Origin of the sequence: Crossiella sp. SN42 (assembly GCF_023897065.1) — a bacterium.
Lineage (GTDB): Bacteria > Actinomycetota > Actinomycetes > Mycobacteriales > Pseudonocardiaceae > Crossiella.
Genome location: NZ_JAMHIV010000038.1, coordinates 54719 through 102766 on the forward strand (window position 1 = coordinate 54719; position 48048 = coordinate 102766).

Here is a 48048-nt window from a genome sequence, read left to right on the forward strand (position 1 = left end):
ACCATCAACCGCCACCCCCACCTCCGCCGCTACTGGCACCTCACCACCACCATCACCGGCGAACCGGTCAGCCCCGGCCAGGCGTACACCTGGCTGCTCGACGGGCTTCCCGCCACCGCTGAACCCCAGGCAGGTGACCCCGTGGGCGCCGGGGCGGAGTGATCGCGTATGGTTTCCGTGCCGAACGCCCCGGTAGCCCAACCGGCAGAGGCAGCGGACTCAAAATCCGTCCAGTGTGGGTTCGACTCCCACCCGGGGCACAGCGCTTGACCACACAAACACAGCCCATGACCAGGCAGAACCCGGTCATGGGCTGATCTTGTCTTGTCCGGCTGTGTCCGGTCGTCACCGGCGAAATACGGGCGTTTGCGTCCAATACGCATCCAAGTTCGAGTCAGGTGTCGCGCAGCGCCTCCTCGATGCGCTTCCGGTTCCGGTCCTCGTTCCCGGCGATGCAGGCGGCGTAGACCCGCAGCAGCACCTCGACGCTGTGCCCGGCCCACTCGGCGACCTGGGTCGGGTCCACACCGGCGTTGAGCTGGGTCGAGACGCAGGCGTGGCGCAGGTCGTACGGGCGGCTGGCCAGCGGCGAGTTGAACTCTCGCTCGGTCAACCCGTCCTTCCGTGCCTTGCGCCACGTCCGGCTGATGGTGCCCTCGGAGATCAACTCCCCGGAGCGCACCCCATAGAACAGGTGCCCGGTCTTGTTCACGCCGAAGGTCTTCAGGTGCCACCACAACAGCGCGGTCAGTTCCGGCGGCGACAGCACCACCCGGACCTCCCCCTGCTCCCGGTGCTTGAGCCCACGCGGGTCCCGCCTGGTCCCGGAATCACTCCACGCGGCCCCGGTCTCCGGCGCGGACTCCCACAGGTAGATCTCGCCCCAGCCTTCGGCTGGCAGCTTGAGGTCTTCCTCGCGGAGGTTGATGGCCTCGGCCGGCCGGGCCGCGGCGTAGTACATCAACGCGAAGTACGCCTTGAGGCGCGGCCCGGACGGTTCCTGCTTCTCGACTTCGCCAAGCAGCCTTTTGGCCTGGCCGTGGTTGACGACCACGCGCTTGTCGACGACCCGGACCGCCTTGGTCGCCTTCCACTTCACCTCGGGCAGTGCGTTGCGGGTCAGCACCTTGAGCTCCTCGACGCCGTACTTCAGGGCGTTGTGCAGCACAGCGCGCTTGCGGCGGACTACCGAGGACGCGGCCTGCGTGCCGTCGAGCTTCAGCGTCAGCCGGTCGGCGACCGGCCGCAGCACGGTCGCGTCGGCCAGCACGGATACCGGTTTGGTGTTGCGCTCCAGCCACCGGAACGCCGCCGCGATCTCCTCGGCCGGTTCGCCCTCCTGCTGGCGGCGGAGGTTGAACGCCCAGCCGCTGAGCGCCCGGCGGAGCACCTTGTCGTCCGGCTTGCCGCGGTTCGTGCTCAGCATGCCCAGGGTGACCGCGGTCAGGGTCTCGGCGATGCCGGCGCGCGACTTGCCCGCCGAACGCGGCCACTTCATCTTGTTGTAGGCCATGGCGAAGGCCAGCCAGCTCATTTCCCGCTCGGCACGGGCCATCGAGACCGGGAGCCCGGTCTCGACGACGAACGCCTCGCCCTGCCTTTGCGCGGAAAGGAGTTGGGAGCGGAAACTCTCGGCGAGCGCGGTGGTCTTGAACGGCTCCGTGAACACCTTGCCGTCAACAACCCACCGCACCTTGTAGGTGGTGGTGCGCTCGCCCACATAGACGGAGGTTTTCCGCATTCTCACGTTGTAGGTCGTGGCCATCAAGCGGCGCCCTTCTCTGCCAGGGATTCGAGCCACTGCTCGTAGTCGTCGAGGCGGATGCGTAGATCGCCGTTAGGCAGCTTCACGCAGCGCGGGCCGCGCTTCTTGGCCCGCCAGTCGTAGAAGGTCGACCGAGCCACGCCGAGGCTCGCGCAGACTTCGGGCACGGTGAGGAACTTGCGGGAGGCGGCGGCCATGATCTTTTCCTTCCAGGAGAGCGGAGGTACGTCGTCATCCCCGGCAGCCGCACCGCCGCCGGGCCTGCTGGAGCTGTGCGCCGGGCAGGGTGCCGGGTTTCAAACCCGCAAACCCGCAAACCCGCCGCCGTAAGGCCGTGAACTGGGAAAACAAGGTGCGGGTTTGGTGCGGGTCAAACCCGCAACCCGGTCCGCAAACCCGCACCCAAACCCGCAAACCCGCGCCCGCGGGTCACCACAGCTCGGCCGGCGCGGGCGCCGCGGCCTCGTCCTGCTGCGGTCCGGTGCCCTCGGCCTCGGCCTGTTCGACCCAGAACACGCGGGCGTTGGCGTGCCGGTCGTGGGCTGAGCGGAGCACGTAGCCGCCGTGCCAGCGGCCGATGTGCCCGGTCAACACCCGGCCCAGGCTCTTGGCCGAGGGGACGCGACCGGAGTCGTCGGTGAGGAACGCGCCGTTCCACCGATCGACTGGGCGGCCGTTGTCGTTGTCGATCTCGGCTTGCTGGCGCAGGCGGGTGGCCGACATCGGGTTGTCGTTGTTCAGCTCCCACCAGCGGGTCAGGAATGCGCCCCATTCCGCGTCTTCGTCGTCGGCCTCGCGGAGATCGGCCAGGTTGTCCAGGAAGCCGTCGATTCCGTGGTGGGCCAGCAGCCCGCCGGTGGCCTGTGCCCAGCCGCTGAACTGGCGCATGGTGTGCCCGGAGCGCGGTGCGCCGGCGGCGATCCAGTCCAATACCAGGATCAGCAGGTGCCGCAGCACCTCGACCCGGTTGGCTGGGTCCTTGAGCCAGGTGTCCAGGTGCGGAATGCCGAACGCGCTCTGGTCCCGTTGGTCGGGGTGGGGGTCGTTGGGGTCCAGCCGGATAAGCACGGTGCGGGTGGCCATGTCCCCGCCCAGGCGCAGGTTGTTCCCGGTTGCCAACCAGGCCCGGTCGTTGGTCGCGGTGAACCCGGCGCCGGAGGAACCGAGCATCCGCGCTGACCACTCCGGACCGGTCAGCAGCTGGGCCAGCACCGGCGAGGCCACTTCGGTGCCCTCTTTGATGTTGTCCCACAACATGATCGGCGCGCTGCTGTGGAGTGCGGAGGTGATGGCCTTTTCCAACTCGGCGTCATCGCCCTTGCGCCAGACCAGGGTTTTGTGGCCGTAGAGGTAGCCGATGACCTCGGCCAGCAGCGTTTTGCCGCTGGACTGGGTGGTGGCCGAGATCAGCCCGAAGGGGATCAAGCACCGCAAGTACGGGCGCAGGATCGGGGCGAGCAGCAGACCGATGTGGTTGGCGCGGTCGGCCTCGGCGACGAACGGGAAGTCCCTCAGCAGTTGGCCCAGCAGAAACTGCCGGGCGCCGGTCACCTCCTCGGCGGTGGGTGTGGTCGGGATGGGTGGCATGCGGACGGTGGGCGCGTAGTACAGGCCGGTGGGCGGGTCGTAGCCCTCGATGTGCAGCAGCGTGCCGTCCGGGCGCAGCACCGGCGAGCCGACGATGCCGGTCAAGGGCCTCACACCGGGCCAGTACCGCTGGGAGAGCACCGCGGCCAGCGCGGACTTGGTCGGGCTGGCCTCAACCTTGGTCAGTTTGCCGGGTGTCGTGTTTCCCGCGTTGTCGGTGGTGTCAGGCTCCTTTTTGAGGCGGTAGCAGTAGGTGTGGTGGGCCAGCAGGAACGCCAGCGCCGGCGCGGTCAGCGGCTCGGCCGTCACCGTCGGCGGAGCACTGGGGTCAGCCTGTCCGGAGACCCGGGACAGGTGCACCAGCTGGCCCCCGGCGACGAAGACATCCGGCAACGAACCCTCAGCCAGAGTGCTGGTGAGGGCGCGGATCGCTTCGGCTTCTCCGCCGATGCGGATGGCCAGCCGGTCGGCCGGTAGCTCGTCGGTCGGCTTGGCCGCGCTGGGGGCGGGGCCGTCGTGGGTGGCGGTCATGCGGCGGTCTCCAGCTCTGGCACGGGCCGCGGTCTGCGGAAGCCGCTGGCGATGGCGTAGCGGATCTCCGAGGCCGGAAGCCGGGCATGGGCGGCGGCCTGGGCCAGCGCGGTCTGCACCTGGTCGCGGTCGATCCACCCAGCCGCGGCCATCCCCGCCAGCTTGCTGGCCTCCCGGAACAGCTTTCGGTTGCGGCCGGAATCCGGGGCCATCGCGGCGAGCTCGGCGCAGGCCGAACGCAGCGCGCCCGCGGCGAACCGCTCACCCCGGCTGCCCCCGCCGGCCGGACCGGACAGCGCGGGCGCCGGTGCCATGCCGGACGCTGGAGCTGCGGCGTGGCGGTCGTGGCCGGTGGCGGCGAGCCGTTCGGCCAGCCAGGCCGGGAGCGGGGCTGGGGTGGTGGTGGCCGAGATGCGCCGGTATAGCCCCGCGGTGGTGCGGGAGCCGGGGATGACGACGTACCCGGCGTAGCACTTGATGTCGACCTGCCACCCCAGCCCGGTACACACCCGGCCGAGGCTGGACGCCTTGACGCTGCTGGACTTCCACCGGCCAGCCTCGGCCGCGTAGATCAGGTGCAGCCCGCCGGACGGTGTTTGGGTGCACAGCGTGCCGGCGGTGTCCACCGCGGCACCGTGCATCCCGGCCAGTGCGGCGAAGACGTCCAGCCCGTCCACCGGCACGCCCGCGTCGGCGGGCCAATCCAGGCCGTGCAGCGGCTGGGCGGGGGCGGGATCGGGGCGGGTGTCCAGGTCGACACCGAGCAGCCCGGAGACGCCGAGGTGCAGTCCCCACACGCTGGATCGCCAGGTGCGTGCCCAGCGGGTGATGACGGCGGGGTCGGCGCTGGCGGCCCAGACGCCGTGGCAGAGCGCGCCGTCCTGGCGGGCCAGGCACGGGCAGTGCGGCGCGGTGTGGTCGGCCCGGTCGGCGCGGCAGGCGGTGCATCCGCCCAGCGGTTTTTTGGTGCCGGGGTTGAGGGGGAGGACGTGCCAGCCGAGGTGGGTGGCCATCCACAGCGCCACCGTGGCCGGGTTGTCGGATGCTCTGGTGGTCATGGTCAACCTCCTGTCTGGACGGTGCGGCCAGCTGGGCGGGGAACGGGGCTGAGGAACGGGCAGGCCCTACTACCCGCGCGGGGTAGTAGGGCCTGCTGGCGGTGCAGCTGTTGGTGGCCAGCTACACCGGTAGTTGTCGATCTCGGATGCGGATGGTGCGGATTCCGGCGGCCTCGGCCAGCGCGGCGCAGTCTGCTGATCCCGGGAGGTGGGGAGCAGGAAGGCCAGGCACAACTGCGCGCCGAGGGCGATCATGTGGCGGTTGCGGATCGGTCCTGCGGCCCAGCGGTGGCGGTGCCAGGCGGCGGGGTGGGCTTCGGTGCCAGGCCCCAGCTGCACCACAGGTGCGCGGCGATCCGGTCGGCTCCCCGGCAGTCGCCGTGCACGAGCACGGCCCCGGGGAACTGGCGGCGGGCGCGGGCCAGGTGTTCGGTGATGATCGGGACGTTGGTCCAGTTCCGGCTGCCGGTGATGAGGATGCGCGGGGTCACCTTCTGCCTCCAGCGTCCTGGAGCTGGCTGTACAGCCGCTGGCAGTCCTCACAGCCGCACAGCTGGACGGAGAACTGGCCGAAGCCACGGAAGGTCTCGCCGGGCTGGGTCACGGTCTCGATCCGCTCGTTGGTGGCGTTGTTCCAGGTCGGCAGCAGCTCCGGGGGCAGCAGGTCGCCGCTGTCGCAGATCTCGCGCCCGAACGGGGCGTGGTGCAGTTCGGTGGCGTTGCAGGTCGAGCAGCGGTGCACGATCAGACCCATGGTCAGCTCCTTGGGGCGCGTCGAAGACACGGGCGGGTGGGGTTCAGGCGGCGCTGGGCGCGGCCAGGTCCAGGGAGGCGGCCACGGCGCGCACCAAGAACTCGGCGGCCGGCGGCGTGACCCCGTTGCCCAGCTGGCGGATCTGTTCGCGCCGGGTGCCGGTGACGACGTAGTCGGGGGTGAAGGCCATGGCGGCCTGGACCTCGGCGGGCTGGAGCATCCGGAAGGTGCAGTCCTCCACCACCGGCATCTGCCCGGCCTCGGCGGCCTGGACCAGGCCGTGGTGGTTGCCGTTGGCGCAGACTGTGGCCAGCGGCTCGTTCACCTGGCGGGCGGTGGATCCACCACCGCGCAGTTCGGCGATGAAGGCCAACCCGTGCCGGTCCAGGGTGGTGACCGTGCCCAGCGGCTGCTGAGCCGGGTGGGCGTGCCCGGCGGCGGAGTAGTACGGGACCACCAGCGCGGATTCCAGCCGGGTGGTCTGGGTCCGCAGCGGCTGTGATGTCGGCGCGGGGGCCTTGCCGTCGCGGCCTTCCACCGGCACCACCAGTGCCTCCATCTCCCGGGTGGTGCGGGCACGGAACGGGTCGCTGACGGTGCTGGCGGTCTCGTTCCAGGTGCCGCCGGAGGGCACCAGCAGGGCGCGGGTGGCGGTGGTGGTCAGCGTGGCGGTGGGCTGGTCCACCGGCCAGCCCCGCGAGTACACCGGCCGCCCGTCGGCACCGGTGCGCACGTAGGTATTGCCCGCGGCTTCGATGGTCATCGGACGCCCGTAGCGCTCCAGCCCGACCCGGATGCGCGCCAGTGTCTTGTCCGACAGCGGTTTGACGCGGTCACCGATGCGTTCGCCGGGGGTGTCCCAGTCGATCGCCGCCGCCGCGGGGAGGGCGTAGGGCTCGACCTGCCGGGAGCAGCCGGGGGTGGTGCAGGCGTAGAGGTACTGGGCGCGGTAGCGGCCCCAGCGGGCCATCGGCCACGACCGGCCACGCGGCTTGAACACCTGGCGGCACTCCACCTCACGGTCACAGCCGAGGCACCAGCCGAGGGGCCGGATCTCCAGCTCCGGTGCGGGGTTGCCCTTGCGCCAGAACACGATGTACATCCGATCCCGGCTCTGCGGTGCCCTCGGGGCGGCGATGGCGGGGGCGTGCATGGAGTTGAGGTAGACGACGTGGTGGTCATAGCCCAGGCAGTCCATAGCCTGGAGCCACGCCCGAAACGGCGTCCAGTTCGCGGCATCGACGACGTTTTCCACGATCACCGCGCGGTAGGTGTGGACTTCGGCGAAGCGGACGACGTCCCACATCGTCGACCTGCTCCTCTCGGCCACGTGGTCGGCCACCACTTCACCGAACAGGTCCGGCTGGTTGTCTGACCGCTTGCGGCCCTTGGCCACGGAGTGGTTGGTGCACTCCGGACTGGCCCACAAGATGTCGGTGGCCCGGTAGCGGCGGGGCTCGACCTGGGAGATGTCCGCGCAGTCGTGGGCGCACCCCGGGAAGTTGACCTGGTGGGTCTCGATCGCGCGCGGGGAGTGGTTGGCGGCCATGACGAGCTCCACCCCGGGCACGGCAGTCGCGCCGAGACCCGAGCCCCCGGCGCCGCAGAACAGGTCGGTGACGGTCAGCATCGCGGGTCCGCATCCTTCCGGGGCTTGGTGGGGATCTCGCTGGCCGCAGGTGCTGTGCCGTCTGGATCTGCCCATTCGGCGCGGCGGAAGTCGATCTCGTCGTCTCGGCGGTCCAGCTCGCCGAACAGGTAGGCCAGGTCCCCCTCGCGGTGTTGCCGTGCGGCGGCGAGTTCGTGCTCGCGCTTGGCCAGGGCGGGCCGGACCCACAGCCGCCAGACGTCGGCGGCCAGGTCGCGGATGTAGTCCGGGTCGGACGGCGGGTCGCCGAGGTTGGCGCTCCAGCACGAATCGGCGGCGGCCAGCGCCAGGGTGAACTCCGCCAACTGCTCGGCGTCACGCTGGGCGGCGGGGCTGGCATCCAGACGGGCGGCCACGCCTTCGGCGAGCGCGGCTGTGGCTGGCTGCGACGGCTCGTGCTTCACCGGCCACCGCCGCTGGCCACGTTGTGCCGTTGCAGGGCCGGGCGCACGACTTCACGCATCAGGCCCTGGGTGACCTTCTCGGCGGTGGTGGCCAGCGCGGTCGAGCTGGTGAAGGTCCCGGGTGGGAAGGCGGTGGACAGCCATCCGAAGAAGTACGCCTCCAGGTGGTTGGCCAGGTCGGTGTCCAGCGTGACGGTGGTCTTCATGGCGACTCCAGATCAGGTGGAGGCGGGTGGGGTGGCTCAAGCCGCAACCCGGCCGCGGGCGGCTGCGTCGTTGGCGGACCGGTGCGGCTCGGCTGGGGCGAGGGTGAAGAGGTCCAGCTGGTCGGGCTGGCAGGCGATGCGGCGTTGGATGCGGCGGTGCCGGCCGAACAAGAACGTGGTGCAGTTGGCGCAGGACTTGGCCGGTGGGCGCCCGCGGTGGGAGGGGTGCACGGTTCCGCAGGCGGTGCCCGTGCCCTTCCACCACCGGCCAGTCAGCGAGCCGGACTGGGAGTCCGCCGAGGCCAGGTAGCGGCCGCTGCGCAAGATTCCGTCGATCTTGAACCCGAAGCCGTGCAGCCGGGTCAGCCCTTCGGTGTGCAGGCGGGCCAGGATCTGCTCGGCCTCGCCGGTGGCCTGGCGGCGGCAGACCGATCCGACCCCCACCACGGGGTGGGTGCTCAGGTCGGTGCCGCGGGCGGCGGCCAGGTCGCGGTGGCGCAGGTAGTCATCGACGTGCTGGCCTTGCAGGACATAAAGGATCGGCAACTCCGGGGCCAGCTCCCGCAGCTGGTGGTAGTTGCGGTCGGAGCGGTCCTGATGCTCAGCCACGGACAGGCCGGTACCGGCGAAGTACACCGGGGCGCGGCTGCGCGGGTTGCGGTGCTGGAGGCTGAGCAGCCGGACCCCGTTCTGGTACCAGCCGCCTTCCCGGATCTGCTGTTCGCACATCCAGTCCTGCTGGGCGGCCCACCGAAACGGCCCCAACTCCTCCCACAGCCGCCGCAGGAACGCGACGTAGGTCTGGGGGGAGATGGTCCATCGGCCGTGTTTTTGCAGTTCGGAGAACCCGCCTGAGTCCACGGCGTAGGGCACGGTGGCCCGGGGGAACGGGGTCTTGCGGCGGTGGAGGGTGGAGTAGGAGGGGAACATGACCAGGCCCTGGTTGTCCGGGTGCCACAGCCAGTTCGGCTGATGGACGCCGAAGTAGAAGTCCTCGGGACGCATCACGCGTCCCGAGGCATGCCGCCGGTCACCACCAGCCGCCCTTCGGCTTCGCCTTGCGGGCGCCCTTCTTCGCGGCCTTCTTGGCGGCCTTCGCCTGGGCCTTGATGGTTTTGCAGGCCGGGCAGGTCACGGTCATGAGGTAGCCGCTGACCTTGACCTCGGTGATGGTCAGCCCGCACAAGGTGGTGGACGTGCTGCTCAGCCAGGAGCGGCTGGCTTCGATGTGGATGATCCAGTTCGACATGGCGACTCCAGGTCGGGTGGGGCTGGCGGGCGGCCGGTGGCGCGGCACGGCCGCCCGCCAGGGCATGGGAAGGGGCCGGTGTTCACCGGCGGCGGTGGGTGCGGCGGCGCAGCCACTGCCAGAGGCGGACGCCCCGGCGGAGCCGGGTGCCGGTCCCGGCGCAGGCCGGGCACGCTCGTATCCCGCCGAAGACGCCGCGGGAGCGCTGCACGCTGTCCCCGCCGCAGGCCGGGCACGGCCGCAGCGGGTAGAACCGGCAGGCCGCGACGTAGCCCACAGCCAGCCCGACCAGGCCGAGGCTGGCCAGGTTCGCCAGCGGCGGGACCAGGCTGGTGAAGGCCAGCGCGGCCAGCGCGCTGAGCAGGATCGCCGCGGGCAGGCTCACTCGCCGTGCTCCGGCAACTCGAGGAAGGAGTTGTCCAAGCCGAACGTGCTGGCGGTCAGCACCGCCACGTCCTCCGCGCTCCAGTAGCCCTCCGGCGGCGCGACGTTCGGCGACGGTTCCAGCCTGGGCCGGGGCTTCGGCTTGGGCTTGCGCTTGGCCATGAGACACCTTTCGTTCACTGTGTGTAACCATTGGTGGATGTGGTGGACCTCGGGGAGGTCCGCTGGAGCCGGGTGAAGGGGCGCGTGAGTCAGCGCGTGGCGCGTGAATTTTCACAACCCAGCCCAAGATGCCCGTTCACGCGCCTTGACCTGCACAGACTCTGCGCAGGTGAATGGGTGAACGGCGAGGTTCCGTCCCGGCCTGCAGGGCCGGGGCGGGGGGTGCGGGCAGGCGGTGCCCGCTCACTCACCGGCCGGGATGGACTGCCTCTCGCTCACCGCAGCCTGGATACGCTCGGTGACTGCGGTCGGTTGGCGGGAGGGCCAGGTGACCGGCACACCGACCCCGTCGAGCCACTCGGCGAGGGTCTTGCCGTCCAGGCTTTTGTAGGCGCGGTAGCTCGGGGCGAGCTTGCGCAGCCACCCGGCGGCGTCGGTGAGCCGGACCTTCTCGTGGCCGTGGCAGACCTGGGCGAGATCGGCCAGCCAGTCCCGCTCCGCCGCCGCGGGCTGCGCGCCGGCGGCCTGGCCGCCGCGCAGCTCCAGGGCGCGCTTGACCAGCTGGGTGCGCTGGTCCTTGGTGAGGAAGTAGCTGCGCAGCGCCCCGGGGGTGGGCAGGAAGCCGCGGGTGATGGAGGTGCCCGCGTCGTTGAGCTCGGTCTCGGTCTTGGGCTTGAGGCCCAGGGCGGAGATGCCGTTCTCGTGGGCCTTGTCGCCGAGTACGACGTTGTTGCGGGTCTTGTCGCTGATGGCGAAGCAGGCGGTGTTGGAGGTCACCGACACCAGGTCACGCGGCAGCGACTGATCCGAGGGAACCGGGGTCGCGAAGATCACGGTGATGCCGTACTTGCGGGCGGCGGAGAAGAACCGCACCATCCCGTCCACCACCTCGCGCCGCTTCTTCGGGGTGGGCTGGCGGAAGTAGGACTGGCACTCATCGATCACCACGATCCGGGGCCGCAGGCGGGCGTCCTTGGCGGCAAGTTCCCGGGTGACGTAGTCCTCGTCGTATTTCTTCAGCAGTTGGCCGCGTAGCTCCAGATCGGCGTGCAGGGCCTGGATGTGGTCCAGGCACGCCTGCACCTTCTCCTTGCTGTCGCCGTCGGAGAAGGTGTTCAGGCACGGCTTGAGCCAGTCGTAGTCGTTGTTGGTGGCAAAGACGAACACGTCGATGTCGACCAGCGGGTCCAGGATCGCCCCGGCCAGCAGCGCCAGGATCAGGGTGGTCTTGCCTGAGCCCATCTCCCCGGCGATGACGTAGTTACGTTCGGAGGTCACCCCGGTGACCAGGTCACCGCGAGGGGTGATGCCGACCGGGAAGCCCTTGAAGTAGTCGGTGCTGCCCTCCTCCAGCAGCGGATACGGCGGCACCGGCTCCCGCAGCACCCCGGGGTCCAGGCGGTGCAGGACCATCACGGTCGGGTCGTGCTCGTCGGCGACGATGAACAACTCCTGCATGCGGCAGCCCAGGTTGTGGGCCAGGTACTCCTTGGCCTTGGCCACCGCGGTGACCGGCACCCCGTGGGGCAGGCGGAGCTTGACGGTGTAGCCCTTGCCTTCCTTGATCGGCAGCAGCACCCAGGCGTTGTCGGTGTCGCGGTTGGGCCAGCCGTCCTTGATCGCGGCGGCGAGCTTGTCGTTGCGGATGTTGGCCAGGGCGATGGCCAGGGAGGACTCGGTCAGCTCGATGTACTGCATCGAGGTCCCCAGCGTGGTGCGCAGCGACTCGGGCAGGATCGCCTCACCCAGGCGCACCCCGTCCTTCCACCGGCGAAAACCCCACACACCTGCCCCTGCCAGGGCAAAGACCCAGACGTTGAGTACGCACCAGGCGGCCAGGGCGTAGCTGCCGGTGGCGATGGCGCCGGTGGTGGACAGCACGTCCATGGTGCCGAAGTCACCGAAGAGTTCGACGTCGAAGATGCTGCTGACGTCGTTGGCCAGCCCCAGGGTCAGGGCGGTGGCCAGCACGCAGCCGCAGGCCAGCGCACCGCGTTTGCCGAGGTACCAGCCCAGTTCCGCGCGGGCTTGCAGGGCCTGGACGCGCAGCTGGCGCTCTTGCTGGATCTGCTGGTTCAGCTCTGCCACCTGCGCCAGGTCACCGGCGGCCAGCGCGGCGCGCCGGGCACCGCGGGCATCGAGCTGGCCGTGTTCGGCCTTGCGGCGCTGCCGCTCGGCCTCCATGCCCTTGAGGATGAAGGTGCCGTGGCGGCGCACGAAGCGCACGCCCCGGCTGCCGCCGGTGCGGCGGGCCAGGGTGAGCACCCCGTGGTAGGCGCGGGCGGTGTCGCGGGCGTAGCCGCGGTAGCGGGCCAGCGCCTGTTCCTTCTGGGACAGGTACGCCCGGTACTGCGCATCGGTCAGCACCTCCCCTTCCAACGCCTCGGGCGTGGCGGTGGTGGGCAGGTAGTGCACGCGGGCCAGTTCCTCACCGGTGCCCTCCGGGGCGGCCGGGGCGGCGGCAGGGGGTTCGTTGTTGGTCATGCCGTTTCTCCTTCCTCGGCTGCCGGATCGGCGGTGCGGGTGCGGTGTCGGTGGGCGCGGATTTCCTGGCTGGCCCACAGCAGCGCGCCGGGGACGGCGAGCAAGGCCAGCCACTCGGTGATGAAGGCGGCGGCCAGCAGCGGCAGGCCCAGGGCAGTCAGTTCCAGGGCGTGCCAGCCCACCCACGCCCCCGCCGCCGCCAGGGGCGGGCGGTGCCGTTTCGGCACGGGGGTCCCTGCCGCCGTGACGGGCACGATCGCGGCACTAGGGGCGGGCTGCGGGCTGCCGTTGGCGGAGGTGGTCCCGGGGGCGGGGTGGGGGTGGGTCACGGCTGGTTCTCCTTGGTGTCCTGCCGGTCGTGGGCGATGAGGTGGGCCAGGGCAGCGCCGCAGCCGAGCACGACCACCGGCAGGCAGGCCACGAACGCGGTGATCGGCCACGGCGCGACGGTGATCCCGGCGGCCTTCATCAGGTGGTAGGCGACCTGTCCGGCCATGCCGAGCAGCAGCGAGCCGATCGCGGAGTACATGGCGAACCGCTTGGCCCGCCGGGAGTGGATCGACGCGGAGAGCCACACCCCGAAGGCGAAGGCGGCGTAGGCTTCCACGCCGATCGGCAGGGTGATGGCGGTGTTGATGAACAGGCCATCCCCGATGCCGGGCAGCAGGTTCACCCGGCCGAACCCGGTCAGCTCACCCAGGCCGACCCAGCCGCCCCAGATCGCCACGAACGCCGGGAGGGCCAGCAGCCACACCAGCCAAGTGCGTGTCCGGGGCTGGCTGGCGGCTGCCGTTTCGGCAGCCGCCACCGAGGCGGCAACACTGGACGCTGGAGCCGGGACCGGCTGCCGTTCGGCCTCCGGTGCCTCTTGTGCGGCAGCCGCGCCGGTGGTGGCCGGGGCCGCCGCTGGTGCCGCCTTGGTGACGGTGGCCTTGGTCGAGGTGGCCTTGCGGCGACTGGGGCTGGTGCGCGGTTTGGCCGCGCCCTTGCCACTGGCGTGGACGGCGGCAAGCCGGGCACGGCCCCAGCGCTCGCTGCGCCCGAACTGCTCGCCGATCTCGCGGCCGTTGAGCGGGTTGCCCGCGGCCAGGCTGGCCCGGTAGGCGTCCTCGGCCTGGCGGGCCACCTCCGCCGGGTCGGCGGCTGGTGCCGCGTCCTCAACGGCGGCGGGGGCGGGCGCCGGGGCCGGTGGCGGCTCTGCCGGGGTGGGGGTGGGGGTCACCGGGTCCGGCGTGGTGGACGGGTCGGTGACCGCCGGGATGTCGACGGTGTTGAGGGTGGTGGTCACTTCACGGCCTCCAATCGGATCGGTTCGGCGCTGGTGAGATCGGGACGGTCGGTGGTGCAGCGGTGGTGGCGGGTGCCGCAGTGCACCCAGAAGAGGGGGCGGCCATCCGGCGTGACGGCCTGAACGAGTTCGTGGCCGCAGTGACGGCAGGTGGCCTTGGTGCCCAGATCGAATTTCACGACTGATCACCTGCCTTGCGGTACTCCGCAGCCATCTCGCGGGCGGTGGCCGCGCGCTGGCGGTGGATGGTGGCCCGGGGCGGGTCGGCCTCGGCCAGCAGCTCCAGCATTCGGGCCTTGTCCTCGTACCACTGGGCGTGGACCAGGTTCGAGGCGTTGACCGCAGGCGGGGTGGTGCCGAGGCGGGCGATCATCCGGGCGGGCAGAGCGGCGCCGGCCGGGGCCGTGGGCGCGCTCACCGCTGGGCCGCCTTGATTGCTGCGGCTTCCCGGCGGGCTTCCCGGGCGTGAGCCCGGTGTTCGGCGGCCGAGCCGTAGCCGGAGTCGCCGTAGGCATCGGCGTAGGCGTCAATCGCGCTGGCCGCCTCCTCCAGCCACGCGATCCGTGCCGCCGGTGGGGCGTCCGGGCTGGGCGGGGGTGGCAGTTTCTCCAGTCGCTGCAACGCGTCCTGGCGGGGGCGGGCGGTCATCGCTGCCCCCCAGCGACTACGAGGCCGGGGCGGGCCGCGCTGGGCATCATGCGCACCTGCACGCAGGCGGCGTCACCAACCTGGGCAACTCCGGCGAGAACCTTGGACACAGCGGCGGTGATGCTGGCCAGCACAGTGGCCAGGACCGTGAGCAAACCGAACAGCGCCCACGCCAGGATGGCGCCGCGCTTCATCTGGTTGATCCGTAGCATGGAGAGCCTCCCTGGCTCAGTTGATGGGTGGTGGGAGACCCGGACCGGCGGCTGCTTCCGCCAAGAACTCGCCGCCGGTCCGGGGCGATCAGAAAGCCGGGCCAAGCCCAGCGAGGTCGAGCGCGTCAGACAGGATCTGGCCGTGGTCGAAGGCCAGCTCGGCCAGGTCGGTGACCACCTGCTCCACCGGCACCCACTGCGCGGCGGCGGCGTCATCGCCCGCGGTGGCGGTGGGCCGCTGGGTCAGCACGGCCAGGTAGGCCACCGACACCACCCGCCCGCGCGGGTCGCGGCCGGGCTCGTCGTAGGCACCGACCTGGCGGAAAGCCTTGGGCACCACGACGTTGGTCTCTTCCCGCAACTCGCGGATGGCCGCATCGGCGGAGGTCTCGCCGGGGTCGACGTAGCCGCCGGGCAGCGCCCACCGGCCCGCGAACGGCTCGTGCCCGCGCTGGATGAGCAGCACGTGCCACTGCCCGCCGGCGGTGGCCAGGACGATGATGTCGGCGGTCAGGCTGATGGTCTCGCTGCGGCAGCGCTCAGCCATCGGGCTGTCTCCTTCTTCTGGGGAGGTGACGGTGTTGGCCGTGCGGCGGTCAGAGGTTCCGGGTGATCCGGCCGGTGACGGTGCTGGTGTTGCCGCGCAGGGAAGCGCCGTCCTCGGCGCTGAGCCGGACGTCCCCGGTCATCGTGCTGATGTCCACAGTGGACGGTGCCGTGGCGTGCACGGTGACGGTGCCCGACGTCGAATCCGCCTTGGCACGGCCACCGGCCAGGGTCAGGCGGATCGCGCCGGACATGGTGCTGGCCGAGGCGAACTTGGTACTGGCCAGCTGGATGGCACCGGACATGGTCTTCACCCGCGCCGTGCTGGTCTGCCAGGCGGTGACCTCACCGGACATGGTCACGGCGTGCACCTCGGCTGCGGCAGCGGCGCTGAGCGATCCGGAGGTGGAGCGGAAACGCAGCAGGTCCACCTCGCCGGTGGTGCTGAGGTTGGCGGTGACCGTGTCGGCCTGCACCGAGGAACCCTGTGGGAGGCGGATTTCGGCCCGCACCGGCCCGCCGCTGACGGTCGTGTCGCCTGGCGAGCCCATGATGATCTGACCGGAGTGGCTCGTGCTGATGCCGATCATCGTGCTGGTGACGGTGCCGAAGACCTGGTTGACCACCACGTTGCCGTGGACGCTGTGGTGGTCGGTGCCAGGCGCGGTCGGGACGGTGATGATCCAGCTCTGGCCATGCTGTTCGGCGGTGCTGCCCTCGATCAGCTCGGCCGCGGTCTCATCGCCAGGCCGCAGCGGGGTCAGGGTGATTTCGGCGTGCTCGCGGTCTTCCACGGTCACGGTGATCGCGCCGTGGTCCAGGTCCAGCACCAGCAGCACCGGGCCGGGCCGGGAGGCGGTGAAGGTCTTCATGCCGGGTCTCCCTCGCGTTCGGCGCGGCAGACGCAGCGCCGGTCACCGCAGGCACAGCCCGCGGTGAACTCGTTGTGGCCGCAGGCCGGGCAGGTGGACAGCCGGTCCAGGAAAGACTCGATCCGGTCAAGAAAGCCCATGGTCACTGTCCTCTCTGGACGGTCAGCGTGACGTCGTGGTCCACGCCGACCCATGCCCTACCGGTGGCGGGGCGGAAGACGAAGGGGTAGCGGCGGCCGTCGATCTGCTGGTTGTGCTCGATCACCGCCACCGGGTCGTCCATCCGGAACGGGCCGATGATCAGATCGCCTGCCCGGACCTGGTCGGCACAGATCCACACCGGCCGGGGCCGGGGCCTGGCCCCGTTCACCGGTCGCTCACGACGACGAACATCGTGTTGTAGTTGGCGGCCAGGCTCGGCCCGCGGCGCAGGTCCACCCGGTAGTCGTACTCGCGGCCGTTCTCGACGTGCTCGGGCTCGATGCCGGTGATCTCGTAGTGCTTGCCCTGGTGGACGATCCAGGTGCCGACGGTGAGCTTGGCGGCGGGGACTTTCTTGGTGCTCATGCTGCTCCGATCTCGGTGGTGTCGGTGGCGTGTTCGGCCTCGAAGCACGGCCAGCACTGCTTGGTGCTGGTCGGCAGGATGTAGAGGGGGTCTTTGCCGCAGCTGCGGCAGATCCGGCGGGCCAAGTTCGCCTTGGCCAAAGCGCTGTATTTGGCCGGGGTCATCGGGCGCACCGGCGCGGCCAAGGCGATGAGGTAGATGGCGAAAACCAACTTCTTCGATGGCTTGTGCAGCAGGTACAACAGAGCGACGGGGTCAGACCCGTTGGGGCGCTTGCCTTTCGCGCGGAGCTGACGACGCGTAGCCAGCAGGTGCTGCGGTGCGCAGCCGTAGGACAGCAGCGGCAGGCCGTCGTGGTAGCCCCGGATCCACTCCTGGGCTGGCGACCACGGGACCGGGGCCAGCAGCCACGGGTACTGGCGGGCCATCACCACCACCAGCTGGATTTCCGCTCGCGCTTCTCGGCGGCCAGGCAGTCCGGGCAGTTCGCCGACTCGAACAGGTTCGCGCGGGAGTGCCTGCCGGCCGGGAACCGGGCGCCGCACATCATCACGGCCGCGCTGTTCCACAAGCTGAGCTTGCGGAGCAGGTGGACCACGGAGCTGCTCATCCCAACGCACCACCCGCGCGGGCGCAGCGGGGGTGGACGTTGCTCTTGGCCGCCGAGTGCGCCAACGGCCTGTCGCAGACGATGCAGACGTTGCCCTTGCTGATCTTGCGCTTGACCTTGTCGACCTGCTTACCTGCGGCCCGCTTCGCCGCATCCCTGACGGTGGGGGCGGACTTGCTGTTGGTGGTGAACCATCCAGCCATGACGAACGTCCTTTCCGGACAGAAGACGATGAGATCCAGAACGTGCGGCCAGCGCAGGGCCTAGCGCTTGCCCTGCTGGAGCGGAGGAAGTGCTTCGGCGGTCAACGGCGGTGCCTTGGTGGCGATCAGCCGAGGAGCGAGGTCAGCAGCGCGGCGACGAACAGCCACAGCAGGTGCGCGGCCTGGTCCAGGTGCGGGGCTCCGCCGTTGTCGTAGTAGCCGAGCTTGCCCCGGACACCGGCCCGGTCCAGCAGGCGAGCGAAGGCCCGCAGGGTGTAGCGGCGGTCAATGACCAGGTGCGTGATCGCGGAGACGGCCTGGCCGAGCAGGAACCCGGTCCAGGTGATGTCCAGGCCGAAGGCGACCCAGACGATGCCGACGAAGGCGGCGGTGGCCGCGGTGTAGGAGGCGACGTGCCGGGCAGCGGCCAGCCAGCCGGATCGGCCGGGGCAGCCCTTGTTCTCGACCTGGTGCGTGGTCTGCAACCAGTAGTCGCCGACGTGGTGCGCGGCCCACAGGGCCGGGGCGACAGTGGCGAAGGTGATCGCGGCGGTCGACATCACGCGGTCACCGCCTGGGCCTGCATCCGCGCCGACGCGGACTGGACCTGATCCACCGACAACACGACAGTGGCGTTGCGGAAAGCCACGCCGGCGGCGCGCAGGAGCTGGTCAGCGACGCGGGAAGCGAGGTGGTTCCACACCCGGATGACCGCGGCGTGTCCGGTGGGGGTGGTGGTGGCCCAGCTGATGTCGACCTGGACGTAGCTACCGCGGTTGCGGAGGTGGACCGGGGAGTTGAGCCGGGAGGCCCACTCGGCGATCACAGCCGGGTCGTTGTTCAGGTCGCGCAGTTGCATGTCGACTACCCGGCCGAGGGCGAGGGTCTGGTTGACCATGATTCCGGCCACCGGCGGGGCGTCGGGGTTCGCGGCGAGCACCTGGGCAGCCAGGTTCAGTAGCTCGACGTGCAGGGCGTTGCTGGTCATCACGCTGCCTCTGTTGCGGATGAGGTGGGCACGGTGCGGGGGTGGTGCAGACGGCGGAGGAGCGAGCCGGGCGCGCGGTGGAGCCGCCGGCGCTTCCGCTGCGCACCGCCAGCCCCGCGGAGATGTGCGGTGGGCGCCGGGGTGTGCCAGATCTGGGTGAGCAGAGCGTCGATCGCGGTCTCGGTGAGGCCGTCGGGGTAGTAGCCGCTCACGCCGCACCCACCTGGGGCGCGGCCCACTCCGAGTCGGCGCGGCGGGCCGCGGCCTGGTAGATCTCGTAGGCCCGGTGGGCGCGGTTGACCGCCTCGGTGTACTGCTCGCTGGCCAGGTTCGCGGCCTTGCGGTAGTCCACCCGGCTCGGGTGCTGCTTGGCCAGCAGGACAAGGGAGGCGGTGTAGCTGGCCTGGTAGCCCATGTCCTTGCGGGCGAGCAGGTACCGGCGGCACATCTCTTCCTCGTGCAGTCGCAGCGCGCTCAGCTTGGGGTTGTAGGTCGTGTTCTGCACAGCAGTCACCTCGGATCTCTGTTACCTAGCAAGGGGTGTCGGGCCGAGTGGCCCGGAAGACGGTGTGGAAGCTCGTGTGCCTCCCGCGATGCCCACCACCCGTTGCATCCAGGTGGTGGGCGACCGGCAAGCCACGAAGTGTGTTGACGGGCTTGAGCTTTCCGGCACGGAACCGTCTGGTGTGGACGGTCGATGCCGGGGTACGCGCCAACCACCACGGGGTGGTGGTGAGCAGTTCGGCGCGTTGTGGTGTGCAGGGGCAGAGCGTGGCCGGGCTCGTTGGCTGCGCTCGCCGCCGCTTCTCAGCGGGAGGTCATCGCTGGCATCACCAGGTGTTCATGCTCTTCAACGTCGTCCTGGTGTTGCACTACAGCCCGTGGCCCGAACCGCCGGGTGTGGTTCCCCTGCGGATATCGCGTTCCACTGTGGATTTAGGCGACCACACAGCTGGGTTTTCCAGGGTCATCCCGGTGTTCGGGGACCTCGGATGGAGGGGTCCGGTAGCGGCTCGACGAAGAGCAGGCCCGGTGCACGGCCATCCCCTGTGCTGCTGGTCGTTGGCGGGGTAGGACCGCCTGATGCCGCGTGAGCGGCGGTTGCTGCGTGCTCCCGGCCCGACTCGAACGGGCTGTCCCTCCGCGATCTCGGGGGCGGGAGCCTTGATCTGATGCGCTGAATCTAGCGCTAGATCTAGCGCTAGGAAAGCGTGTCTTTGTGTGCCCGCCTGGCTGAGCGGCGGTGGTTGAGCGGTAGGAGCGCTAGGATTAGCGCTGGCAGGAGCCCTTAGGAGGAGCCCAGGTGACCATGAACTGGCAGGCCGTGGCGGAGGCAGTTACCACCCGAATGGAGGAACTGGAACTGAGCCAGGTTGATCTAGCTGCGGCGGCTGGGGTCAGCGTGGCGTGGCTCCGGAGCTTGCAGCGGGGACACGCGGTGAGGCGGTCCGAGGTCTTGCTTGGAGCAGTCTCGGCCCAGTTGGGCTGGCCCAAGGGGCGTCTGATGGCCATAGCGACCAACCAGGCGACATCTGAGGAGATTGCCTCATCGGCGCAGATAGCCGAGACGCTGGAAGAGCTTCGCCGGGAGGTCGCCGAGCTGCGCCGCCGAGTCAAGGCGCTGGAGCGGGCAGCGGTCAGCCGATGAGCTTCCGCAGGAAGACCGCGATGCCGTCCACCACGTCCCTGCCGCCACTGAAGACTCCGGACACCCAGCCTGCCGAGTCGCCCGGGTACCTCACGATCAGCACCCCGACTGCGATGAGGACGAGCAGTCCGATCAGCTTCGGCAGCAGGCCGCCGCCGGTCTTCATTCCGGGAAACGAGTTGCGCGCCATGACTTTCTCCCTCTTGTCTGCTTGCCGGTGGCATGGCTCCATTTCACGCCGGAAGCTGGGACGGCAACACCACGCGCACAAGGACCGCTGTGGACGTCCCGGCGAGGGCGTGGCGTCCAGGGCCGTCCTGGACGCGTCCCGGAAGCGTCCCGTACGGAGGCGGGGATGACGTCTGTGAACGAGAACGGCAAGAAGAACACGAACCTGCGGGATGCAATCCGCCGGGCGGGCTTCAGTGTCGAAGACATCAGCGCCCGACTGGTGGTGGATCCGAAGACTGTTGATCGTTGGATCGCAGGCCGCAAGCCGCGGCCGTCACACCGGCGCGATCTCGCCACAATGCTCAATGTCGACCAAATTCACCTTTGGCCTGATGCTGGCGATAAGCTAGGTGTACAGCATGTACAGAGCGAGGTTGTGAGCATCTTCCCGACTCGTTCTTCCGTGCCGCCTTCTGTCTGGATCGACCTCATCGGCGGCGTGGAAGACCAGATGGACGTACTTGCCTACTCGGCCATTCTGCTGGTTGAGCAGTGCGATCTCTTGCCAGTCCTAAAGCGGAAGGTTCGGGACGGTGTACGGTTTCGTTTTCTGATCGGCGACCCAGCTTCTGATGCGGTGGCGCAACGCGCGGTTGAGGAAGGAACTACGGGTGGATTGGAAGGCAGGGTTCAGCTCATGCTGCGCTACCTCCAAGAAGTAGTCGGCCTTCCTGGAGTCGAAGTTAGAACACACGGAACCGTGCTCTATAATTCCATCTATCGATTCGATGATCAGATGCTGGTTAACGGTCATGCTTATGGTTCTGTAGCTGGACAGAATCCGGTTATTCATCTTCGCCGTGGTAGCGAGGGTGAGATGTGGGGCCACTACTTTCGCTCCTTTGAAGCGGTGTGGGCCACCGGGAATGACTACATGAAAAGGGGATAGTAATGGTGCGGGTGGACTACTTTAATGACGAGAGCGCACCGCCTGTTAACAGCGTCGTTCCCTCGGTGACCGCAGCCATCACGAATACAGAAGGAAAGATCCTTCTGATTCACAAGGTGGACAACGATTTGTGGGCCTTGCCTGGAGGCGGCCATGATCCTGGCGAACGCATTGTAGATACGGTGGTCCGTGAGGTAGCCGAAGAGACCGGCCTTGACGTGGAGGTTGTACGGCTAGTTGGAACCTACACCGATCCACGGCACGTCATGGCCTATGACGACGGTGAGGTGCGTCAGCAGTTTTCTCTATGCTTTGAGGCTAGGTGGGTCGGGGGGCAACCACGAGAGGATGGAACTGAAACAAAGGAGGTCCGTTGGGTTTCGCCAGGAGATCTCGATCATCTCAATATCCACCCGTCTATGCGCCTCCGGATTGACCATGCGCTAGACAAGGCACGTGCGGAGCCCTATTTGGGGTAGCTTGAAAGCCTTTGCTCTGTTCGGGTAATGGCGTCGCCGATGACTGGTCGGGCCTTCAGCCAAAACTTGTGAACAGGGTTGTCGGGGGAATACCGCGTCAACACCTCGTCGATTCTGTCGTTGTATGAGATGTACTCGCCGTCAGGGCTTGTTGTTAGATCTGCGGTAGCCAGTGCGTCGGAGAAAATATCGTCCTTGAATGGATGGCTCGAAAGGAGATCGGCCAGTCCGCGTTCCTCGGCTTCAAATCGAGCACCTGAATGATGGGCTACCAGGTTGACAATCTTTTCTGGGAAACCGCGCTCGCGGAGGTAGGTAGCCCCGTCGACAGCGTGAAGTCGGGTTACGGACAGCTCTGGTGAATAGCCGATATCGTGCAGCCAGGCGGAGGCGACCAGTAGCCTTTCGGCAAGCTGGTTCTGTTCGTGGGAAAATTCTGGGCAGTGAACAGCGCGACGAATCTCGTTGGAGCGTGCGGCCACACCTTGTACGTGTCTCCAGCGTCGATCGAGAGAAGACAGCAGTCCAGTGGCAGTCTCGCGAGCAACGTCGACGAGATTCGAGTTACTCATTTCCCAGTTGGTGAGCGCTTCAAAGTCAACGGCTCGACTGTTGGTCATTCGCACCTCCGTGATTCGCTCGAGAGTCTGGTACTGGTGGCCGGGGAGAGGGTTACCCAGACTCGAAGGCATTGTCGTCCAGCAGGAAGGTCAGTTCCCGGCGGCGATGAGGATGAGTCCTTCGTGTTCGGCGAAGTCAGCGAAGTCCTTGATGTTCAGGGTCGCGAGGGGAAGTCCGTAGGCCAGGCAGCACGCAGCGATCCACATGTCGTTGTGGGGCCGGGGGCGACCGCGGCGAACTGCGTAGGCGGCGAGCTGGCCCCACGTGCGCGCGATGTCGGCGGCATAGGGGAGTACGGGTTTCGCTGCCAGCCACTGTTCAAGGCGGTGCCGTTTGGGGGTTCCCCAGCTCCGCAGCGTCGCCCACTTCGTCAGCTCGGCCAGTGTGACGAAGGTGAGGCCGAGCTGCGCGCCGGCCAGTTGTGCCGCGAGGGCTGAGGGGAGCTGGCCCTTCAGGGTCAGCGAGGCGACGTCGGTGTCGAGAATGATCCGCTGCATGAGGTCAGGCGATGCTCGCCCGCCGGGAGCTGTAGGTGTGTTCTAGGAAGGCGTTCAGTTCCTCGTCGGTGTCGAACACCCCGTCACATGCCAGGTCAGCAACGGACTCGACGGGCGCCACGTCCCGGAAGAGGTCATCAAGGGGCACCAGTCGGGGTTGCTCGGGCAGCGGGTGGTCCGCGCGGTCCGTGGTCATGGCGGCCTCCTGTGGTTGTTGCCCCACCAGTGTGGCAGGGCTGGGCTGATGTGGTCATGCCTGGCATCTGAAACAAGCTGATCAGCGGTTTGGCAGTGACGACCAGGCTGGCGCGCGGACACCAGAAGAACAGCCCTACTACCCCGCGCGGGGTAGTAGGGCAGGTGACGTCGCCTCAGGCCTCGGCGGGTTTGCGGGTTTGGCTGCGGGTTTCAAACCCGCCGTTCCGCCCAAACCCGCAGCCAAACCCGCAGGATGTTTGTGCTGCTCAGAGTAGGTCTGAGGACGGTGTAGCGGGTTTGCGGGTTTGTTTTCGGGTCTGAGAGAAGTTGGTGCAGTAGGTAGGGACGTAGACCTCGGCCAGCGCGAGGCCCAGCTCCTACTGGCTGGCACCGAGGCCAGCGTGATACCAGCAGAGTGGTTCTGGCGGGTGCGGGCTGCACGATCATCCGGCCCCCTCCTGGTCTGGACTGCCCGCTGCAGCCGCGATGGCTGGCCAGTCCGCGGCCATGTGGTCGGGCCGACGCCGGTGTCCCACATCCAATACGCATCCAAGCTGGCGGACGGCTACCGCGTGATCATGTTGAACAGCAGGTCAGAGCGTTACCGCTTCTTTGGAGCCGGTGGACTCAAAATCCGTCCAGTGTGGGTTCGACTCCCACCCGGGGCACGTACAGCATCGACCCAGAACAGCGCCCGACCAGGCCAAACAAGAGCCGAGCCGCGGCTCGCCGCGACCGTTCAGCCAGGGTGTCGGTTCCCCAGGACAGCCACCTCGCGGCACAGGTCCGCGTTCTCGGTGAGGGTGCGCGTGCTGGCCGATGGTGACTACACCGGGTAAGAGAACAGCATGACGTTGACCGTTGAGCAGGTGCGCGCGGGCTGTGAGTGGCAGCGCGAGCTGTGCGCCAAGAACGACGCGCCGACTTATGTCGCGCTGATCGATGAACTGGTCCGCAGGCTGGGGCGCGACGAGACGGTCACCGAACTGGTCACCGCGGGCGAAGAGGATCCCGTCCGGTCGGCGCTGTGCCTGCGCCTGTTCGGGGCGGTGAACAGGATCGCCATGGCCGAGTCGGCCGGGTGGCTCGACGCCTGCTACCCGATCCGCGGTGGCGTCACCGATGTCCGCGCGGTCGTGCCGGCGTTCTTCGCGTTCATGGCTGATCACCTCGAGCTGGTCCGGGACCAGATGAAGGCCGGTGTGCAGACCAACGACGTCAGCCGGGCGGCCCCACTGTCGGCCGCGATGAACCACGTGGCGCTGGCTACTGGTCTTCCGTTGCGGTTGCTGGAAGTGGGTTCGAGCGCGGGCCTGAACCTGTGGCTGGACAAGTACTTCGTCGAGGGCGTGACGCGGTCCTGGGGGCCGCGCGACTCGCCGCTGCGGCTGACGGGGCAGTTCGAGTCCGGTGATCCGCGGGCCGCTGTCCTGGACATCGTCGAACGCCGGGGCTGCGACCTGAACCCGATCGATGTCCACGCCGACGGAGCCGCCGACCTGTTGCGGTCGTTCGTGTGGCCGGAACACGTCGAGCGCGCGCGGCGGCTGGAGGCGGCTCTGCGGGTGGCGCGCTCGTCGCCGCCGCTGACCATCGACGCCTCGTCCGCCACCCCGTGGGTTACCGCGCACGCGGCAAGCCTGCCCGAGGGGGTGGCGACCGTGGTCTATCACTCCATCGTGTTTCCCTATTTCCATCCCGACGAGCGTGGCCGGTTCGCGGCGGCGATTCGCGCCGCGGGGGAGTTGGCCGAGGAGAGCAGGCCGCTGGCTTGGGTCTCGTTGGAGCCGAGCGCCGAGGATCCCAGCGTGGTCGAGCTGATCTGCCAGACCTGGCCGGACAACCGTCGCGTCAGGCTGGCTCGTACGACGCCGCACGGCACCCGGGTGCGCTGGGAACCGGCTGACCAAGCCAGTGGACTGGCCCGGTAAGGACGGCTATGACCAGTTCTTTCGCAGGCTCCTCGGGACTTGGGTTCGATGACGTCTGCCGACTCGTCGCTGGTGACTCCTTCGATCCCACGGGGGTGTCCAAGCAGGAGTGGTTGAGCATCATTTGGATCGTAGAAAAAGGCTTGATCGAGCGGGCCCGGGATATTCCGAGTGACTCATGGGCGACTTACTCGGAGCTGGTTGACCGAGTTTGGGCGATGGCCGTTTCGGCAGGCGGCCATGATCCTGCGCAGGCTGTGGTCAACCGGCTCCGACTTTCGTTCAACTTGATCGACAGGGTATCTGCCAGAGCGGATGGTTCTCTTCTTGATCCGGGTCATGCGGTGAAATTGTTCTTGCGATCGCTGCCCATGTCCGTTGACGAAGCTGCCGGCAGGGCGGCGCACTGGCAGAGCGCTGATATATCGGTAATCCGTGAGCTCCGCCGGATCAAGAACATGGTGACCCCAGTGCTCGCGATTGTTGATATCGCTCCCGATGCCGATCCTGGTGGCGACGTGAAGCCGTGGCGGGAGCTGCACCCGGCGCTGCCGTGAGCGCGGAACTGTCGGTGCCCGGTGTCACCATCGGGACATGACCGCTGTTCGGAAGCTCTTACCAGCCGAGCTGGACCCGCTGACCGCTGTGCTCCAGGCGGTCGCCACCCGCACCTGCGCCCAGTTCGCCGACCGCAACCTCACCATCCGCCGCTCCCGGGTCGTGCACGGCGTGGCCCCGACGAAGTGGATGGCCGGCGTCGAGCTGCCCGGCCCCGCCTGCCACGTGGGCGTGGCCGGCTGGGCGGTGGAGGACCTGCACCCGACCACCAGGCCGGTGACCTGTCGGCGTTGCCTGCGTGGCGCGGGCAGCCGGACCGTGCCGCGGTTGCGGCTGGTCGACCAGCTCGCGTTGCCGTTGGAGGACTGACGGGGGAGCGGGCTCGCGGGGTGGCGTACGGTCGGGCGGTTTGATCACGCCGATCGTGTTGTCAGCCAAGGAGTTCCCGTGTCCTTCTCGATCTTCCTGCCGGTGGCGCTGGCGCTGGTGATGTTCGGGCTGGGGTTGACGCTCACCGGGGCGGATCTGCGGCGGGTGGCCCGTTCGCCCAAGGCGGCGGCGATCACGTTGGCGTGCCAGATGCTGGTGTTGCCGGTGGTGGGGTTCGGGCTGGTGTTGTTGTTCGACCTGCCCGCGGAGCTGGCGGTGGGGGCGATGTTGCTGGCGGCCTCGCCAGGGGGCAGCTCGGCAAGTCTGTTCAGTCATCTGGCCGGTGGGGATGTGGCGCTGAACATCGCGGTGACCGCGTTGAACTCGGTGCTGGCGCTGATCACGCTGCCGATCGTGGTGGACCTGTCGATGACCTACTTCCTCGGCTCCGGCAAGGAGATCGGCATCCAGGCGGACAAGCTGGCGCAGGTGTTCGCGGGGGTGCTGGTGCCGGTGGGGCTGGGCATGTGGGTGCGGCACCGGTACAGCGGGTGGGCGCAGCGGATGGCCGGGCCGGTGAAGGTCGCGGCGATCGTGGTGTTGTTCGTGGTGGTCACCACCGCCGTGGTGACGCAGTGGACGGTGTTCGTGGCGCACCTGGGCGGGGTGGGGCTGCTGGCGCTGCTGTTCTGCGTGTGCTGCCTGGTGATCGGCTACCTGGTGCCCAGGGCGTTCCGGGTGGCGCGGGAGCAGGCGATCGCCTCGGCCATGGAGATCGGCATCCACAACGGGGTGCTGGCCATCGCGGTGGCGGTGTCGGTGCTGGGCAGTCCGACCATGGCGATCCCGGCCGCGGTGTACGGGATCGTGATGAACTTCCCGACCGCGGTGGCGGCCTGGCTGTTCGGGCGCGGGCGGCGCTGAACCGCCCGGCGCGGGGTGTCCGGGACCGGACCGTCCGGATCCGGACTCGGCCGTTCGCGGACCGCGCTCGCCGGGAATGTCGCGCCGATCACCCACCGCGTTAACCGGGACGTCTCAGCGGCCCGGGTAAGCTGCGGTTTCGCGATCAGTTGCCGCCCAGAGACCGCAGGAGGACCCCGGTGACCCAGCCGGCTGCCGAGGCCCAGGAGCAGGCCACCCCCGTTCAGCGTCGTGTGCTCGTCGCCGAGGACGAGGCGCTCATCCGTCTCGACCTGGTGGAGATGCTCCGCGAGGAGGGCTACGAGGTCGTCGGCGAGGCCGGTGACGGCGAGCGTGCCGTCGAGCTGGCCGGTGAGCTGCGGCCCGACCTGGTCATCATGGACGTCAAGATGCCCAAGAAGGACGGCATCGAGGCCGCCGCGGACATCGCGCGCGAGCGCATCGCGCCGGTGGTCATCCTGACCGCCTTCAGCCAGCGTGAGCTGGTCGAACGCGCCCGCGACGCCGGTGCGATGGCCTACCTGGTCAAGCCGTTCGCCAAGCGGGACCTGGTGCCGGCGATCGAGCTGGCCGTCTCCCGCTTCGCCGAGCTGGCCGCGCTGGAGAACGAGGTCGCCGGGCTCACCGAGCGGCTGGAGACGCGCAAGGCCATCGAGCGCGCCAAGGGTCTGCTGATGAGCAAGCAGGGGCTCTCCGAGCCGGAGGCCTTCCGCTGGATCCAGCGCACCGCCATGGACCGCCGCACCACCATGAAGGCGGTCGCGGACGCGGTGCTGGAGAACCTCAACTGACCCCGCTCTGAACACCGGCGGACACCCTCTGTTGTCCTGCTGCGGAGTGTGATGTAAACGGTGGGTTACCACCCGTTTGGATCTTGTTTCGGATTGACCGGGTCTGCTTCGTGTTCGGTGCGTTACCACCGTCACGATGTGGACACGCTCCTGTAGCGGCCCTGGGCTTCGACGAAACGGACAGCTACTTTCCGGTCCAACCACGTCCCGGAGTGGTACGGGACACCACGGCCGTTCAGCGGCGGTGGATTGGGCAAGTGGAGGTACGGGTGTCTGGAGCACGACTCGTGCGGACCCTGGCGGTCGCGAGCGTCATCGCGCTCACCGTCGCAGGGTGCGGAGGCGGCAGCGGTACATCGGGTGACGGGGGGCAGACCTCCGGCGGACAGGCGGCGCCGGGCAAGCCGGGCGACGCGGCCGACCCGCGTGGTGACGGCAACGCCAAGTGCAGCAATGTCTCGCTCGCCTACATCGGCACCATCAACGGCGGCAACGCCGCGCTGGGCCAGGCCATCCTCAACGGCGCGCAGCTGGCGATCAACCAGCACAACAGCGCGAACGCCGGATGCCAGGTGAGCCTGAAGAAGTTCGACTCCGAGGGCAGCCCGGACAAGGCGCCGGGTGTGGTCACCCAGGCGATCACCGACTCGACCATCGTCGGCGTGATCGGCATGCCGTTCTCCGGTGAGTCCAAGGCCGTCGGCGGCACCTTCAACGAGGCCGGTCTGGTCACCATCACGCCTTCGGCGACCAACCCCGGCCTGACCAAGAACGGCTGGAAGACCTTCTTCCGCGGTCTGGGCAACGACGCGGTGCAGGGCCCGGCCGCGGCGAAGTTCCTCACCGACGAGCTGCAGGCGCAGAAGGTCTGCGTGATCAGGGACGACTCGGAGTACGGCACCGGCCTGGCGGACGCGATCAAGGGCGCGCTGGGCGCCAAGGTCACCTGCGAGGACCAGATCAAGACCAACCAGCGCGAGTTCTCCGCCACCGCGAGCAAGCTGAAGTCCGCCAACGTGGACGCCATCTTCTTCGCCGGCTACTACGCCGAGGGCGGCCCGCTGGCCTCCAAGCTGTTCGACGAGGGCATCAAGGCGAAGTTCGTGGCGCCGGACGGCACCAAGGACGATGAGTTCATCAAGGGCGGCGCGGACGGCGCCGAGGGCGCCTACCTGACCTGCCCGTGCGTGCCCGCGGACGCCTTCACCGAGTTCTCCACCGCCTACAAGCAGCTCTCCGGCAAGGAGCCGTCGACCTACTCGGCCGAGGGCTACGACGCCGCGACGATCCTGCTCAAGGGCATCGACAAGGGCCTGAAGGACCGTCCGGGCATGCTGGACTTCGTCAAGAACTACGAGGGCCAGGGCCTGACCAAGAAGTTCAAGTGGGACGCCACCGGTGAGCTCACCGACACGCCCGTCTGGTCGTACAAGGTCGAGGGCGGCAAGATCGTCAAGTACAAGCCGATCACCAAGTAACCCGACCTGACAGTTCACCGCACTGGGGCACGGATGCACGCATTCGCCTGCGTATATCCGTGCCCCAGGCGTATGCACCGCAAGAAACGGGCGGATCTGTGATTCAGCAACTAGGCACAGTTCTCGCGCAGGACTCGGGAAGCGGAATCGGCTTCAACGTTGACCTGCTGCTGGAGAACTTCTGGGCCAACACCGTGGACGGCTTGTCCTACGGCAGTATCTACGCGCTCATGGCGCTGGGCTACACCCTCGTCTACGGCGTGCTGCGGCTCATCAACTTCGCGCACTCCGAGGTGTTCATCGCGGGCGCCTTCGGCATCTGGTTCACCTTCGACGCGCTCGGCTTCAAGCCGGGACCCACGCCCGCGCTGGGCACCGGGGAGATCATCGGCACGCTGGCCTTGGCCATCGGGGTCGGCATGCTCGTCTCCGGCGCGGTGGCGGTGATCCTGGAACGCGTCGCCTATCGACCGCTGCGCAAGCGGAACGCGCCCTCGCTGGTCTTCCTGATCACCGCGATCGGCGCGTCCTTCGTGCTGCAGCAGATCTTCTTCGTCTGGCGTGGCGGCAACGCCGAGGGCGCGATCCGCATCATCCGGCCCACCACCCAGTTCGAGATCTTCGGCGCGCGGGTCACCAACGTGCAGATCATCGTCTTCATCGCCGCGCTGGTGCTGATGTTCGTCGCGGACGCCTTCATCAGGCGCAGCAGGCTCGGCCGCGGCATCCGGGCGGTGGCGCAGGACCCGACCACCGCGACGCTGATGGGCGTCAACCGGGAGCGGGTCATCATGGTGACCTTCCTCATCGGCGGCCTGCTGGCCGGCGCCGCCGCGTTGTTCTACGTCATGCAGATCCCATCGGGTGTCATCTACACCGGTGGATTCCTGTTGGGGCTCAAGGCCTTCACCGCCGCGGTCCTCGGCGGGATCGGTAACCTGCGGGGGGCGGTGCTCGGCGGCCTGCTGCTCGGTGTGGTGGAGAACTACGGACAGTCGCTCTTCGGCGGCCAGTGGCGCGACGTGGTCGCGTTCGTGCTGCTGATCGTGGTCCTGATGTTCCGGCCCACCGGCATCCTCGGCGAGTCCCTCGGGAAGGCACGGGTATGAACGCACAACACGAGAAGACCGCGGCCGTGCCCTTCGGCCAGCGCGTGCGTGACTGGTGGAACGGCCTGAGCCGCTTCCAGCAGTGGGGTGTGCTCATCCCGCTGGTGGCGTTCCTGTACCTGCTGCCGCTGCTCAACCCGCCGCTGCTGACCACAGAGCCGGGCACCGACTTCCAGATCGCGCTGTTCAACGCGGCCCGCTTCGCGCTGATCGCGATCGGGCTCAACGTGGTGGTCGGCCAGGCCGGTCTGCTCGACCTCGGCTACGTCGGCTTCTTCGCCGTCGGCGCCTACGTCGCGGCGCTGCTGACCTCGCCGGAGTCCCCGCTGCGCTGGGACTACCCGTGGATCGCGGTGATCCCGGTGGCGATGCTGGTGACCATGGTCTCCGGCGTGCTGCTCGGGACACCGACACTGCGGCTGCGCGGGGACTACCTGGCCATCGTCACCCTCGGCTTCGGCGAGATCGTCCGGCTGCTGGCCGACAACGTGCCGGGGCTGCGCGGCAACCGCGGCTTCCAGGACGTCGGCAGGCCGGAGCTGGAGAACGCCGCGGGCGCCGCGGTGTTCAACTCCACCAACGGCACCCCGTGGTACTGGCTGACCATCTCGATTATCATCGTGGTGCTGGTGCTGGTCGGGAACCTGGAGCGCAGCCGGGTCGGCCGGGCCTGGATCGCGATCCGGGAGGACGAGGACGCCGCGGAGATCATGGGCGTGCCCACGTTCAAGTTCAAGCTGTGGGCCTTCGCCATCGGCGCCGCGATCGGCGGCCTGTCCGGGGTGTTGTACGCGGGCCAGATCGGGTTCGTGAACAACCAGAAGTTCGACGTGGTCACCTCGGTGCTGTTCCTGGCCGCGGTGGTGCTCGGCGGGTCCGGCAACAAGGTCGGCGTCATCCTGGGCGCCTTCGTGATCTCCTATCTGCCGGACAGGTTCCAGGAGATCGCCGAGTACAAGTACCTGATCTTCGGTATCGCGCTGATCGTGCTGATGCTGTTCCGCCCGCAGGGTCTGCTGGGCGCGCGGCAGCGGCTGCTGGCCAGGGGCAGGCAGGCTTACCAGAAGCTGCTGGGCAAACCGGAGCAGATCGCCACGGAGAGCTCGATGCTCGACTCGAAGAAGGGGGTGCAGGGGTGAGCGCGGACAAGCGCGACGACGAACCGGTCGTCGAGGGCGGTCTGGTCGCCGAACTGGAGCGGATGACTCCGGAGGAGCGGGCCGCGCACGAGGCCGAGGTGGCCGAGGCGGTCGCCGCCGACCGGGACATCGCGGTCGAGGTCGGGGACACCCTGCTCAAGCTGGACGAGGTCACCATGCGCTTCGGCGGCCTGGTGGCCCTGGACGGGGTGAACTTCGAGATCCGCCGCGGCGAGATCCTCGGGCTCATCGGCCCCAACGGCGCGGGCAAGACCACCTGCTTCAACGCGATGACCGGGGTCTACCGGCCCACCAGCGGCCAGGTGCTGCTGGAGGGCAAGCCGATCGGCAAGCGCAAGCGCTTCCAGATCACCCGGCTCGGCATCGCCCGCACCTTCCAGAACATCCGGCTCTTCGGCGAGATGACCGCGCTGGAGAACGTGGTCGTGGGCACCGACGCGCGGCACAAGACCAGCGTGCTCGGCGCCCTGCTCCGGCTGCCAAGGCACCACGCCGAGGAGAAGTCCGCGGTGGAGAAGGCCATGGCGCTGCTGGAGTTCGTCGGCATCGCCGACCGCGCCGCGGAGAAGGCGAAGAACCTGCCCTACGGCTACCAGCGCAGGCTGGAGATCGCCAGGGCGCTGGCCACCGAGCCGAAGCTGCTGTGCCTGGACGAGCCGGCGGCGGGGTTCAACCCGGCGGAGAAGGAAGAGCTGATGGGGCTCATCCGCAAGATCCGCGACGACGGGTACACCGTGCTGCTCATCGAGCACGACATGAAGCTGGTCATGGGCGTCACGGACCGGATCGTGGTGCTGGAGTTCGGCAAGAAGATCGCCGAGGGCCTGCCAGCCGAGATCCGGGACAACCCGGCCGTGATCGCTGCCTACTTGGGGGTGCCCGACGATGGCGCTGCTTGAGCTGAACAACGTCTCCGTGCACTACGGCCGGATCCAGGCGCTGGCCGGGATCAGCCTGCGCGTCGAACCAGGCGAGATCGTCAGCCTGATCGGCGCCAACGGCGCGGGCAAGTCCACCACCATGCGCGCCATCAGCGGCGTCCGGCCGCTCTCCGGCGGCACGATCACCTTCGACGGCCAGGACATCTCCAAGCTGCGCGCCGACCTGCGCGTCGTCCGCGGCATCTGCCAGTCGCCGGAGGGCCGGGGCGTCTTCCCCGGCATGACGGTGCTGGAGAACCTGGGCATGGGCTGCTACACCCGCAAGGACAAGGCGGCCATCGCCGAGGACTACGAGCGGGTCTTCGAGCTGTTCCCGCGCCTGGCCGAACGCAAGAACCAGGTCGGCGGCACCATGTCCGGCGGCGAGCAGCAGATGGTCGCCATCGGCCGCGCGCTGATGGCCAGGCCGAGGCTGCTGCTGCTGGACGAGCCGTCCATGGGCCTGGCCCCGCAGTTCATCCAGCAGATCTTCCGGATCATCCGGGAGATCAACCAGCAGGGCACCACGGTGCTGCTGGTGGAGCAGAACGCGCAGCAGGCGCTGAGCCGGGCGCACCGGGGGTATGTGCTGGAGACCGGGCGGATCGTGAAGGAGGGCACGGGGGCGGAGCTGCTGGCCGACCCGTCGATCAAGGAGGCTTATCTCGGGGTGGCTTAGGCGCCGAGTACGCCAGATGTGGATGACGGCTGGTCGCGGGAAGCGCGGCCAGCCGTTGCCATTGAGCGACCGCAGGGCGAAGCCCGCGAGCCGGGCGACGGGTTGGCTTTTCAACACTTGTCCGAAGTCTTGAGGTTCCCCATGCCCGTCAACCTGGAGACATCGCACCGCATCCCAGCGAGCGCGTCCGCTCGCTGGGATGCGGTTAGCAGTCTCCAGGCCGTACGGAGAAGACGAGAGGCCCGCTTTGTGGGTTTTCAACCCCGTGCCGGGAGTCAGTTCAGTTCTTCGGATCCCCGGGCGGGCGCTCGCGCAGAATGCAGGTCAGCTTCGCCGTGCACAACCGATGCCCGTCCTCGTCGCTGATCACGATCTCGAACGTCGCCGTCGTCTTGCCCCGGTGCAGCGGCGTGCACACCCCGGTCACGATGCCTTCCCGGCCGGCCCGGTGGTGCGTGCAGGCCAGTTCCAGTCCCAGCGCGATCCGCTCCGGCGCCGCGTGCAGGGCCGCCGCCACCGAGCCCAGGGTCTCCGCCAAGACCGCGCTCGCGCCGCCGTGCAGCAGGCCGTAGGGCTGCCGGTTGCCTTCGATCGGCATCGTGCCGACCAGCTTCTCCGCGTCCCAGGAGGTGATCTGGATGCCCATCTTCTCGGTGAGCTGTCCGGCGGGGAAGTTGCTCAGGTCGACCAGGCTCACCAGGCTCACCATCACCTTTCAGGGGTGTCCGCGCGCGGGGGGCGCGGGGAACGTCGTACCGTCACCTTAGACTCGCCGCCGTGACCCAACCCGACCGCCATGACGCGCGCCGACTGTTGCTGATCGATGGGCACTCGATGGCCTACCGGGCCTTCTTCGCCCTGCCCAAGGAGAACTTCCAGACCGCGACGGGGCAGACCACCAACGCGGTGTACGGGTTCACCTCGATGCTCATCAACCTCCTGCGGGATGAGCAGCCGTCGCACATCGCGGTCGCCTTCGACGTCTCCCGGGTCACCTTCCGCACCGAGGCCTACGCCGAGTACAAGGCCACGCGCAGCGCCACGCCGGATGAGTTCCGCGGGCAGGTCAGCCTCATCCAGGAAGTGCTCACCGCGCTGGCCATCCCGTTCCTGAGCAAGGACAACTACGAGGCCGACGACCTGATCGCCACGCTGACCACCCAGGCGGAGGCGGACGGGTTCGAGGTGCTCATCTGTACCGGGGACCGGGACGCGCTCCAACTTGTCACCGACAAGACGACCGTGCTGTACCCGGTCAAGGGCGTCTCCGAGCTGACCAGGTACACCCCGGAGGCGGTGCAGGCCAAGTACGGGCTCTCGCCCAACCAGTACCCGGACTTCGCGGCGCTGCGTGGCGACCCCTCGGACAACCTGCCCAAGATCCCCGGGGTGGGGGAGAAGACCGTCACCAAGTGGATCCAGGAGTTCGGTTCGCTCAACGGCCTGGTCGACCGGGTGGACGAGGTCAAGGGCAAGGCGGGGGAGAACCTGCGGGCGAACCTGGACGCGGTGCTGCTCAACCGGCGGCTCACCGAGCTGGTCCGCGATGTGGAGCTGCCGGTCGGGGTGGCCGACCTGGCCGCGCGGTCCTGGGACCGGGACGCGGTGCACCGGCTGTTCGACGAGCTGGAGTTCCGGGTGCTGCGCGAGCGCCTGTTCGCCACCCTGTCCACCGCCGAACCCGAGGCGGAGGAAGGCTTCGAGGTCACCGGCGAGACCCTGGCGCCCGGCGCGCTCGGCGCCTGGCTGGCCGAGCACGGACGTGGCGGGCGGCTCGGACTGTCCTTTGTGGGCGCCTGGGCCCGCGGCACCGGCGACCTGACCGGCATCGCGCTGTCCACTGTGGACGGTCAGGGCGCGTTCGTGGACGTGACCGCGCTGACCCCCGAGGACGACGAGGCGCTCACCGCCTGGCTCGCCGACGCCGGCGCGCCCAAGGCCGCGCACGACGTCAAGGGGCCGCTGTACGCCCTGCGCGCCCGTGGCTGGACGCTCAACGGGCTCACCTCCGACACCGCGCTGGCCGCCTACCTGGTCCGGCCCGGTCAGCGCTCCTTCGACCTCGGCGACCTGGTGCTGCGCTACCTGCAGCGCGAGCTCCGGGTGGACGACGCGGGCGAGGACGGCCAGCTGTCCCTGCTGGAGGACGAGAGCGAGACCGCGGCCAAGGCCGCCACCAAGGAGATCCTGCGGGCCCGCGCGGTGGCCGAGCTGGCCGGCGCACTGGACGAGGAGTTGGAGCGCACCGGCGGGTCCCGGCTGCTCGCCGAGCTGGAGCTGCCGCTGCTGGGCGTGCTGGCCGAGCTGGAGATGGTCGGCATCGCCGTGGACGACGACCTGCTCACCGAGCTGGAGGCGCACTTCGCCGGCCGGGTCAAGCAGGCCGCCCAGGACGCCTACGGGGTGATCGGCAAGGAGATCAACCTCGGCTCGCCCAAGCAGCTGCAGGTGGTGCTCTTCGACGAGCTGAACATGCCCAAGACCAAGCGCACCAAGACCGGCTACACCACCGACGCCGAGGCGCTGCAGAAGCTCTACGAGGACACCCAGCACCCGTTCATGGCGCACCTGCTCGAGCACCGGGACGCCACCCGCCTGAAGACCACGGTGGACGGGCTGCTCAAGTCGGTCTCCGACGACGGCCGCATCCACACCACGTTCAACCAGATGATCGCGGCCACCGGGCGGCTGTCCTCCACCGAGCCGAACCTGCAGAACATCCCGATCCGCACCGAGGAGGGCCGCACCATCCGGCGGGCCTTCGTGGTCGGCGGCGGCTACGCCGAGCTGATGACCGCCGACTACAGCCAGATCGAGATGCGCATCATGGCCCACCTGTCCAAGGACGAGGGCCTGATCGCGGCGTTCAACTCCGGCGAGGACCTGCACACCTACGTCGCCGCCCAGGCCTTCGACGTGCCCACCGAGGAGGTCACCGGCGAGCAGCGCCGCCGGGTCAAGGCCATGTCCTACGGCCTGGCCTACGGCCTATCGGTCTACGGCCTGGCCCAGCAGCTGCGGATCTCCGCCGAGGAGTCCCGCGCCCAGATGGACGCCTACTTCGCCCGCTTCGGCGGCGTGCGGGACTACCTCAACGAGATCGTGGAGAAGGCGCGCAGGGACGGCTACACCGAGACCATCCTCGGCCGCCGCCGCTACCTGCCCGACCTCAACAGCGACAACCGGCAGCGCCGCGAGATGGCCGAGCGGATGGCCCTCAACGCGCCCATCCAGGGCAGCGCCGCCGACATCATCAAGGTGGCCATGCTGGGCGTGCACCAGGCCATCTCCGCCTCCGACCTGCGCTCCCGGATGCTGCTGCAGGTGCACGACGAGCTCGTGCTGGAGATCGCCGACGGCGAGCGGGCGGCGGTGGAGGCGCTGGTCCGCGAGCACATGGGCAACGCCTACCAGCTGGACGTGCCGCTGGACGTCTCGGTCGGCGTCGGCCACTCGTGGGACGAGGCCGCGCACTGACCCCGGGGGTCGCCCCGCGGGTCAGCGCTGCTGGTCCTCGGGGCGACCCAGGGTGATCCCGCCGGTCACCGTGTCGGCCTGGACCACCGAGCCGTGCACCGTGCCGGTGATCGTGTTGCGGGTGCCGCCGCGCGCCTCGGGCTCGCCGCGCTGCGCCCACACCGCCACCCCGGCCGCGGCCAGGGTCAGCACGCCCAGCGCCACCCACGCCCACACGTTCGTGCCCAGGTCGGTGGCCACGTTGACGGTGACGCCGATACCGGAGGCGACCAGCGCTGACAGCAGGGCGACCAACCAGCGGCGCATTCGAGCGGCCTCCTCGTATCAGGGCGTGTGACCGCAGGGTACGGCAGTAGGCTGCCCGCCGTGCTGCTCCAGTGGAACGAGCCACTTCACCTGAAACCCCAACGCATCCTCGTCGCCGGGGCCTCCGGCGCGGGCAAGACGACCATGGTCGGCGAGCTGGGCCGGATCTTCGCCTTGCCGACCGTGGAGCTGGACGCGCTCTACCACGGTCCACAGTGGATTCCCCGGCCCACCTTCCTTGCCGAGGTCACCGAGTTCGCCACCAGCGATGAGTGGGTCTGCGAGTGGCAGTACGACTCGGTGCGGCCGCTGCTGGCCGAACGCGCCGAGCTGATGGTCTGGCTGGACCACCCCCGGCACACCGTGATCCGGCGGGTCGCCTGGCGCACCTACCAGCGCCGCCGCCGCGGCGAGAAGCTGTGGAACGGGGAGCAGGAACCGCCGCTGCGCACCATCTTCACCGACCCGGAGCACGTGGTGCGCTGGGCCTGGTCCACCTATCCGAAGGTGCGGGCCAGGGTGCGCGAGCTGCTGCCCACCGAGCTGCCCGTGGTGCGGCTGCGCGGCCAGCGCCAGGTCGACGCCTGGCTGCGCGCCATCGCCGGACCCCACGCTGGGTAGGCCCGGACAACTACGTCGAGCTGTTCACCCAGGACGACCGCTACCGCACCGCGGTGGTGGCGACGCTGACGTACGTGCCTCGGTGCGCCCGGTCGAGGAGCTGCTCGGCGCGGCCGGGTTCGGCACTGTCCTGGGCAACTCGCTGCTCGTGACCACCAGCACCGCGCTGGGCACCATGGTCTCCTGCGCGCTGTTCAGCTTCATCCGGGCCTGGAACTACTTCTTCACCCAGTCCCTGGTGCCGATACTCCTGTTCTTTCTTGCCTTCCAACGCTTCCTGGTTCAAGGTGTAGCGACCTCGGGCCTGAAGGGGTGAGCGCCGATGGCGGATCGGACGCCTGCCGGCCACCTGCGCGGCTCCGCCGTGTGGTGGGACCGCCTGTCCACGCTGTCCGACACCGTGCTGCTCGGCCTGCTCGTCGCGGCCTGCGCGGTGCCGGTGCTGACCCTGCCCGCGGGGTTCGCCGCCGCCTGCGCGGTCACCGCCCGCTGGCGCGACGGCGAGGCCCCGGCGCTGCTGCCGGTCTTCCGCGCCACCCTCGGCAACGGCCTGCGCCGCCACCTGCTCGCCGGCACCGGCTTCCTCGCGGTGACCGCGTTGCTCACCCTGAACCTGATGCTGCTGGCCGACCTGGAACTGCCCGGCGGCTGGGTGCTGCACTGGCTGGTCCGCCTGGTCACCCTGTGGGCCTTCGCGCTGCTCCTGCTGGCCGCGGCCATCGTCGGCGCCACCGGCCGCGGCTGGCTGGCCGCCGCCCGCGTGGCCTACGACAAGGCGGTGCTCGACCCCGGGGGCTTCCTGCTGGTGGCCTGCGCGCTCGCCGCGGCCGGGGTGCTGGTGTGGGCGCTGCCGCCACTGCTGCTGGTGGTCGCCGGACCGCTCGCGGTGGCCGCCACCGCGGTCAGCCTGCGCGAGGAGCCCTAGGACACGCCCTAGCGGCTGTGCAGCGGCATCCAGCCCACCCCGTCCACGGTGTGCCAGTACTTGCTGCCCTCCACCAGCAGGTAGCCGGTGCGAATGCGGTGGACCTGGGAGTTGGCAGGCAGCTTCTCACCGCGGCCGGCCTGCCGGAAGGACCGCGCGCCCTCATCGAGCACCCAGCTCCGGCCCTCGATGTCGAGCGCGACCAGCTGCCCGCCGGGCCGGGGCAGCATGCTTGTCATCGAGCGCGGGTGTTCGTCCCGCTTGCCGTCCTGCCAGAGGAGCTCCCAGCGCTCGCCGCGCTGGCGGTACAGGGCCGAGCGGCTGGCCGTGGCCGACTCCGCCCGCCCGTCGTGGGTGATCAGCTGGATGAAGCCGACCTCGCCGGACTCGGCCACCTCGACCTGCACGACCGTGCCCGGACCACCTGACGGCAGCTCGGCCAGCCGCCAGCTGCGGCCCTCATCAGCGCTGGTGGCCACCACCGGCCGCCCGTCCTGCTTGCCGACCACCCGCCAGCGGCCCTTGGTGTCCGGGAACGGCAGGGGGTAGGCCTCGGCCAGCGGCGGCAGGGTGCGCAGCTCGGCCCGCCGCCCGGACTCCGGCAGCAGCACCATGATCTTCGGCAGGCAGGCCGCCCCCGGCTGGCAGTACCGCTCCAGCAGGCCACCCGCCGGGATCGAGTCCACCGGCGCGGCGTCCTCGGTCACCTTGCTCCAGGTACGCCCCCGATCCGCGCTGAACCAGTGCGCACCTTCGTTGGCCCGCACGACCAGCCGCTGCTGCCCGAGCGCCGTCACTCCGACCGACAGCCGCGAACGCTCGCCGCGCAGCTCCTCCGGCAGGTCGGCGAAGGTGATCCCGCCGTCCTCGGACTCCATCAGCGTGTGCGCGCACCGGGGTTCGGTCTGCCCCCGGCAGTGCCCGAGCACACCGAAGAAGTGCCGCCCGGCGACCACGTCCACCGAGCGCAGCTGCGGCACCGCGGGCTCCTCGGCCACCGTGGTGGTCGGTCCCGGCGGTGGCGCGGGCGGGTCGGTGTCTTCGCGCAGCACGACCACCGTGGCCACCAGCACCGCCGTGATCGTCACCCCGGTCAGCAGCGCCCGCCGCCGCGCGGACAGCTCGGTCACCGGCGACCACCCCCTCGTCCCCTGGCGTCCCCGATCGGCCAAGGCTACCGGCGCTGGGCCCGGCACGGGGCTAGGTCGTGTCCTCACAGTCCCGCCCGCGATAGCCGCGCCGGTTTGGTCGCTGGCGGCACGGCCGGAACGCCCGGATACGTCCGGTATGAGGCCGTCCCGGCCGCACCGCCAGCGACCAAACCGATCACGACTTTCGCAGACGGGACTGTGAGGACACGACCTAGCGCGGCCCCGCCACCTCCGCCGCCTTCCGCGCCGCCGCCGTCACCCAGGGCAGCTCCGCCGTGCCCCGGCTCAGGTTCACGTAGAGGGCGCGCGCGTGCGCCACGTACCGGTGCCGCCGCGTCAGGTAGCCGTACTGCGTCGCCCGGTGGTAGTCGCCCTGGCACACCGTCGAACCCGCGCCCTGCCGGGGACACCAGATGCCCCAGTCCGCGGTGTTCGTGCCGCTGAGCTCGCCGAAGGCGGTGTTCGCGGTGGCCGCGTCGGGCAGCGGGAGCACCACCACCGAGATCAGCACCTGGTCGGAGTGGTCCACGTAGGTCGCGGCGAGCATGGTGGTGCACCTGGCCCTGCGCAACGCGTCCCGCACCGGTGCCCGCTCGGCGTTGCCCAGGCAGCTCTGCTGGCCGCCGCTGCGCAGGGTGTACTCCACGTTCTTGCTGTCCCGGAAGGACTTCGGCAGCAGCGCCTCGGTGGTCAGCGGGGTGCGGTCGGTGTCTTGCCGGTCCAGGCTCTTCGGGTCGGCGGCGGTGCTGGCCGGGGCGGCGGTGCTGGCGGGGGCCGCGGTGACGCGCTGCGCGGTGGTGGCCGGGGTGGCGCGTCCGGTGGTGGCGCGGGTGGTGCGTTCCGTGGTGGCCGTGGTCGTGCGCGCCGTGGTGGTGCTCGTGCTCAGGCCGAGACCGCCGTTGACGAAGTCGGCGAACGGCTGGTGCTGGGAGTACGCCAGCACCAGCACCGCGATGGTGCCCAGCACCGCGGCCACCACCCGGCCGGACCGCGCGGGCGGTGCCACCACCGGCGGCGGGAGGTCGTCGGTCAGCGTGGTCGAGGCCGGGTCGAGCAGCTGCCGCGCCTCGGTCGCGCTGGGCCGCCGCTCCGGGTCCTTGGCCAGCAGCCGGGCGATCAGCGGCGCCAGCTCACCGGCGTGCTTCATCGGCGGTGGCTCGTCGAACCGGATCGCGTCCAGGGTCGAGCGCGGCGGCTCCCGCCGGAACGGCGAGACGCCCTCCACCGCCCGGTAGAGCGTCACCCCCAGCGAGAACAGGTCGCTCGGCGCCGCACCGGCCGCTCCGGCGGCCCGCTCCGGCGACAGGTACTCCAGGGTGCCGATGATCATCCCGGACTCGGTGACCTGCGGGTCGGCCTCGTGCACCGCGATGCCGAAGTCGGTGAGCAGCACCTCGCCGCCCTCGGCCAGCATCACGTTGGCGGGCTTGACATCCCGGTGCGTGATCCGCGCCGCGTGCACCGCCTCCAGCGCCGCCAGCAGCGCCGTCGCGACCTCCCTGACCTCGGCCACCGGCAGCCTGCGCCGCTCCTTGAGCCGCTCACCCAGCGACCGCCCGGCCACCAGCCGCATCACCAGCCACGGCTTGTCGTCCTCGATCACGATGTCATGCACCGGCACGATGTTCGGGTGCTCCCGCAGCGCGGCGGCGTTGCGCGCCTCCCGCTCCGCGCGCGTCAGCCGCTCGGCGTGCTGCTCCTGCGACAGCGCGGGCGGCAGCCACACCTCCTTGACCGCCACCGGCACCCGCAGCGTCTCGTCGTAGGCCCGCCACACCCGCCCGAACCCACCGGCGGCCAGCCGTTCGGCCAGCCGGTAGCGCCCGCCGACCAGCCGCCCGGTCCGCGCTTCCTCCTGTGCCATGAACCCCCACCAGGCATCCGGCTCCGCAGTGAGCCACCCACTCTGCCCGGCGCGGCGGCGGGAAAGATATCGGTAGGAGTACCGATTCCGGCACAGCTCAGCGCTTGCCCCGACCCATGCCCCTGACCAACAGCATCACCGACTCGCGGACCTCCTCGCGGGTCCGCTGCCGCTGGAAGGTCTGCCAGTCCAGCGCCACCACCAGCAGCGTGCCGAACAGCGCCGCCGAGGCGGTGCCCACCTCCACCCCGCACAGCCGTCCCGCGTCCGCGTGCCGCTGCAGCACCCGCTTGACGATGGCCACGATGTCATCGCGCAGCAGCGAGAGCGTGCCGTGGAACTGGCCCGGCGTCCGCCACATCTCGCTCACCAGCAGCTGCGCGAACTCCGGGTACTCGCCGAAGAACAGCAGCGCCCCGTCCACCAGGGTCTCCACCGAGGACTCGGTGTCCGGCACCTCCTCGGCCCGGCGCAGCTGCCCGGCCAACAGGTCCACCCCGTGCCGCAGCAGCGCCTCGACCAGCCCGTCCTTGCTGCCGAAGTTGTAGTAGACGGTGCCCTTGGCCACCCCGGCGCTGGCCGCGATCTCGTCCACGGTGACCCCGGCCGCGCCGCGCTCGCCGATCAGGCGCAGCGCGGCGTCGAACAGCTTCTGCTTGCTGGTGGTCTTGCGCACCGTCTTCGCCGCGGTGTTCACAGCACCAGCTCCGGCTTGAGCTTCGTCGGCGTCCACACCCGTTGTTTGTAGGCGGCCAGGCAGGACAGCGCCAGCCCCAGCACCAGGTACATCGACAGCACCGTGACGTCCTCCCACACCGGGCCCAGTCCGCCGCCATAGAGCAGGTGCCGGTTGCCGTCGACCACGTAGGACAGCGGCAGGATCAGGTGCAGCGGCTTGAGCGGGTCGGGCACGGTCTGCCACGGGAAGGTGCCGCCCGCGGTGGTCAGCTGCAACACCAGCAGCACCAGGCCGACGAACTTGCCCGCCGGGCCCAGCAGCGCGTTCAACCCGTGCAGCACCGCGGTGAAGGCCAGCGAGGTCAGCAGCATGAAGCCCAGCGCGCCCCACGGCCGGGCCGGGGTGATGCCCAGCGCCAGTGTCACCACGCCGAAGAGCATCGCGGTCTGCACCGCGCCGAGCACCGCGGCGGGCAGCCAGCCGCCCAATGCCACCCTGACCGGGTTGGCGCCGGAGGCCAGCGCGCGCCGGGACAGCGGGCGCAGCAACAGGAACAGCACGAACGCGCCGATCCACAGCGCCAGGCCGAGGAAGAACGGGGCCAGGCCGGAACCGTAGTTGGGCGCCTGGTTCTCCCCGACCGCGCGGACCGCGACCGGGTCGCCGATGGTGCGCGCGGTGGCCTTGCGGGTCTCGTCGTCCGGGTTCGGGATCTGGCCGGCGCCCTCGGCCAGCTTGCCGTGCAGCTCGCCGTTGCCGTCGCTGACCTTCTTCGCGCCGTCCTGCAGCTCCGCAGTGCCCGAGTAGAGCTTGCCGGAGCCGTCGTCGGCCTTGCGCACGCCGTCCCGCAACGTCTTCGCGCCATCGGCCAGCTTCTTCGCCCCGTCCGCGGCCTCGCCGATCTTGCCGGTCAGCTCCGCGCTGCTGGCGGCCAGGGTCTTCGCGCCGTCGGCGACCTGCTTGGACCCGTCGGCGAGCTGCCTGACCTGGCCGACCGCGCCCTGGATCTTGTCGTTGGTCTCCCGCACCGGTTTCCCGGCCTCGGTGACCGCGGCCAGCACCCGCTGCACCTGCTCCTCGGCCAGGCCCAGCTCGCGCAGCCGCTTGGCCAGGTCCTCCTTCTTGCCGCTGAGGAAGTCCACCAGGTGCTGCGAGCCCTCGGCGACCGTGCCTGCCTTCTGCGCCAGCTGCGCGTTGCCGTCGGCGACCTTGGCCGCGCCGTCGGCCAGCTGCTTGGTCTTGCCGGGCAGCGGCGCGGTCTTCTCCTTCATGGTGGCCATGCCCGTGGCCAGCTCACCGTTCTTGGCCGCCAGGGTGTCCGCGCCGTCGGCCAGCTTGTCCAGGCCGGTGTGCAGCTCGTTGATCTTCTCCCGGGCGGTGCCCACCCCGTCGGAGACCTTCTTCGAACCGTCGGCCAGCTTCCCGGCGCCGTCGGCGGCCTCCAAGGTCTTGTCCCGCAACGTGGAGAAGCCCATCAGCAGCCGGTCCGCGGCCTCGGTGCCCGCGTCCGCCGCGACCGCCCGCCGCACCTCGCCGACCACCTTGTCCGCGATGGTGCGCACGATGTAGTTGTTGGCGTCGTTGGTGGTCAGGATCAGCGTGCCCTGCCTGGGCTCGAACTTGCCCGGCGAGGCCAGCGCGGCGGAGAAGTCGGCTGGCAGGGTCAGCGAGAAGGTGTACTTGCCGTCCCGCACCCCGGTCTCGGCCTCCTGGGCGTCCACCCGGTGCCAGTCGAAGGCCTCGGAGTTGGCCAGCTTGTCCGCGACCTTCTCCCCGGCGCGCAGGTCCCCGCTGCCGGTGTCGGCCACCACCAGCGCGGCCGGCACGTCCTTGAGCTTGCCGTAGGGATCCCAGTTCGCGTACAGGTACAGCGCGCCGTAGAGCAGCGGCACCAGGGCCAGCGCGACCACGGCGAGCTTGGGCAGCTTGCCCGCGGTGATCCGTTGGAACTCGCCCTTGGCCAGGCGGAAGGCAGTCATCGGGTCTCGTCCTCAGTGTTGCTCACGGTGAAGGCGGGCGGCTGGACCTGGCGGCCCAAGCGGGCCGCGGGCAGGTCCAGCAGGCGCGCCGAAGTCTCGGTGCACAGCACCACCACCGCCCGGTCGCGGGTGGCGTGCTGACGGGCGACGGTCCACCAGGTGTGCGGGTCGTCGCAGTGCCGGTCCGGGCAGTCCAGCACCAGCAGCCGCACCTCGGGCCGCTCGGCGGCCAGCTCGGTCAGCAGCCGGGTGCGCACGGTCGGCGGGATCCGGTCGAAGCGGGTGGCCGCGTGCTGCTCGGCGTCGTGCCGCCGCAGCCAGTCCCGCACCGCGGCCCGCCCGGCAGGCTGTCCCGCGAAGGAGAGCTCCTCGCCGACCACGGTGCGCAGCGGCAGCGCGTCCTCCGGCTCGGTCACCCCCGGCGCGTCGATCACGGCGACCCGCTTGCGCAGCGCCGCGTCGTCGCGCCGCCCGTCCACGGTGACCTCGCCCGCCGAGGGCGCCATCCGCCCGGCCAGCATCAGCGCCAGCGGCGTGTGCCCGGTGCCGGGCTCCCCGGCGACCAGGGCGACCTGTCCCGCGTGCACCCGCAGCGTGGTCGGCCGCAGCAACGGGCCGTGCGCGCCGTTCACGCCGACTTCCCTGGCCAGGATCTCCACCGGGTGCTCTCCTCGCGGGCTCTTTACCAACTCTTTGAACTGACCGGTCAGTTCAAATTGTCCCCTCGGAAGGCCGCCCGCGCAACTCGGACAGACCGCGCAGAGCACTCTTACCGGCCGTCCGGCCTGGAAAACCCCGGCATCCGGATCCTCATCCCGGTCGCCGCGCCGCGCCACCCGTGGCCGCGCTCGCCCGTCCCGCCGGCTAGCGGAGCGCCCCCGCCGGCCGGATCTCCCACATCGTCCACAGCGGCCGGTAGCCCTGCCGCGCCCAGAACACCGAGGACAGCGGGTTCGGCGGGTTGAAGTACAGGTAGCTGCCGGCCACCCCGGCCGTGGCGAACTCCGCGTGCGCGGCCGCCATCAGCAGCTGCCCCACCCCGGACCCGCGCGCCCCCGGCAGCACCGACACGCAGTTCACATAGCCCCAGCGCCCGTGCGGCAGCCGGGCCGCCGCCGCGGTCCTGGGGCCGGAGTCGGTCCAGCCGCACTCCGCTAAGCCCACCGGCACCCCGTCGTGCTCGGCCAGCCACACCGGGTCGCCCGCGCGCAGCCGGTTGGCCAGCGCCTCCCGCTTCAGCGCCGCCGCGTCCGGCCGGATCACCGCCGAGCCGACCAGCGCCGAGTACGCCAGCTCCAGCATGGACAGCTCCACCGCCGCGTCCAGGTCGGCCAGCCTGGCCCTGCGCACGGTCAGCGGGCCGGGAGAGGGGGCGGTGGACCCGAGCCGCTCGCGCACCGCCAGCACCGACAGCGGGACCAGGCCGTGGTCCAGCAGCGCGCGGGTGGCGGCCACGTCCCGGCTGGGCCAGTTCAGCACGCAGGCGGAGTCCGGGTCGAAGTCGGCCTGCCCGGCCATCCGGTGCTGCCAGGCCCGCAGCAGCGCGTCCATGCCCGCCCGGCCGCTGGCGCCCAGCACCGGCACCAGCTCCCACACCCTGGCCGCCGACCACAGCCGGTTCGCCGAGCCGGGCGGGTACTCGGTGAACTCCACCATCCCGGCCACCCGGCCGCCGTCGGGCAGCGCGGCGCTGACCGCGTCCCCGCGCACCGGCCCCGCGGCGGGCGGCAGCAGCGGGTCGAGACCGGCGAAGTGCGCGGTCTGCGCCGCCAGCAGGTCACCGACCAGTGTCATGGACCGGCCTTGTGGCAGCGGAAGATCGCGGTGCCGGGGAAGAGCTCACCGCGCAGCGGGCTCCACTGGCCCCACTCGCGGGTGTGGCCCTCCGGCCACTCCGGCTCCAGCAGTTCGTCCAGCAGCAGCCCGGCCCGGTTCAGCTCGCGCAGGTAGTCGCCCATGGTCCGGTGGTGCTCGACGTAGGTCGGCGTGCCGTTCTCGTCGACCTCCAGGTACGGGGTGCGGTCGAAGTAGGACTGCATGGCGACCAGCCCGGCCTCGCCCGGGTCGTCCGGGAAGATCCACCGCATCGGGTGAGTCACGGCGAAGACCCACCGCCCGCCCGGCTTGAGCACGCGGTGGACCTCCGACAGCAGCAAGCCAAGATCGGCCACGAACGGCACCGCGCCGAACGCGCTGCACACGGTGTCGAAGGCCCCGTCGGCGAAGGGCAGCTGGTCCCCGCTGGCCTGCACCAGCGGCACCCGCACCCCGACGTCCAGGCCGGCCTGCTGGGCGTGCCGCAGCATCCCGGCCGAGACGTCCAGGCCGACCGCGTGCGCGCCCTGGGTGGCCAGCCAGCGCGCGCAGGCCGCCATCCCGCAGCCCATCTCCAGGATCCGCCGCCCGTCGAGCTCGCCCAGCAGTCCGAGGTCGCGCTCCAGCAGCCCTTCTGGGCACCAGACGAACTCCGCCTCGCCCAGGAACTCCGCGTGTTCTGCTTGGTAGTCGTCGGCGTCTGCGTCCCACCAGATCCGGCTGGCCAGCCGCGACTCCTCGGCGTCCACCCGGCGTTTGACCACCTTCGACGTGCCGAGAACCCGCTCGGCGGTGGCGTGGCGGTCCTCCGCTGGCGCGGCCACGGCTGCTCCTTCTGGCTAAAGACACCCCACCGGGTTTGCCCGGCGATCGAGAGGGTGCGTACGATACTGAACGCGCTATAGGTGCGCTCTGCCCGGAACCGGCACTGTTGTGGATCTCCTCGTCGGCTGCGGTGGCTGGAGCCGCGCCGCCCGGCGAGCTACACCCACAACTTCAGTCCGTATCGACACCCAATCCGTACCGGAGCAACCCACCTAATGTCCACCGACACCACCACCGTTCCCGCCGCGGCCGCGCAGGTCGCCATCAACGACATCGGGACGGCGGAGGACTTCCTCGCCGCCATCGATTTGACCATCAAGTACTTCAACGATGGCGACATCGTCGAAGGCACCATCGTCAAGGTCGACCGTGACGAGGTGCTTCTCGATATCGGCTACAAGACCGAGGGCGTCATCCCCTCGCGCGAGTTGTCGATCAAGCACGACGTCGACCCCGCCGAGGTAGTCACTGTCGGTGATCACGTCGAGGCCCTCGTTCTCCAGAAGGAGGACAAGGAAGGCCGTCTGATCCTCTCCAAGAAGCGTGCTCAGTACGAGCGCGCCTGGGGCACCATCGAGGCGCTCAAGGAGAAGGACGAGCCGGTCAAGGGCACCGTCATCGAGGTGGTCAAGGGTGGGCTCATCCTCGACATCGGGCTGCGTGGCTTCCTGCCCGCGTCCCTGGTCGAGATGCGCCGCGTGCGCGACCTCCAGCCGTACGTCGGCCGCGAGCTCGAAGCCAAGATCATCGAGCTGGACAAGAACCGCAACAACGTGGTCCTGTCCCGCCGCGCGTGGCTCGAGCAGACCCAGTCCGAGGTCCGCAGCGAGTTCCTCAACCAGCTGCAGAAGGGCCAGGTCCGCAAGGGCGTTGTGTCCTCCATCGTCAACTTCGGCGCCTTCGTCGACCTTGGCGGTGTGGACGGCCTCGTGCACGTCTCCGAGCTGTCCTGGAAGCACATCGACCACCCCTCCGAGGTGGTTGAGGTCGGCCAGGAGGTCACCGTCGAGGTGCTCGACGTCGACATGGAGCGCGAGCGCGTCTCCCTGTCGCTGAAGGCCACCCAGGAAGACCCGTGGCGCCAGTTCGCCCGGACCCACGCGATCGGCCAGATCGTGCCGGGCAAGGTCACCAAGCTGGTTCCGTTCGGCGCGTTCGTCCGGGTGGACGAGGGCATCGAGGGCCTGGTCCACATCTCCGAGCTGGCCGAGCGCCACGTGGAGATCCCGGAGCAGGTCGTCCAGGTCGGCGACGACGTCATGGTCAAGGTCATCGACATCGACCTGGACCGTCGCCGGATCTCGCTGTCCCTGAAGCAGGCGAACGAGGGCTTCACCGCGGACTCCGAGTTCGACCCGACCCAGTACGGCATGGCCGCCGAGTACGACGCCGAGGGCAACTACATCTACCCCGAAGGCTTCGACCCGGAGACCCAGGACTGGCTCGAGGGCTTCGACAAGCAGCGCGAGGAGTGGGAGAAGCAGTACGCCGAGGCGCGTGCCCGCTACGACGCCCACATCAAGCAGGTTGTCAAGGCCTCCGAGGCCGACGCCGAGGCAGCGGCCGCAGGCACCACCGGCGAGGGCGGCGCCCCCGCCAGCACCGGCGGCGGCAACTACAGCTCCGGTGGCGACAGCAGCGGCACCCTGGCCAGCGACGAGCAGCTGGCCGCCCTCCGCGAAAAGCTCTCCGGCGGCGCCTGATCCCAGGCCGCTAGCGAGCTAGCAAGCTAACCCCTCGGCCCCGCACCCCCACCAG

63 protein-coding genes and 1 tRNA gene (1 of these 64 running past the window's edge) are annotated in these 48048 nt (G+C 69.7%); 20 read left to right on the plus strand and 44 right to left on the minus strand.

Annotation, left to right across the window (positions count from 1 at the left end; genetic code table 11):
• A protein-coding gene (locus M8C13_RS36160) for a MerR family transcriptional regulator (RefSeq protein ID WP_252485297.1) crosses the window boundary here: on the plus strand, positions 1 to 162 show its 3' end. 780 nt of this gene lie to the left of the window's left edge; 162 of the gene's 942 nt are visible here — the last part of the coding sequence; the start codon falls outside the window, past its left edge; it ends in the stop codon at positions 160 to 162.
• Between the two features lie 24 nt (positions 163 to 186).
• Positions 187 to 260: transfer RNA gene (locus tag M8C13_RS36165), tRNA-Leu, on the plus strand.
• A 134-nt stretch (positions 261 to 394) separates the two neighbouring features.
• Here the strand turns inward: M8C13_RS36165 and M8C13_RS36170 are convergent.
• The 31 genes from M8C13_RS36170 to M8C13_RS36320 form a co-directional block, all read right to left on the minus strand.
• Positions 395 to 1741, minus strand: coding sequence for a tyrosine-type recombinase/integrase (locus M8C13_RS36170; RefSeq protein WP_252485298.1), 1347 nt, complete (start codon positions 1739 to 1741; stop codon positions 395 to 397).
• A 23-nt stretch (positions 1742 to 1764) separates the two neighbouring features.
• Complete coding sequence (locus M8C13_RS36175) at positions 1765 to 1962, minus strand: AlpA family transcriptional regulator (protein WP_252485299.1); 198 nt, start codon at positions 1960 to 1962, stop codon at positions 1765 to 1767.
• 232 nt (positions 1963 to 2194) lie between these two features.
• Positions 2195 to 3883, minus strand: a complete 1689-nt coding sequence (locus M8C13_RS36180) for a hypothetical protein (RefSeq protein WP_252485300.1) — start codon at positions 3881 to 3883, stop codon at positions 2195 to 2197.
• Positions 3880 to 4941, minus strand: coding sequence for a bifunctional DNA primase/polymerase (locus tag M8C13_RS36185; protein ID WP_252485301.1), 1062 nt, complete (start codon positions 4939 to 4941; stop codon positions 3880 to 3882). The genes M8C13_RS36180 and M8C13_RS36185 overlap by 4 nt, the downstream gene beginning before the upstream one ends.
• A gap of 251 nt (positions 4942 to 5192) precedes the next feature.
• A complete protein-coding gene (locus tag M8C13_RS36190; RefSeq protein WP_252485302.1) occupies positions 5193 to 5432 on the minus strand; it encodes an SLOG family protein in 240 nt (79 codons plus the stop codon).
• The gene (locus M8C13_RS36195; RefSeq protein ID WP_252485303.1) at positions 5429 to 5695 is read right to left on the minus strand and encodes a hypothetical protein; all 267 of its coding nucleotides are present in this window, start codon (positions 5693 to 5695) and stop codon (positions 5429 to 5431) included. The genes M8C13_RS36190 and M8C13_RS36195 overlap by 4 nt, the downstream gene beginning before the upstream one ends.
• Positions 5696 to 5738: 43 nt before the next feature.
• Positions 5739 to 7325 carry a DNA cytosine methyltransferase gene (locus M8C13_RS36200; RefSeq protein ID WP_252485304.1) on the minus strand — a complete coding sequence of 529 codons (1587 nt, stop codon included), beginning with the start codon at positions 7323 to 7325 and terminating at the stop codon, positions 5739 to 5741.
• Entirely contained in the window at positions 7319 to 7747 is a 429-nt protein-coding gene (locus M8C13_RS36205; protein WP_252485305.1) for a hypothetical protein, read from the minus strand. The genes M8C13_RS36200 and M8C13_RS36205 overlap by 7 nt, the downstream gene beginning before the upstream one ends.
• Positions 7744 to 7953 carry a hypothetical protein gene (locus tag M8C13_RS36210; RefSeq protein WP_252485359.1) on the minus strand — a complete coding sequence of 70 codons (210 nt, stop codon included), beginning with the start codon at positions 7951 to 7953 and terminating at the stop codon, positions 7744 to 7746. Before M8C13_RS36210 ends, M8C13_RS36205 begins: the two co-directional genes overlap by 4 nt.
• A 36-nt stretch (positions 7954 to 7989) precedes the next feature.
• Positions 7990 to 8958 carry a hypothetical protein gene (locus tag M8C13_RS36215; protein ID WP_252485306.1) on the minus strand — a complete coding sequence of 323 codons (969 nt, stop codon included), beginning with the start codon at positions 8956 to 8958 and terminating at the stop codon, positions 7990 to 7992.
• Between the two features lie 25 nt (positions 8959 to 8983).
• Positions 8984 to 9202, minus strand: a complete 219-nt coding sequence (locus M8C13_RS36220; protein WP_252485307.1) for a hypothetical protein — start codon at positions 9200 to 9202, stop codon at positions 8984 to 8986.
• Between the two features lie 82 nt (positions 9203 to 9284).
• Positions 9285 to 9587, minus strand: coding sequence for a hypothetical protein (locus M8C13_RS36225; RefSeq protein WP_252485308.1), 303 nt, complete (start codon positions 9585 to 9587; stop codon positions 9285 to 9287).
• Positions 9584 to 9748 (minus strand): hypothetical protein, encoded by a 165-nt coding sequence (locus tag M8C13_RS36230; RefSeq protein ID WP_252485309.1) that lies wholly within the window; start codon positions 9746 to 9748, stop codon positions 9584 to 9586. Before M8C13_RS36230 ends, M8C13_RS36225 begins: the two co-directional genes overlap by 4 nt.
• A 243-nt stretch (positions 9749 to 9991) precedes the next feature.
• A complete protein-coding gene (locus tag M8C13_RS36235) occupies positions 9992 to 12232 on the minus strand; it encodes an ATP-binding protein (protein ID WP_252485310.1) in 2241 nt (746 codons plus the stop codon).
• Positions 12229 to 12459, minus strand: coding sequence for a hypothetical protein (locus M8C13_RS36240; RefSeq protein WP_252485311.1), 231 nt, complete (start codon positions 12457 to 12459; stop codon positions 12229 to 12231). The genes M8C13_RS36235 and M8C13_RS36240 overlap by 4 nt, the downstream gene beginning before the upstream one ends.
• Positions 12460 to 12557: 98 nt before the next feature.
• On the minus strand, positions 12558 to 13520 hold the full coding sequence (locus tag M8C13_RS36245; protein ID WP_252485312.1) for a hypothetical protein: 963 nt from the start codon (positions 13518 to 13520) through the stop codon (positions 12558 to 12560).
• Positions 13517 to 13699 (minus strand): hypothetical protein, encoded by a 183-nt coding sequence (locus tag M8C13_RS36250; RefSeq protein WP_252485313.1) that lies wholly within the window; start codon positions 13697 to 13699, stop codon positions 13517 to 13519. The genes M8C13_RS36245 and M8C13_RS36250 overlap by 4 nt, the downstream gene beginning before the upstream one ends.
• Positions 13696 to 13938 (minus strand): hypothetical protein, encoded by a 243-nt coding sequence (locus M8C13_RS36255; RefSeq protein ID WP_252485314.1) that lies wholly within the window; start codon positions 13936 to 13938, stop codon positions 13696 to 13698. Before M8C13_RS36255 ends, M8C13_RS36250 begins: the two co-directional genes overlap by 4 nt.
• Positions 13935 to 14168 carry a hypothetical protein gene (locus tag M8C13_RS36260; RefSeq protein ID WP_252485315.1) on the minus strand — a complete coding sequence of 78 codons (234 nt, stop codon included), beginning with the start codon at positions 14166 to 14168 and terminating at the stop codon, positions 13935 to 13937. Before M8C13_RS36260 ends, M8C13_RS36255 begins: the two co-directional genes overlap by 4 nt.
• Complete coding sequence (locus tag M8C13_RS36265) at positions 14165 to 14380, minus strand: hypothetical protein (protein WP_252485316.1); 216 nt, start codon at positions 14378 to 14380, stop codon at positions 14165 to 14167. The genes M8C13_RS36260 and M8C13_RS36265 overlap by 4 nt, the downstream gene beginning before the upstream one ends.
• Before the next feature lie 88 nt (positions 14381 to 14468).
• Complete coding sequence (locus M8C13_RS36270) at positions 14469 to 14927, minus strand: NUDIX hydrolase (RefSeq protein WP_252485317.1); 459 nt, start codon at positions 14925 to 14927, stop codon at positions 14469 to 14471.
• Positions 14928 to 14976: 49 nt separating this feature from the next.
• Entirely contained in the window at positions 14977 to 15798 is an 822-nt protein-coding gene (locus tag M8C13_RS36275; RefSeq protein ID WP_252485318.1) for a DUF4097 family beta strand repeat-containing protein, read from the minus strand.
• Positions 15795 to 15938, minus strand: a complete 144-nt coding sequence (locus M8C13_RS36280) for a hypothetical protein (RefSeq protein ID WP_252485319.1) — start codon at positions 15936 to 15938, stop codon at positions 15795 to 15797. Before M8C13_RS36280 ends, M8C13_RS36275 begins: the two co-directional genes overlap by 4 nt.
• A gap of 2 nt (positions 15939 to 15940) precedes the next feature.
• Entirely contained in the window at positions 15941 to 16168 is a 228-nt protein-coding gene (locus tag M8C13_RS36285) for a hypothetical protein (protein ID WP_252485320.1), read from the minus strand.
• The gene (locus M8C13_RS36290) at positions 16165 to 16365 is read right to left on the minus strand and encodes a hypothetical protein (protein WP_252485321.1); all 201 of its coding nucleotides are present in this window, start codon (positions 16363 to 16365) and stop codon (positions 16165 to 16167) included. Before M8C13_RS36290 ends, M8C13_RS36285 begins: the two co-directional genes overlap by 4 nt.
• Positions 16362 to 16793: an RRQRL motif-containing zinc-binding protein gene (locus M8C13_RS36295; protein WP_252485322.1), complete on the minus strand. Its 432-nt coding sequence runs from the start codon at positions 16791 to 16793 to the stop codon at positions 16362 to 16364. Before M8C13_RS36295 ends, M8C13_RS36290 begins: the two co-directional genes overlap by 4 nt.
• Entirely contained in the window at positions 16793 to 16975 is a 183-nt protein-coding gene (locus M8C13_RS36300) for a hypothetical protein (protein ID WP_252485323.1), read from the minus strand. Before M8C13_RS36300 ends, M8C13_RS36295 begins: the two co-directional genes overlap by 1 nt.
• A complete protein-coding gene (locus tag M8C13_RS36305; RefSeq protein ID WP_252485324.1) occupies positions 16972 to 17178 on the minus strand; it encodes a hypothetical protein in 207 nt (68 codons plus the stop codon). Before M8C13_RS36305 ends, M8C13_RS36300 begins: the two co-directional genes overlap by 4 nt.
• A 125-nt stretch (positions 17179 to 17303) precedes the next feature.
• Entirely contained in the window at positions 17304 to 17738 is a 435-nt protein-coding gene (locus tag M8C13_RS36310; protein WP_252485355.1) for a DUF3307 domain-containing protein, read from the minus strand.
• Entirely contained in the window at positions 17738 to 18166 is a 429-nt protein-coding gene (locus M8C13_RS36315) for a hypothetical protein (protein ID WP_252485325.1), read from the minus strand. Before M8C13_RS36315 ends, M8C13_RS36310 begins: the two co-directional genes overlap by 1 nt.
• Before the next feature lie 208 nt (positions 18167 to 18374).
• Positions 18375 to 18671 (minus strand): hypothetical protein, encoded by a 297-nt coding sequence (locus tag M8C13_RS36320; RefSeq protein ID WP_252485326.1) that lies wholly within the window; start codon positions 18669 to 18671, stop codon positions 18375 to 18377.
• A 798-nt stretch (positions 18672 to 19469) separates the two neighbouring features.
• Here M8C13_RS36320 and M8C13_RS36325 point away from each other — a divergent pair.
• Positions 19470 to 19814: a hypothetical protein gene (locus M8C13_RS36325; RefSeq protein WP_252485327.1), complete on the plus strand. Its 345-nt coding sequence runs from the start codon at positions 19470 to 19472 to the stop codon at positions 19812 to 19814.
• On the opposite strand, the gene M8C13_RS36330 is transcribed toward M8C13_RS36325, so the two are convergent.
• Complete coding sequence (locus tag M8C13_RS36330; protein ID WP_252485328.1) at positions 19804 to 20004, minus strand: hypothetical protein; 201 nt, start codon at positions 20002 to 20004, stop codon at positions 19804 to 19806. The two genes, M8C13_RS36325 and M8C13_RS36330, sit on opposite strands and share 11 nt — an antisense overlap.
• Positions 20005 to 20178: 174 nt before the next feature.
• On the opposite strand from M8C13_RS36330, the gene M8C13_RS36335 reads away from it, so the two are divergent.
• Positions 20179 to 20934 carry an XRE family transcriptional regulator gene (locus M8C13_RS36335; protein WP_252485329.1) on the plus strand — a complete coding sequence of 252 codons (756 nt, stop codon included), beginning with the start codon at positions 20179 to 20181 and terminating at the stop codon, positions 20932 to 20934.
• 2 nt (positions 20935 to 20936) lie between these two features.
• On the plus strand, positions 20937 to 21413 hold the full coding sequence (locus tag M8C13_RS36340; RefSeq protein ID WP_252485330.1) for an NUDIX domain-containing protein: 477 nt from the start codon (positions 20937 to 20939) through the stop codon (positions 21411 to 21413).
• On the opposite strand, the gene M8C13_RS36345 is transcribed toward M8C13_RS36340, so the two are convergent.
• The 3 genes from M8C13_RS36345 to M8C13_RS36355 all read right to left on the minus strand — a co-directional run bounded on the left by M8C13_RS36345 (position 21401) and on the right by M8C13_RS36355 (position 22727).
• Complete coding sequence (locus tag M8C13_RS36345; RefSeq protein ID WP_252485331.1) at positions 21401 to 22033, minus strand: HD domain-containing protein; 633 nt, start codon at positions 22031 to 22033, stop codon at positions 21401 to 21403. The genes M8C13_RS36340 and M8C13_RS36345 overlap by 13 nt on opposite strands.
• A 90-nt stretch (positions 22034 to 22123) precedes the next feature.
• Complete coding sequence (locus tag M8C13_RS36350; protein WP_252485332.1) at positions 22124 to 22531, minus strand: type II toxin-antitoxin system VapC family toxin; 408 nt, start codon at positions 22529 to 22531, stop codon at positions 22124 to 22126.
• Between the two features lie 4 nt (positions 22532 to 22535).
• A complete protein-coding gene (locus M8C13_RS36355; protein WP_252485333.1) occupies positions 22536 to 22727 on the minus strand; it encodes a hypothetical protein in 192 nt (63 codons plus the stop codon).
• A gap of 850 nt (positions 22728 to 23577) precedes the next feature.
• On the opposite strand from M8C13_RS36355, the gene M8C13_RS36360 reads away from it, so the two are divergent.
• The 10 genes from M8C13_RS36360 (at position 23578) to M8C13_RS36405 (ending at position 32648) form a co-directional block, all read left to right on the plus strand.
• Entirely contained in the window at positions 23578 to 24660 is a 1083-nt protein-coding gene (locus tag M8C13_RS36360) for a DUF2332 domain-containing protein (protein ID WP_252485334.1), read from the plus strand.
• 95 nt (positions 24661 to 24755) lie between these two features.
• A complete protein-coding gene (locus M8C13_RS36365; protein WP_252485335.1) occupies positions 24756 to 25217 on the plus strand; it encodes a hypothetical protein in 462 nt (153 codons plus the stop codon).
• Between the two features lie 37 nt (positions 25218 to 25254).
• Entirely contained in the window at positions 25255 to 25587 is a 333-nt protein-coding gene (locus M8C13_RS36370; RefSeq protein WP_252485336.1) for a hypothetical protein, read from the plus strand.
• 78 nt (positions 25588 to 25665) lie between these two features.
• Positions 25666 to 26511, plus strand: coding sequence for a bile acid:sodium symporter family protein (locus tag M8C13_RS36375; protein ID WP_252485337.1), 846 nt, complete (start codon positions 25666 to 25668; stop codon positions 26509 to 26511).
• A gap of 179 nt (positions 26512 to 26690) precedes the next feature.
• Positions 26691 to 27302: an ANTAR domain-containing response regulator gene (locus tag M8C13_RS36380; protein WP_252485338.1), complete on the plus strand. Its 612-nt coding sequence runs from the start codon at positions 26691 to 26693 to the stop codon at positions 27300 to 27302.
• A 269-nt stretch (positions 27303 to 27571) separates the two neighbouring features.
• The gene (locus M8C13_RS36385) at positions 27572 to 28780 is read left to right on the plus strand and encodes a branched-chain amino acid ABC transporter substrate-binding protein (protein WP_252485339.1); all 1209 of its coding nucleotides are present in this window, start codon (positions 27572 to 27574) and stop codon (positions 28778 to 28780) included.
• Positions 28781 to 28878: 98 nt separating this feature from the next.
• Positions 28879 to 29889 carry a branched-chain amino acid ABC transporter permease gene (locus M8C13_RS36390; RefSeq protein ID WP_252485340.1) on the plus strand — a complete coding sequence of 337 codons (1011 nt, stop codon included), beginning with the start codon at positions 28879 to 28881 and terminating at the stop codon, positions 29887 to 29889.
• On the plus strand, positions 29886 to 31028 hold the full coding sequence (locus M8C13_RS36395) for a branched-chain amino acid ABC transporter permease (RefSeq protein WP_252485341.1): 1143 nt from the start codon (positions 29886 to 29888) through the stop codon (positions 31026 to 31028). Before M8C13_RS36390 ends, M8C13_RS36395 begins: the two co-directional genes overlap by 4 nt.
• Positions 31029 to 31090: 62 nt before the next feature.
• The gene (locus tag M8C13_RS36400; RefSeq protein WP_252485356.1) at positions 31091 to 31948 is read left to right on the plus strand and encodes an ABC transporter ATP-binding protein; all 858 of its coding nucleotides are present in this window, start codon (positions 31091 to 31093) and stop codon (positions 31946 to 31948) included.
• Entirely contained in the window at positions 31935 to 32648 is a 714-nt protein-coding gene (locus tag M8C13_RS36405) for an ABC transporter ATP-binding protein (protein WP_252485342.1), read from the plus strand. The genes M8C13_RS36400 and M8C13_RS36405 overlap by 14 nt, the downstream gene beginning before the upstream one ends.
• Before the next feature lie 280 nt (positions 32649 to 32928).
• Here the strand turns inward: M8C13_RS36405 and M8C13_RS36410 are convergent, their stop codons facing one another.
• Entirely contained in the window at positions 32929 to 33294 is a 366-nt protein-coding gene (locus M8C13_RS36410; RefSeq protein ID WP_252485357.1) for a PaaI family thioesterase, read from the minus strand.
• A 188-nt stretch (positions 33295 to 33482) separates the two neighbouring features.
• Here M8C13_RS36410 and polA point away from each other — a divergent pair, with 188 nt between their 5' ends.
• Positions 33483 to 36125 (plus strand): DNA polymerase I, encoded by a 2643-nt coding sequence (polA, locus tag M8C13_RS36415; protein WP_252485358.1) that lies wholly within the window; start codon positions 33483 to 33485, stop codon positions 36123 to 36125.
• Between the two features lie 21 nt (positions 36126 to 36146).
• Here polA and M8C13_RS36420 read toward each other — a convergent pair whose 3' ends face one another.
• Positions 36147 to 36431 (minus strand): hypothetical protein, encoded by a 285-nt coding sequence (locus M8C13_RS36420; RefSeq protein WP_252485343.1) that lies wholly within the window; start codon positions 36429 to 36431, stop codon positions 36147 to 36149.
• A 60-nt stretch (positions 36432 to 36491) separates the two neighbouring features.
• Here M8C13_RS36420 and M8C13_RS36425 point away from each other — a divergent pair, with 60 nt between their 5' ends.
• From M8C13_RS36425 to M8C13_RS36435, 3 genes are all read left to right on the plus strand, one after another.
• Positions 36492 to 37052: an AAA family ATPase gene (locus M8C13_RS36425; RefSeq protein WP_252485344.1), complete on the plus strand. Its 561-nt coding sequence runs from the start codon at positions 36492 to 36494 to the stop codon at positions 37050 to 37052.
• 82 nt (positions 37053 to 37134) lie between these two features.
• Positions 37135 to 37368, plus strand: coding sequence for a hypothetical protein (locus M8C13_RS36430; RefSeq protein WP_252485345.1), 234 nt, complete (start codon positions 37135 to 37137; stop codon positions 37366 to 37368).
• 6 nt (positions 37369 to 37374) lie between these two features.
• Complete coding sequence (locus tag M8C13_RS36435; protein WP_252485346.1) at positions 37375 to 37977, plus strand: hypothetical protein; 603 nt, start codon at positions 37375 to 37377, stop codon at positions 37975 to 37977.
• Positions 37978 to 37985: 8 nt separating this feature from the next.
• Here the strand turns inward: M8C13_RS36435 and M8C13_RS36440 are convergent, their stop codons facing one another.
• The 7 genes from M8C13_RS36440 to M8C13_RS36470 all read right to left on the minus strand — a co-directional run bounded on the left by M8C13_RS36440 (position 37986) and on the right by M8C13_RS36470 (position 46289).
• Positions 37986 to 39107 carry a hypothetical protein gene (locus M8C13_RS36440; RefSeq protein ID WP_252485347.1) on the minus strand — a complete coding sequence of 374 codons (1122 nt, stop codon included), beginning with the start codon at positions 39105 to 39107 and terminating at the stop codon, positions 37986 to 37988.
• A gap of 232 nt (positions 39108 to 39339) precedes the next feature.
• The gene (locus M8C13_RS36445; protein WP_252485348.1) at positions 39340 to 40992 is read right to left on the minus strand and encodes a serine/threonine-protein kinase; all 1653 of its coding nucleotides are present in this window, start codon (positions 40990 to 40992) and stop codon (positions 39340 to 39342) included.
• Between the two features lie 97 nt (positions 40993 to 41089).
• Complete coding sequence (locus M8C13_RS36450) at positions 41090 to 41689, minus strand: TetR/AcrR family transcriptional regulator (protein ID WP_252485349.1); 600 nt, start codon at positions 41687 to 41689, stop codon at positions 41090 to 41092.
• Complete coding sequence (locus tag M8C13_RS36455; RefSeq protein ID WP_252485350.1) at positions 41686 to 43650, minus strand: YhgE/Pip domain-containing protein; 1965 nt, start codon at positions 43648 to 43650, stop codon at positions 41686 to 41688. Before M8C13_RS36455 ends, M8C13_RS36450 begins: the two co-directional genes overlap by 4 nt.
• Entirely contained in the window at positions 43647 to 44309 is a 663-nt protein-coding gene (locus tag M8C13_RS36460) for an ATP-binding cassette domain-containing protein (RefSeq protein WP_252485351.1), read from the minus strand. The genes M8C13_RS36455 and M8C13_RS36460 overlap by 4 nt, the downstream gene beginning before the upstream one ends.
• Before the next feature lie 205 nt (positions 44310 to 44514).
• Positions 44515 to 45444 carry a GNAT family N-acetyltransferase gene (locus tag M8C13_RS36465; RefSeq protein WP_252485352.1) on the minus strand — a complete coding sequence of 310 codons (930 nt, stop codon included), beginning with the start codon at positions 45442 to 45444 and terminating at the stop codon, positions 44515 to 44517.
• Entirely contained in the window at positions 45441 to 46289 is an 849-nt protein-coding gene (locus M8C13_RS36470) for a class I SAM-dependent methyltransferase (protein ID WP_252485353.1), read from the minus strand. The genes M8C13_RS36465 and M8C13_RS36470 overlap by 4 nt, the downstream gene beginning before the upstream one ends.
• Positions 46290 to 46505: 216 nt before the next feature.
• Between M8C13_RS36470 and rpsA the strand changes: the two genes are divergently transcribed.
• A complete protein-coding gene (rpsA, locus tag M8C13_RS36475) occupies positions 46506 to 47993 on the plus strand; it encodes a 30S ribosomal protein S1 (RefSeq protein WP_252485354.1) in 1488 nt (495 codons plus the stop codon).
• The last annotated feature ends 55 nt before the right edge of the window (positions 47994 to 48048 follow it).

What these genes read in the sequence shown, in the direction of transcription:
- M8C13_RS36170 (WP_252485298.1), bottom strand. Translation starts at nt 1,741, where the DNA reads ATGCGGAAAACCTCCGTCTATGTGGGCGAGCGCACCACCACCTACAAG.
- M8C13_RS36175 (WP_252485299.1), bottom strand. Translation starts at nt 1,962, where the DNA reads ATGGCCGCCGCCTCCCGCAAGTTCCTCACCGTGCCCGAAGTCTGCGCG.
- M8C13_RS36180 (WP_252485300.1), bottom strand. Translation starts at nt 3,883, where the DNA reads ATGACCGCCACCCACGACGGCCCCGCCCCCAGCGCGGCCAAGCCGACC.
- M8C13_RS36185 (WP_252485301.1), bottom strand. Translation starts at nt 4,941, where the DNA reads ATGACCACCAGAGCATCCGACAACCCGGCCACGGTGGCGCTGTGGATG.
- M8C13_RS36195 (WP_252485303.1), bottom strand. Translation starts at nt 5,695, where the DNA reads ATGGGTCTGATCGTGCACCGCTGCTCGACCTGCAACGCCACCGAACTG.
- M8C13_RS36200 (WP_252485304.1), bottom strand. Translation starts at nt 7,325, where the DNA reads ATGCTGACCGTCACCGACCTGTTCTGCGGCGCCGGGGGCTCGGGTCTC.
- M8C13_RS36210 (WP_252485359.1), bottom strand. Translation starts at nt 7,953, where the DNA reads ATGAAGACCACCGTCACGCTGGACACCGACCTGGCCAACCACCTGGAG.
- M8C13_RS36215 (WP_252485306.1), bottom strand. Translation starts at nt 8,958, where the DNA reads ATGCGTCCCGAGGACTTCTACTTCGGCGTCCATCAGCCGAACTGGCTG.
- M8C13_RS36220 (WP_252485307.1), bottom strand. Translation starts at nt 9,202, where the DNA reads ATGTCGAACTGGATCATCCACATCGAAGCCAGCCGCTCCTGGCTGAGC.
- M8C13_RS36230 (WP_252485309.1), bottom strand. Translation starts at nt 9,748, where the DNA reads ATGGCCAAGCGCAAGCCCAAGCCGAAGCCCCGGCCCAGGCTGGAACCG.
- M8C13_RS36235 (WP_252485310.1), bottom strand. Translation starts at nt 12,232, where the DNA reads ATGACCAACAACGAACCCCCTGCCGCCGCCCCGGCCGCCCCGGAGGGC.
- M8C13_RS36260 (WP_252485315.1), bottom strand. Translation starts at nt 14,168, where the DNA reads ATGACCGCCCGCCCCCGCCAGGACGCGTTGCAGCGACTGGAGAAACTG.
- M8C13_RS36265 (WP_252485316.1), bottom strand. Translation starts at nt 14,380, where the DNA reads ATGCTACGGATCAACCAGATGAAGCGCGGCGCCATCCTGGCGTGGGCG.
- M8C13_RS36270 (WP_252485317.1), bottom strand. Translation starts at nt 14,927, where the DNA reads ATGGCTGAGCGCTGCCGCAGCGAGACCATCAGCCTGACCGCCGACATC.
- M8C13_RS36275 (WP_252485318.1), bottom strand. Translation starts at nt 15,798, where the DNA reads ATGAAGACCTTCACCGCCTCCCGGCCCGGCCCGGTGCTGCTGGTGCTG.
- M8C13_RS36280 (WP_252485319.1), bottom strand. Translation starts at nt 15,938, where the DNA reads ATGGGCTTTCTTGACCGGATCGAGTCTTTCCTGGACCGGCTGTCCACC.
- M8C13_RS36290 (WP_252485321.1), bottom strand. Translation starts at nt 16,365, where the DNA reads ATGAGCACCAAGAAAGTCCCCGCCGCCAAGCTCACCGTCGGCACCTGG.
- M8C13_RS36295 (WP_252485322.1), bottom strand. Translation starts at nt 16,793, where the DNA reads ATGGCCCGCCAGTACCCGTGGCTGCTGGCCCCGGTCCCGTGGTCGCCA.
- M8C13_RS36300 (WP_252485323.1), bottom strand. Translation starts at nt 16,975, where the DNA reads ATGAGCAGCTCCGTGGTCCACCTGCTCCGCAAGCTCAGCTTGTGGAAC.
- M8C13_RS36305 (WP_252485324.1), bottom strand. Translation starts at nt 17,178, where the DNA reads ATGGCTGGATGGTTCACCACCAACAGCAAGTCCGCCCCCACCGTCAGG.
- M8C13_RS36310 (WP_252485355.1), bottom strand. Translation starts at nt 17,738, where the DNA reads ATGTCGACCGCCGCGATCACCTTCGCCACTGTCGCCCCGGCCCTGTGG.
- M8C13_RS36315 (WP_252485325.1), bottom strand. Translation starts at nt 18,166, where the DNA reads ATGACCAGCAACGCCCTGCACGTCGAGCTACTGAACCTGGCTGCCCAG.
- M8C13_RS36330 (WP_252485328.1), bottom strand. Translation starts at nt 20,004, where the DNA reads ATGGCGCGCAACTCGTTTCCCGGAATGAAGACCGGCGGCGGCCTGCTG.
- M8C13_RS36340 (WP_252485330.1), top strand. Translation starts at nt 20,937, where the DNA reads ATGGTGCGGGTGGACTACTTTAATGACGAGAGCGCACCGCCTGTTAAC.
- M8C13_RS36345 (WP_252485331.1), bottom strand. Translation starts at nt 22,033, where the DNA reads ATGACCAACAGTCGAGCCGTTGACTTTGAAGCGCTCACCAACTGGGAA.
- M8C13_RS36350 (WP_252485332.1), bottom strand. Translation starts at nt 22,531, where the DNA reads ATGCAGCGGATCATTCTCGACACCGACGTCGCCTCGCTGACCCTGAAG.
- M8C13_RS36355 (WP_252485333.1), bottom strand. Translation starts at nt 22,727, where the DNA reads ATGACCACGGACCGCGCGGACCACCCGCTGCCCGAGCAACCCCGACTG.
- M8C13_RS36360 (WP_252485334.1), top strand. Translation starts at nt 23,578, where the DNA reads ATGACGTTGACCGTTGAGCAGGTGCGCGCGGGCTGTGAGTGGCAGCGC.
- M8C13_RS36370 (WP_252485336.1), top strand. Translation starts at nt 25,255, where the DNA reads ATGACCGCTGTTCGGAAGCTCTTACCAGCCGAGCTGGACCCGCTGACC.
- M8C13_RS36395 (WP_252485341.1), top strand. Translation starts at nt 29,886, where the DNA reads ATGAACGCACAACACGAGAAGACCGCGGCCGTGCCCTTCGGCCAGCGC.
- M8C13_RS36400 (WP_252485356.1), top strand. Translation starts at nt 31,091, where the DNA reads ATGACTCCGGAGGAGCGGGCCGCGCACGAGGCCGAGGTGGCCGAGGCG.
- M8C13_RS36405 (WP_252485342.1), top strand. Translation starts at nt 31,935, where the DNA reads ATGGCGCTGCTTGAGCTGAACAACGTCTCCGTGCACTACGGCCGGATC.
- M8C13_RS36410 (WP_252485357.1), bottom strand. Translation starts at nt 33,294, where the DNA reads ATGGGCATCCAGATCACCTCCTGGGACGCGGAGAAGCTGGTCGGCACG.
- polA (WP_252485358.1), top strand. Translation starts at nt 33,483, where the DNA reads ATGGCCTACCGGGCCTTCTTCGCCCTGCCCAAGGAGAACTTCCAGACC.
- M8C13_RS36420 (WP_252485343.1), bottom strand. Translation starts at nt 36,431, where the DNA reads ATGCGCCGCTGGTTGGTCGCCCTGCTGTCAGCGCTGGTCGCCTCCGGT.
- M8C13_RS36435 (WP_252485346.1), top strand. Translation starts at nt 37,375, where the DNA reads ATGGCGGATCGGACGCCTGCCGGCCACCTGCGCGGCTCCGCCGTGTGG.
- M8C13_RS36445 (WP_252485348.1), bottom strand. Translation starts at nt 40,992, where the DNA reads ATGGCACAGGAGGAAGCGCGGACCGGGCGGCTGGTCGGCGGGCGCTAC.
- M8C13_RS36455 (WP_252485350.1), bottom strand. Translation starts at nt 43,650, where the DNA reads ATGACTGCCTTCCGCCTGGCCAAGGGCGAGTTCCAACGGATCACCGCG.
- M8C13_RS36465 (WP_252485352.1), bottom strand. Translation starts at nt 45,444, where the DNA reads ATGACACTGGTCGGTGACCTGCTGGCGGCGCAGACCGCGCACTTCGCC.
- rpsA (WP_252485354.1), top strand. Translation starts at nt 46,506, where the DNA reads ATGTCCACCGACACCACCACCGTTCCCGCCGCGGCCGCGCAGGTCGCC.